The organism is Williamsia sp. CHRR-6 (genome assembly GCF_018474015.1).
In the GTDB taxonomy this organism is placed as follows: domain Bacteria; phylum Actinomycetota; class Actinomycetes; order Mycobacteriales; family Mycobacteriaceae; genus Williamsia_A.
The window spans coordinates 1-46,662 of the sequence record NZ_JAHCSG010000010.1 but is presented as its reverse complement, the minus strand read 5'-3'; the positions used below and the strand labels follow the sequence as shown (position 1 = coordinate 46,662).

At 66.9% G+C, this 46,662-nt stretch carries 38 protein-coding genes and 1 tRNA gene; 33 read left to right on the top strand and 6 right to left on the bottom strand.

The window, feature by feature from the left end; genetic code table 11:
• Positions 1–169: 169 nt before the first annotated feature.
• The 19 genes from KIK15_RS18135 to KIK15_RS18045 all read left to right on the top strand — a co-directional run bounded on the left by KIK15_RS18135 (position 170) and on the right by KIK15_RS18045 (position 21,503).
• A complete protein-coding gene (locus KIK15_RS18135; protein ID WP_214246270.1) occupies positions 170–1,672 on the top strand; it encodes an NAD(P)/FAD-dependent oxidoreductase in 1,503 nt (500 codons plus the stop codon).
• 180 nt (positions 1,673–1,852) lie between these two features.
• The gene (locus KIK15_RS18130; protein ID WP_214246268.1) at positions 1,853–4,051 is read left to right on the top strand and encodes an HAD-IIA family hydrolase; all 2,199 of its coding nucleotides are present in this window, start codon (positions 1,853–1,855) and stop codon (positions 4,049–4,051) included.
• A gap of 7 nt (positions 4,052–4,058) precedes the next feature.
• Positions 4,059–4,388: a hypothetical protein gene (locus KIK15_RS18125; protein WP_250324931.1), complete on the top strand. Its 330-nt coding sequence runs from the start codon at positions 4,059–4,061 to the stop codon at positions 4,386–4,388.
• 6 nt (positions 4,389–4,394) lie between these two features.
• Entirely contained in the window at positions 4,395–5,243 is an 849-nt protein-coding gene (locus KIK15_RS18120) for a TlyA family RNA methyltransferase (RefSeq protein ID WP_214246266.1), read from the top strand.
• A 107-nt stretch (positions 5,244–5,350) separates the two neighbouring features.
• The gene (locus KIK15_RS18115) at positions 5,351–6,220 is read left to right on the top strand and encodes an NAD kinase (RefSeq protein ID WP_374222878.1); all 870 of its coding nucleotides are present in this window, start codon (positions 5,351–5,353) and stop codon (positions 6,218–6,220) included.
• Between the two features lie 10 nt (positions 6,221–6,230).
• Positions 6,231–7,991 carry a DNA repair protein RecN gene (gene recN, locus KIK15_RS18110; protein ID WP_214246264.1) on the top strand — a complete coding sequence of 587 codons (1,761 nt, stop codon included), beginning with the start codon at positions 6,231–6,233 and terminating at the stop codon, positions 7,989–7,991.
• Positions 7,992–8,091: 100 nt separating this feature from the next.
• Complete coding sequence (gene steA, locus KIK15_RS18105; RefSeq protein WP_214246274.1) at positions 8,092–9,273, top strand: putative cytokinetic ring protein SteA; 1,182 nt, start codon at positions 8,092–8,094, stop codon at positions 9,271–9,273.
• A gap of 3 nt (positions 9,274–9,276) precedes the next feature.
• Complete coding sequence (locus KIK15_RS18100; protein ID WP_214246262.1) at positions 9,277–10,182, top strand: copper transporter; 906 nt, start codon at positions 9,277–9,279, stop codon at positions 10,180–10,182.
• 129 nt (positions 10,183–10,311) lie between these two features.
• Complete coding sequence (locus KIK15_RS18095; RefSeq protein ID WP_214246260.1) at positions 10,312–12,069, top strand: CTP synthase; 1,758 nt, start codon at positions 10,312–10,314, stop codon at positions 12,067–12,069.
• Positions 12,066–12,701, top strand: a complete 636-nt coding sequence (locus tag KIK15_RS18090) for an NUDIX hydrolase (protein ID WP_307851957.1) — start codon at positions 12,066–12,068, stop codon at positions 12,699–12,701. The genes KIK15_RS18095 and KIK15_RS18090 overlap by 4 nt, the downstream gene beginning before the upstream one ends.
• Before the next feature lie 16 nt (positions 12,702–12,717).
• Positions 12,718–13,650, top strand: a complete 933-nt coding sequence (locus tag KIK15_RS18085) for a site-specific tyrosine recombinase XerD (protein WP_214246258.1) — start codon at positions 12,718–12,720, stop codon at positions 13,648–13,650.
• Positions 13,651–13,840: 190 nt separating this feature from the next.
• Positions 13,841–14,737 (top strand): ParA family protein, encoded by an 897-nt coding sequence (locus tag KIK15_RS18080; RefSeq protein WP_307851958.1) that lies wholly within the window; start codon positions 13,841–13,843, stop codon positions 14,735–14,737.
• Positions 14,734–15,546 (top strand): ScpA family protein, encoded by an 813-nt coding sequence (locus KIK15_RS18075; protein WP_214246254.1) that lies wholly within the window; start codon positions 14,734–14,736, stop codon positions 15,544–15,546. Before KIK15_RS18080 ends, KIK15_RS18075 begins: the two co-directional genes overlap by 4 nt.
• The gene (scpB, locus tag KIK15_RS18070) at positions 15,543–16,253 is read left to right on the top strand and encodes an SMC-Scp complex subunit ScpB (protein ID WP_214246252.1); all 711 of its coding nucleotides are present in this window, start codon (positions 15,543–15,545) and stop codon (positions 16,251–16,253) included. Before KIK15_RS18075 ends, scpB begins: the two co-directional genes overlap by 4 nt.
• Positions 16,254–16,256: 3 nt before the next feature.
• The gene (locus KIK15_RS18065) at positions 16,257–17,261 is read left to right on the top strand and encodes a pseudouridine synthase (protein WP_214246250.1); all 1,005 of its coding nucleotides are present in this window, start codon (positions 16,257–16,259) and stop codon (positions 17,259–17,261) included.
• Complete coding sequence (gene cmk, locus KIK15_RS18060) at positions 17,258–17,974, top strand: (d)CMP kinase (RefSeq protein ID WP_214246248.1); 717 nt, start codon at positions 17,258–17,260, stop codon at positions 17,972–17,974. Before KIK15_RS18065 ends, cmk begins: the two co-directional genes overlap by 4 nt.
• Positions 17,967–19,394 (top strand): ribosome biogenesis GTPase Der, encoded by a 1,428-nt coding sequence (der, locus tag KIK15_RS18055; RefSeq protein ID WP_214246246.1) that lies wholly within the window; start codon positions 17,967–17,969, stop codon positions 19,392–19,394. The genes cmk and der overlap by 8 nt, the downstream gene beginning before the upstream one ends.
• Before the next feature lie 94 nt (positions 19,395–19,488).
• Positions 19,489–19,562, top strand: a tRNA-Pro gene (locus tag KIK15_RS18050).
• 774 nt (positions 19,563–20,336) lie between these two features.
• On the top strand, positions 20,337–21,503 hold the full coding sequence (locus KIK15_RS18045) for an alpha/beta hydrolase family protein (RefSeq protein ID WP_214246244.1): 1,167 nt from the start codon (positions 20,337–20,339) through the stop codon (positions 21,501–21,503).
• Between the two features lie 21 nt (positions 21,504–21,524).
• On the opposite strand, the gene KIK15_RS18040 is transcribed toward KIK15_RS18045, so the two are convergent.
• Together KIK15_RS18040 and KIK15_RS18035 are read right to left on the bottom strand one after the other, a co-directional pair.
• Complete coding sequence (locus tag KIK15_RS18040) at positions 21,525–22,343, bottom strand: Fpg/Nei family DNA glycosylase (protein WP_214246243.1); 819 nt, start codon at positions 22,341–22,343, stop codon at positions 21,525–21,527.
• Positions 22,344–22,679: 336 nt separating this feature from the next.
• Positions 22,680–23,336: a DedA family protein gene (locus tag KIK15_RS18035; protein WP_214246241.1), complete on the bottom strand. Its 657-nt coding sequence runs from the start codon at positions 23,334–23,336 to the stop codon at positions 22,680–22,682.
• A gap of 634 nt (positions 23,337–23,970) precedes the next feature.
• Between KIK15_RS18035 and KIK15_RS18030 the strand changes: the two genes are divergently transcribed.
• Entirely contained in the window at positions 23,971–26,211 is a 2,241-nt protein-coding gene (locus tag KIK15_RS18030; RefSeq protein WP_214246239.1) for a glycoside hydrolase family 3 C-terminal domain-containing protein, read from the top strand.
• A gap of 10 nt (positions 26,212–26,221) precedes the next feature.
• Here KIK15_RS18030 and KIK15_RS18025 read toward each other — a convergent pair whose 3' ends face one another.
• Positions 26,222–26,635: an ASCH domain-containing protein gene (locus KIK15_RS18025; RefSeq protein WP_214246238.1), complete on the bottom strand. Its 414-nt coding sequence runs from the start codon at positions 26,633–26,635 to the stop codon at positions 26,222–26,224.
• Positions 26,635–27,987: an AarF/ABC1/UbiB kinase family protein gene (locus KIK15_RS18020; protein WP_214246236.1), complete on the bottom strand. Its 1,353-nt coding sequence runs from the start codon at positions 27,985–27,987 to the stop codon at positions 26,635–26,637. Before KIK15_RS18020 ends, KIK15_RS18025 begins: the two co-directional genes overlap by 1 nt.
• Before the next feature lie 210 nt (positions 27,988–28,197).
• Here KIK15_RS18020 and KIK15_RS18015 point away from each other — a divergent pair, with 210 nt between their 5' ends.
• From KIK15_RS18015 to KIK15_RS17985, 7 genes are all read left to right on the top strand, one after another.
• Positions 28,198–30,588 (top strand): Tex family protein, encoded by a 2,391-nt coding sequence (locus tag KIK15_RS18015; RefSeq protein ID WP_214246234.1) that lies wholly within the window; start codon positions 28,198–28,200, stop codon positions 30,586–30,588.
• Positions 30,585–31,346, top strand: coding sequence for a DUF6882 domain-containing protein (locus KIK15_RS18010; protein WP_214246232.1), 762 nt, complete (start codon positions 30,585–30,587; stop codon positions 31,344–31,346). Before KIK15_RS18015 ends, KIK15_RS18010 begins: the two co-directional genes overlap by 4 nt.
• A 9-nt stretch (positions 31,347–31,355) precedes the next feature.
• On the top strand, positions 31,356–32,381 hold the full coding sequence (locus tag KIK15_RS18005; protein ID WP_214246230.1) for an LLM class flavin-dependent oxidoreductase: 1,026 nt from the start codon (positions 31,356–31,358) through the stop codon (positions 32,379–32,381).
• Between the two features lie 62 nt (positions 32,382–32,443).
• Positions 32,444–32,893, top strand: coding sequence for a helix-turn-helix transcriptional regulator (locus tag KIK15_RS18000; RefSeq protein ID WP_214246228.1), 450 nt, complete (start codon positions 32,444–32,446; stop codon positions 32,891–32,893).
• Positions 32,890–33,300 carry a VOC family protein gene (locus KIK15_RS17995; RefSeq protein WP_214246226.1) on the top strand — a complete coding sequence of 137 codons (411 nt, stop codon included), beginning with the start codon at positions 32,890–32,892 and terminating at the stop codon, positions 33,298–33,300. The genes KIK15_RS18000 and KIK15_RS17995 overlap by 4 nt, the downstream gene beginning before the upstream one ends.
• Before the next feature lie 49 nt (positions 33,301–33,349).
• On the top strand, positions 33,350–35,731 hold the full coding sequence (locus tag KIK15_RS17990; RefSeq protein WP_214246224.1) for an excinuclease ABC subunit UvrA: 2,382 nt from the start codon (positions 33,350–33,352) through the stop codon (positions 35,729–35,731).
• A 51-nt stretch (positions 35,732–35,782) separates the two neighbouring features.
• Positions 35,783–36,754: an aldo/keto reductase gene (locus KIK15_RS17985; protein ID WP_214246222.1), complete on the top strand. Its 972-nt coding sequence runs from the start codon at positions 35,783–35,785 to the stop codon at positions 36,752–36,754.
• A 16-nt stretch (positions 36,755–36,770) separates the two neighbouring features.
• Here KIK15_RS17985 and KIK15_RS17980 read toward each other — a convergent pair whose 3' ends face one another.
• Positions 36,771–38,018, bottom strand: a complete 1,248-nt coding sequence (locus tag KIK15_RS17980; RefSeq protein ID WP_214246220.1) for a GNAT family N-acetyltransferase — start codon at positions 38,016–38,018, stop codon at positions 36,771–36,773.
• A gap of 65 nt (positions 38,019–38,083) precedes the next feature.
• On the opposite strand from KIK15_RS17980, the gene KIK15_RS17975 reads away from it, so the two are divergent.
• Positions 38,084–39,631 carry a carboxylesterase/lipase family protein gene (locus KIK15_RS17975; protein ID WP_214246218.1) on the top strand — a complete coding sequence of 516 codons (1,548 nt, stop codon included), beginning with the start codon at positions 38,084–38,086 and terminating at the stop codon, positions 39,629–39,631.
• 136 nt (positions 39,632–39,767) lie between these two features.
• The gene (locus tag KIK15_RS17970) at positions 39,768–40,241 is read left to right on the top strand and encodes an OsmC family protein (protein WP_214246216.1); all 474 of its coding nucleotides are present in this window, start codon (positions 39,768–39,770) and stop codon (positions 40,239–40,241) included.
• A 16-nt stretch (positions 40,242–40,257) separates the two neighbouring features.
• Here the strand turns inward: KIK15_RS17970 and KIK15_RS17965 are convergent, their stop codons facing one another.
• On the bottom strand, positions 40,258–40,554 hold the full coding sequence (locus KIK15_RS17965; RefSeq protein WP_214246214.1) for a DUF503 domain-containing protein: 297 nt from the start codon (positions 40,552–40,554) through the stop codon (positions 40,258–40,260).
• A 129-nt stretch (positions 40,555–40,683) separates the two neighbouring features.
• Between KIK15_RS17965 and KIK15_RS17960 the strand changes: the two genes are divergently transcribed.
• From KIK15_RS17960 to KIK15_RS17945, 4 genes are all read left to right on the top strand, one after another.
• Complete coding sequence (locus tag KIK15_RS17960) at positions 40,684–41,691, top strand: alcohol dehydrogenase catalytic domain-containing protein (protein WP_214246212.1); 1,008 nt, start codon at positions 40,684–40,686, stop codon at positions 41,689–41,691.
• Positions 41,692–41,774: 83 nt separating this feature from the next.
• Positions 41,775–42,080, top strand: coding sequence for a Dabb family protein (locus tag KIK15_RS17955; RefSeq protein WP_214246210.1), 306 nt, complete (start codon positions 41,775–41,777; stop codon positions 42,078–42,080).
• Positions 42,044–43,252 carry an endonuclease/exonuclease/phosphatase family protein gene (locus KIK15_RS17950; RefSeq protein WP_214246208.1) on the top strand — a complete coding sequence of 403 codons (1,209 nt, stop codon included), beginning with the start codon at positions 42,044–42,046 and terminating at the stop codon, positions 43,250–43,252. Before KIK15_RS17955 ends, KIK15_RS17950 begins: the two co-directional genes overlap by 37 nt.
• A gap of 76 nt (positions 43,253–43,328) precedes the next feature.
• Entirely contained in the window at positions 43,329–46,574 is a 3,246-nt protein-coding gene (locus KIK15_RS17945) for an ABC transporter ATP-binding protein (RefSeq protein WP_214246206.1), read from the top strand.
• Positions 46,575–46,662 lie beyond the last annotated feature (88 nt).

Here is a 46,662-nt window from a genome sequence, read left to right as displayed (position 1 = left end):
CCCGGAAGCTAAGCCCTCCAGCGCCGATGGTACTGCACCCTAATCAGTGTGGGAGAGTAGGACACCGCCGAACACACCTTCCCTTGAGGCCCCCACACGATCAGTGTGGGGGCCTCAAGCATGTGTACGTAGACAATGATGCCGCGCGCCGATAGGTAGGTTTGATGGCATGAGTCGCGTGGTAGTCGTCGGTGGCGGTGTTGCTGCGCTGGCTGTTGCAGCTCGGCTGGGCGCGGCCGGACATTGGGTCCAGGTGTTCGAGCAGTCCGACACCGTGGGAGGAAAACTCGGTACGTTTTCCCGTGACGGTTTCACCTTCGACACCGGTCCCAGCCTGGTCACCCTGCCGGAGGTGTTCCGCGACTTCTTCGCGGCCACCGGAGCTCCGCTCGATGAGGTGGCAGACCTCGTTCCGCTCGATCCGCTGTGCCACTACCGGTTTGCCGATGGCGTCGAGTTCGATCTCCCCAACGAGGGGCCGGCCGCTGTCGCACGAGCATGGGGCCAACTGTTGGGGCCGTCGGCAGCGCAGGACTGGCAAGCCCTGCATGAGCGCACCGCGCGTCTCTGGGAAGTGACGAGGGGTCCGTTCCTGGAGTCTCCGCTGGCCGGTGTGAAGACGCTGCTTCGCCTGGCGATGTCGCCGCAGGACGTTCGCACGGTGGCGCCCTGGCAGACCCTGCGCGGTCTGGGGAAGTCGTATCTTCGCGACTGGCATCAACGGGTGTTCCTCGACCGGTATGCGACCTACACCGGATCCGATCCGCGACAGGCCCCCGCAGCACTGGGCACCGTGGCTTTCGTCGAACACGAGTACCGCGGTTGGTACGTGACCGGTGGGCTACGGCGCCTCGGTGATTCGATCGCGGCGCGTGCAGTCGAACACGGGGTGGACATCACCACCAGGTCACGCGTGTCTCGCATTCTGGTCGCCGATGGTGGGGTTCACGGAGTCGTGTTGGCCGGCGGCGAACGTGTGGAGGCCGATGTAGTGGTGTACGCAGGCGACTCGCGGAATCTTTACCGAGACCTGCTTCCCGAGAGTGAGACACGTTCGCAGCGAGCGGTGATGTCTCGGGTGACCCCGTCGTTCTCCGGTTTCGTGCTGCTGTTGGCCTTGCGCGGGCGCACTCCGGGCCTGCGTCATCACACGGTGCTGTTCCCCTCGGATTACGACCGTGAGTTCGACGAGCTGTTCGCCCGCGATCCGGTGCCGTGCACCGATCCCACCATCTACATCAGCGCCCCAGACGATCCCGCGCTGCGACCCGACGACGATCACGAGGCGTGGTTCGTGCTTGTCAACGCCCCCACGCAGGTCGATGTCGCTGAGCCGTCACATCGTGGATTCGACTGGACGGCGGAGGGGGTCGCCGAGAACTATGCCGCAACGATTCTGGAGTTGATGGCGCAGCGTGGCCTCGAGGTGCGGGACCGTCTGCTCTGGAAAGAGATCCGCACCCCCGCCGATCTCGCCGTCCGTACGGCCAGTCTCGGTGGTTCGATCTACGGGCCGTCATCGAATGGTTCGCGTGCGGCATTCCTGCGCCCGGCCAATCGGAGCCCGTTCGATGGGCTGTTCCTGGTCGGTGGTTCCTCCCACCCCGGTGGCGGACTGCCGTTGGTCATGATGTCGGCGAAGATCGTCGCCGACGAGATCGGTCAGGCCTGACCTGCGTCCAACGCCCGACGCCGAACTCTCGACGCCCGCAGTCTGAGGCCCGCAGTTCGATGCCCGGTGTCTGGTTCCACTGTGATGTGGTGAATCGGTGGCCCGTGGTGTCGATATGCTGGCAGGGCCCAACTTCAGAGTGTGGATCCGACTCGCGCGGATCGTCGAGACAGGATTGCCATGACCGAGCGTGACCACCGCGGCCCCCGAGCCTCCGATGATCGAGGTGCACGGCGATCCACCGGTGACCGCAACGCTGGGCGGACGGGACGCGACGATCGCAGCGGCCGCGGCGGAACAGGGAATCGGGACCAGCGTCCACGGGATCGAGATCGGGATCGCGACCAGCGGCGCGGCGGGTCGACCCGCGCACCCGAACCGGCGCTGCCTGATGACGTGGTCCCGCAGGATCTCGATCCCGAGATTCGCCGGGACCTACGCACGTTGGACCGCCAGAACGCGGATGCGGTGGCTCGACACCTGATAATGGCCGCGCGCTTGCTCGACGAGGATCCTCCCTTGGCGCTGGAGCACGCGCGGGCGGCGCGCGGGCGCGCCAGTCGGGTGGGCGTGGTCCGCGAGGCAGTCGGCATCGCGGCGTACAACGTGGGCGACTGGACCGAGGCACTGTCGGAGCTGCGCACCGCGCGCAGGATGAGTGGCAACATCACCCTGCTGCCACTCATCGCCGACTGTGAACGCGGACTGGGTCGTCCCGAGCGTGCCATCGACATCGCGCGTAGCGAAGAAGGGCGCGGGTTGACCGGCGACGAAGCGACCGAGATGCGGATCGTGGAGTCAGGCGCACGAATCGACATGGGGGAGTTCGACAAAGCGGTCGTCACGTTGCAGGGTGCCGGTCTGGATCCGGCCCTTCGTGGAACCGCCCCCGCACGGCTCTTCTACGCCTACGGCACAGCGCTGCACGCAGCCGGACGTCGCGACGAGGCTGTCACCTGGTTCATGAATGCGGCCGCGGCCGACACCGATGACGTGACCGACGCCGAGCTCAAGCTGATGGAGCTCACCGACCCCGAGGGATTCGCTGAGGCCATGAGTGACATCGGCGAGGACTGGTCTGATCCGGAACCTGCACCCGCCGCGGATGCCGGCCTCGACGCGGTCGACACGCCCGCACCGGGCGTTCCCGCAACCGATGCACCTCCTGTTCGGGATGCACCTCTGGTTCCGGATGTACCCGTCACCGAGTCTGCTGCCCTTGAGTCACCTGCCGTCGAGTCTGCTGCCACTGAGTCTGCTGCCACTGAGGCGCCGCAGGAGAGTGCGTCGCCGACGTCACCGGAAGCTCGGGCATCGGACCCAGTGGCGACAGACCCAGTGGCATCAGATCAGCTGGCATCAGATCAGCTGGCATCGCAGTACGACGCCTTGTTGTTCGACCTCGACGGCACCCTGTTCGCCGGGCACCGGGCCATCGATGGTGCGGTGCCTACGCTTGCCGCGGTGTCCACCGAGTCCTACTTCGTCACCAACAACGCCAGCAGGCGCGCTGACGCGGTTGCCGAGCACCTCACCGATCTCGGATTCGCCGCGACCGCCCGGCAGGTGGTGACCAGTGCGCAGAGCGCGGCAAAACTGTTGGCCGACCACCTCGAACCGGGTTCGCGGGCACTGGTCGTCGGGACCGACGGTTTGGCACAGGAGCTGCGTGAGGTGGGCATCGGTGTCACCCGCAGCGCCGATGACCGTCCCGCCGCGGTGGTTCAGGGGCATTCACCCGACACCGGGTGGGCACAGCTGTCGGAGGCCGTGTTGGCCATCAACGCCGGCGCTTTGTGGGTGGCCTGCAACATCGATCCCACGTTGCCGGGTGAACGCGGCTTCATGATCGGCAACGGATCGATGGTGGCGGCCGTCGCCAACGCCACCGGTCAGACCCCGCTGGTCGCGGGCAAGCCGGCCCCGCCACTGATGCGAGACGCGCTCGAGCGCAGCGCCGCGACGCGGCCGCTGGTGATCGGTGACCGTCTCGACACCGACATCGCAGGCGCCAACGCGATCGACGCCGACAGTCTGTTGGTCCTCACCGGTGTCTCGACGGTCGCCGACGCGATCACCGCTCCGGCGCACCAACGGCCCACTCATCTGTCAGCAGATCTGGCCGCCCTCACCGCGCCTGCATCCTGGTCGGTGATCGGGGAGTCGACGTCCTGGACTGTCACGGTCGAGGCGTCGCAGATCTCGGTGGCGTCCACCGCCGATGGGGTGCTGTCGGAGGCCGCGCGCATGTCGCTGTTGCCTGCCGTGGTCCATGCTGCCTGGGCTGCCGACATCGACGCAGACATCACGGTGATCACCCCGGCGCACGACGCCGCCGCCGTGCTACGCGCGGCAGGTCTGACCGTTGCGTTAGCGTGAGGATCTGATGAACGAGCCTCAGCAGCAACCGCAGCGACCGGTTCCCCATCCGCCCCGCCCGCATCCCGGTGTCGCAGCGCCCGCCGGGCCGATGTCGGTCGACCCGGCGGTTATCGCGGTCGAGGTCGCGGCGTTGCTCGAGCAGGTCGATCAGCTGCGCGCGGCGACCACCGGATCTGGCTCCGTGGTCGGGCCGGCGACGTCGATGTTCACCAGCACCGACACCGACGCCGACGGGGTGCCTGCCGACCTGGCCCGACTCGACCACCAGGCTGATCTTCTCGAGCGGGCTCACGACGTGTTGACCACGTCTCTCGAGCGACTCGATCGTGTGTGAGCACTGATGGCGCCCCGCGCTCGTCTCGACGCCGAGCTGGTGCGTCGAGGTCTGGCCCGATCCCGTGAGCAGGCCCGTGAACTCGTCGACAGCGGAGTGGTGTCGGTGAATGGCACCGTGGCCAGCAAACCCGCGACCAACGTCGGGCGCGACACCCCGATCGTGGTCGTCGAGTCGGTGGCCGACACTTGGGCGTCACGCGGTGCCCACAAGCTGTTGGGCGCGCTTGAGGAGTTCGAACCGCGTGGGCTGGTCGTGTCGGGTCGTCGCTGCCTTGACGCCGGCGCCTCCACGGGGGGATTCACCGATGTCTTGTTGCAGCGCAACGCCGCTCGAGTGGTCGCAGTCGACGTGGGCTACGGGCAGATGGTGTGGCGGCTGCGCACCGACGACCGGGTCGACGTGCACGACCGGGTCAATGTCCGCTCCATCTCCGCCGAGGCGATCGGAGGTCCGGTCGATCTGGTGGTCGCGGATCTGTCGTTCATCTCGTTGCGACTGGTACTCCCGGCGCTGGCGTCGTGTGTCGCTCCCGGCGGTGACCTGCTGCCGATGGTGAAGCCTCAGTTCGAGGTGGGTAAGGACCGCGTGGGAGCCGGGGGTGTCGTCCGCGACCCGGCCCTGCGACTCGAGGCGATGACAGCGGTGGCTCGGGAGGCCTCTCACCTGGGGCTGAGCACGGTGGGGGCGGTGGCCAGCCCGCTACCGGGCCCGTCGGGAAATGTTGAATACTTCCTGTGGCTGCGCAACGACGGAACCGAACCGGTACCGGTCGACGTCAATGCAGAGAACACCACCCTCGATGAGGAGATCCTGCAGGCGATGAGCGAGGCAATCCAGAAAGGACCCCAGTGACAGCGACGCCATCTGGAATCGGCCCATCGCGGGATCCAGGAGTGGTTTGCGCTGGGCGTGAATTTCTGGTGGTTGCCCACACCGGTCGTGAGATCGTCACCGAGACGATGGCCTCGATCGCACGGCACTGCGCTGAGGCGGGGATCGGCCTGCGGGTGGTCGAGCACGACATCCGTGGGTATTCGTCCACAGCGATCCACCCGGTGGATCCGGCGCAACTACGCGACATCGGTGCCGACGTCGCGGTGACCGCAGGAGACCACGAGTCGGCGGCCGGATGTGAGATCGTCATCGTCCTCGGTGGCGACGGGACCTTTTTGCGCGCCGCCGAACTGGCCTATCCGGTGGGCGTGCCCGTGCTCGGCATCAATCTCGGGCGCATCGGGTTTCTCGCCGAGGCCGAGGCCAACCGGGTCGACGAAGTGCTCACGCAGCTCGTCGCGGGTGACTATCGGGTCGAGGAACGGATGACGCTCGACGTCGCCATCAGCGTCGACGGTGCGGTGATCTCGCGCAGCTGGGCGCTCAACGAGGCCAGCGTGCAGAACTCGCGGGATCAAGGCGTGTTGGAGATGGTCACCGAGGTCGACGGTCGCCCGGTGGCGTCCTTCGGTGCCGACGGCATCCTGGTGTCGTCGCCGACCGGGTCGACCGCCTACGCGTTTTCCGCCGGCGGGCCGGTGATGTGGCCCGATCTCGAGGCGATCCTGGTGGTCCCGAGCAATGCGCACGCGTTGTTCACGCGCCCGCTGGTCACCAGCCCCAACTCGGTGATCGCCATCGAGGTGGAACGGTCTGGTCAGCAGGCGGTGGTCTACTGCGATGGTCGGCGGTCGATGTCGGTGCCCGCCGGGGCCCGCGTCGAGGTGGTGCGAGGCCGTCAACCGGTGCGATGGGTGCGGATCGATTCCGATCCGTTTGCCGACCGGTTGGTGACGAAATTCAATCTGCCCGTGACGGGCTGGCGGGGCAGGTAGGAGACTTCGAATGCTGGAAGAGATCGCGATCAGTGGCCTCGGTGTCATCGAGGACGCCGCAGCCGAGTTCCACGACGGTTTCACCGTCCTCACCGGTGAGACCGGCGCCGGCAAGACCATGGTCGTCACCAGCCTGCACCTGTTGGCCGGGGCGCGCGGAGACGCCGATCGGGTGCGCGCCGGAGCTGACCGGGCGATGGTGGAGGGTCGGTTCCGGCTGACCGACGCCGCCGGGGAGGTGCTGGAGATCATCGACTCCACCGGCGCGCAGCGCGATGACGACGACACGGTGATCGCCTCGCGCACCGTCAACTCCGATGGTCGATCCCGGGCCCATCTCGGCGGGCGATCGGTACCGGTCGGGGTGCTGGGCCAGTTCACGACGAACCTGCTGACCGTGCACGGTCAGAACGATCAGCTGCGGTTGGTGCAGTCCGATCACCAGCGCGATGCCCTCGACCGATTCGGCGGCAAGTCCGTCGCCAAGGCGTTCGCCGCCTATTCGGCGGCCCGCGAGGTGTGGATCGCGGCGGTCGACCATCTGGAACTGCGCCGCAAGAACTCACGCGAACTCGCTCAGGAAGCCGACCGGCTGCGTTATGCCCTCGACGAGATCGATGCTGTCGATCCCGCTCCGGGCGAGGATGCCGAACTCGCCGCGACGGTCAACCGTCTCGGCGATCTCGAAGCGGTCCGCTCGGTTGCAGCCGGAGCGCATGCGGCGCTCAACGGTGCCTCCGACGGCGGACTCGACAGCGAAACTGCCTCTGCGCTCGATCTCCTGGGTCAGGTGCGCAATCTGCTGGAGTCGAGTTCCGAGCCGACCCTGCGGGGCCTGCTGGGTCGGGTGGGTGAGGCGCTGTCGGTCGTCAGCGACATCGGCGAGGAACTCGGCGCTTTTCTCGCCGACCTGCCTGCCGACGCCTCAGAGCTGGAAAAGGTTCTGGTGCGACAGGCCGAGCTGAAGAATCTGATCCGCAAGTACGCCCCCGACATCGACGGCGTGATCGCCTGGCGAGACCAGGCGCGCGCACGCCTCTCCGAGATCGACGACTCGTCGGTGTCCATCGAGGCGCTCGAGTCTGCGGCCGCCGACGCGGCGGCGGCGGTGGCGACCGCTGCGGCGACCCTCACCGAGGCTCGGACCAAAGCTGCGGCAACCCTGTCGACGAAGGTGACCAAAGAGCTGGCCGGGCTGGCGATGAAGGACGCCTCGCTGGGGGTGACGGTCGCCCCCGACGAGTCAGGAGACAACGATCCACGCCGCCTGCAGATCGGTGGGCGGTACCTGCATGCCGGTGCCGGTGGCGTCGACCGTGTCGAGTTCACGTTGGCCGCCCACTCTGGTGCGGTGGCGATGCCGATCGCGAAGTCGGCGTCCGGTGGTGAGCTCTCGCGAGTGATGTTGGCGTTGGAGGTGGTGCTCGCCGGACCGGGCGGTGGATCCACGATGGTCTTCGACGAGGTGGACGCCGGTGTGGGTGGAGCTGCGGCCGTCGAGATCGGCAAGCGACTGGCGATCCTGGCGCGCAGCCATCAGGTCATCGTGGTGACCCACCTGCCGCAAGTGGCGGCTTTCGCCGATCACCATCTGCTGATCGGCAAGAGCACGACGGCGAAATCGGTGAAGAGCACGGTCACGCTACTCGACCGGGATGCGCGTATCGCCGAGTTGGCCCGCATGTTGGCCGGGCTCGGGGACTCCGACACCGGTCGAGCCCACGCCGAGGAACTGTTGAGCACTGCCCAGGCGCAGAAAGAAGACGCGTAACGGGCCGCAACACGTGGTGCTCGTGTGACAAAAGTGGCCTGAGTTACGGCGCGCCTCCGAGTCTGCGCGGATCTTCCTGGCGATCATGAACGCCATGAAGATGCCAGCACTGCTGTCCCGCTCCACCGACACCCTGCCTGGGGTCAGTGGAATCGCCCGGATCGACAAGAACACCCGGCGCCTGCTCGAGCGGGTCGGCCCCGGCGACATCGCGATCCTCGACGAACTCGATCTGGACCGGGTGACCGCCGATGCGTTGGTGGCCGCCGATGTCGTCGCCGTGGTGAACTCCGCGCCGTCGATCTCGGGTCGCTATCCCAATCTGGGGCCCGAGGTGTTGGTGGCGGCCGGCATCACCCTCATCGACGATGTCGGCCCCGAGGTGTTCCGTCGGATCAAAGACGGCGCCAAGATCCGGGTCGATGAGGGCAAGATCTTCGTCGGCGAGCGACGGCTGGCCAAGGGGACCGAGCTCAGCGAGACCGACATCGCCACGATGATGATCGACGCCAAAACGGGGTTGGTCGACCACCTCGAAGCGTTCTCCGGCAACACCATCGAGTTCATCCGTAGCGAATCTCCGCTGCTCATCGACGGCGTCGGGGTTCCTGATGTCGACATCAACCTGTCCAACCGGCATGTCGTGGTGGTGTCCGACGGGGCCGACCACGAAGCCGACCTCAAACGACTCAAGCCGTTCATCAAGGAATACGCACCGGTCCTCGTCGGGGTCGACGGCGGTGCGGACACCTTGATGAAGGCCGGCTACCGTCCCGACCTCATCGTCGGTGACCCGGACCTGATGCGAGCGGCCACCCTGAAATGTGGTGCGCAGGTGGTACTCCCGGCTGATCCGGACGGGCATGCCGTGGGTCTGGAGCGTATCCAGGATCTCGGGATCGGCGCGATGACCTTCCCAGCCGCCGGGTCGGCCACCGACCTGGCCCTGCTGCTGGCCGATCATCACGACGCCGCCCTGATCGTCACGGTCGGCACCTCGGCCTCACTCGACGACTTCTTCGACCGGTCGCGCCGCGAGTCCAACCCGTCGACGTTCCTCACCCGGCTCAAGGTCGGTCCCAAGCTCGTCGACTCGAAAGCCGTTGCGACGCTGTACCGCAGCCGCGTGTCGGGTGCCGCCATCGCATTGCTGATCCTGGCGGCACTGGCTGCCATGATCGTCGCGGTCGTCGTGTCCAACAACGGTGGGGAGGCGGTCGACTGGATCGTGAACTACTGGGATCGGGCCGTCGTATGGGTCAAGGACGTCTGGAACCGATAACCCGTGATCTCGTTACGTCACCACGCCATCTCCCTGGTCGCGGTGTTCTTGGCGCTGGCCCTCGGGTTGGTGCTGGGCGCAGGCTTTTTCGCCGATCGGGGTCGCGACTCGTCCGGGTCAGACGCCTCGGTCCGGTCTGAGCGCGACGCGCTCAACGATCGAGTCAACGCCGGCGATGCCTTCATCTCTGCGATCGGTCCGCGCGTCGTGCGGGGGGTCCTCGCGGGTCGGTCCGTGGTGATCCTCACCGCCCCGGACGCGGCGCAGACCGATGTCGCAGCGGTCAAGGCGATCCTCAACCAGTCCGGCGCGCAGTTCGCCGGCCAGCTCGGTCTGACCGACGACCTGGTGGCAGACGCCTCCGCTGAGAAGCTCACCTCCATCGTCGATCAGAGCATCCCCGGCGGCACCACGTTGCGCCCGGAGCTGACCGATTCGGGCGGACGGCTCGGCGATCTGCTCGGTGCCTTGTTGTTGCGCAAGGGAACCGAGAGTGGGCCGGCAGCACCAGACGTCGCCGCGGCGCTGCAGGCGCTGCGGCAGGCCGGGTTCGTCGACTTCGTCGACAACGCGGTGCGTCCCGGACAGCTCGCTGTGGTGGTCACCGGTGGTGCACTGGCCAGCGACGCCGGTGCACGTGGTTCCTTGGTCGCGCGTTTGGCCGCTGCGGTCGGTGGGCGCAGTTCGGGTGCTGTTCTGCTGGGTCGGACCGGTTCGGCTCGGGGTGGCTCGCCGGTGGCGGTGGTCCGTTCAGATCCGGGTCTGGCCACGACCGTCGCATCCGTCGACGACATCGACACCGAGCAGGGTCGGGTGGCCGCGGTGCTGGCTCTGGCCGATGCTGCCGCCGGCAAGCCCGGCGCCTACGGCAGCGGGCCCGGAGCCGATGCGGTCGTCCCAGGCGCCTGAGGGACCGGCGGTTCGGGGGTCGACACCCCCGGGGGCTGTTGTGACGACCGGGGCGGCACCCGGGTGTTACCGTGAAGTCCCGAAGGCGAGTGGGTCCACCGATCCCACTCCGGCCATACGGGAGACTCCTTGCGACCACTGCGTCATGCGCCCTCGGGCACCAAACACATCTTCGTCACCGGCGGGGTGGTGTCCTCACTCGGCAAGGGGCTGACCGCGTCGAGCCTGGGACAGCTGCTCACTGCCCGCGGTCTTCGGGTCACCATGCAGAAGCTCGACCCGTATCTCAACGTGGATCCAGGCACCATGAACCCGTTCCAGCACGGTGAGGTGTTCGTCACCGAAGACGGGGCCGAGACCGATCTCGACGTCGGCCACTACGAGCGCTTCCTGGACCGCGATCTGTCCCAGGCCGCGAATGTGACCACCGGACAAGTGTATTCGGCAGTCATCGCCAAGGAGCGGCGAGGCGAGTATCTCGGCGACACCGTCCAGGTGATCCCACACATCACCGACGAGATCAAGAGCCGCGTCTTGGCCATGCGTGCCCCCGACGCCGATGGCCATGAGCCCGATGTCGTGATCACCGAGATCGGTGGCACGGTCGGCGACATCGAGTCGCAGCCCTTCATCGAGGCGGCTCGTCAGGTCCGTCACGACGTGGGCCGCGACAACGTGTTCTTCTTGCACGTCTCCCTGGTGCCCTACTTGGCGCCCTCGGGTGAGCTGAAGACCAAGCCGACGCAGCACTCGGTGGCCGCGCTGCGCAACATCGGCATAGCACCGGACGCGCTGATCCTGCGCTGCGATCGCGACGTCCCCGAGCCGCTGAAGAACAAGATCGCGTTGATGTGTGACGTCGACGTCGAGGGAGTCATCTCGACGCCCGACGCCCCGTCGATCTACGACATTCCCAAGGTGCTGCACCGCGAGCAGCTCGACGCCTACGTGGTGCGCAAGCTCGGGTTGCCGTTCCGCGACGTGGACTGGACCGTCTGGGGCGAGCTGCTCAAGCGGGTGCATGAGCCTCGCGAAACCGTCACGGTGGCGCTGGTGGGCAAGTACGTGGATCTGCCGGATGCGTACCTGTCGGTGACCGAGGCGATCCGCGCCGGTGGATTCGCTGCGCGGGCCAAGGTCGAGATCCGCTGGGTGCAGTCCGACGAGTGCGCAGACGAGGCCGGTGCACAGCGCATGCTCGGTGACGTGGACGCGATCGTCGTGCCCGGCGGATTCGGCATCCGCGGGATCGAGGGCAAGGTGGGCGCGGTGCGGTACGCGCGTACGCGCGGCGTTCCACTGCTGGGGTTGTGTCTGGGCCTGCAGTGCATCGTGATCGAGGCTGCGCGCGCCGCCGGACTCGAGGATGCGAGTTCGACCGAGTTCGACCCTGGCACGACGCATCCGGTCATCTCGACGATGGCTGATCAGGAGCAAGCCGTCGCCGGCGAGGCTGATCTCGGTGGCACGATGCGGCTTGGCGCGTATCCGGCTGTGCTGGAACGTGGTTCGATCGTCGCGGGGGCATACGGCGCGACCGAGGTCTCCGAACGCCATCGTCATCGGTTCGAGGTGAACAACGCCTATCGCGAGCAGATCGCCAGCACCGGGCTGAGGTTCTCGGGCACCTCGCCCGATGGCCACCTCGTCGAGTTCGTGGAGTACCCCCGAGAAATCCACCCGTTCCTGGTGGGTACCCAGGCTCATCCCGAGCTCAAGAGTCGGCCCACCCGACCGCACCCGTTGTTCGCCGCGCTGGTGCACGAGGCGCTGCGGTACAAGGCTGCCGAGCGCCTTCCGGTCGATGTGCACGGTGACGAGGGCGAGGCCGACTCGGTGGCGCCGCCGGCGGCTGAGGGCTCCTCAGCGCAGGCGGCATCGGCGTGACCGACTCGGGAGCGCATCACTTCGAGGTGCTCTCCAGCGAACTCGTCTACGCCGGAGCCATTCTTGCGCTGCGCGTCGATGAGGTGACGATGCCCGGGGGCCGTTCGGCACGACGCGAGGTGGTCGAGCACCACGGTGCGGTGGCGGTGGTCGCAGTCGATGATCGCGACCGTATCGCCACGGTCACCCAGTATCGCCATCCCGTTGGTCGTCGACTGGTGGAACTTCCTGCAGGACTTATGGATTCAGGATCTGACGAGACCCCGCTGGATGCGGCCGCCCGCGAACTGCGCGAAGAGGTCGGTGTCATCGCGGGTCGGTGGCACACGCTGGTCGACACCGCCAGCTCGCCCGGGTTCACCGATGAAGCGCTACGCATCTTCGTGGCCACCGACCTGACCACGGTGTCGCGCCCGCAGGTTCACGACGAGGAAGCGGACATGAGCATCGGGTGGCTGGAGCCGCAGGATGCGGTTCAGCGAATCTTCGCCGGTGAGATCGTCAACGCGACCAGCGTCGCGGGCATCCTCGCCTACACCCAGTCTCGGTCGGGAGGCGTCGTGTTGCGGGAGGCCGACGCGCCCTGGCGTGATCGGCCGACGGCCTTCGACCGCCGATCCCCACGAACCTGAGCTGAACTCGCCTCCGATGACCGCGCTTCTGGAGTCCCAGATCACCAGATATCTCGATCATCTGGCGGTGGAACGGGGGGCCGCCAAGAACACACTGAGCTCATACGGACGTGATCTGGCGCGCTACCGCGCGTTCCTGGCTGCGCGCGGGGTGAACGGGCTCGGTGAGGTGACCGAGGCTGATGTGCGGGAATTCCTCGTCGCGCTGCGGCGCGGAGACCCCGACCGCGACGAACCGCCGCTGGCGGACAGTTCGGTGGCCCGCACCCTGGTCGCTGCTCGTGGGCTGCACAAGTTCGCCGTGGCCGAAGGCATGGCCACGGCGGATGTGGCGCACGCGGTCCGGCCACCCACGCCGGCGCGGCGGCTGCCGAAATCGCTTCCGGTGGATGAGGTGATCGCCATCATCGAGGCGGCTGGCGGGGACGGTCCCGCCGACACGCCCCGCAGCCTGCGCGACCGGGCGCTGGTCGAGCTGCTCTACAGCTGCGGTGCGCGCATCACCGAAGCTGTGTCACTCGACCTCGACGATGTAGCTGCCGAGAACGGGGCGGTGCTGCTGCGCGGCAAAGGCGGCAAGGAGCGGCTGGTCCCGGTCGGTGGCCCGGCGTGGGCCGCGTTGGAGGCGTATCTGGTGCGCGGGCGCCCGGCGTTGGTGTCGAAGTTCAACCCGGCGCTGTTCCTCAACGCCCGCGGGGGGCGGTTGTCGCGGCAGAGCGCCTGGCAGGTGTTGGTGGAGGCCGCCGCACGCGCTGGGCTGCAGACGTCGGTCTCGCCGCACACCCTGCGACACAGTTTTGCCACCCATCTGCTCGACGGTGGCGCCGACGTACGGGTGGTGCAGGAGTTGCTCGGGCATGCCTCGGTCACCACCACGCAGGTGTACACGCTGGTCACGGTGTCGGCCATGCGGGAGGTTTACGCCACCGCCCACCCACGGGCTCGCTGATCGCGGACGTGACCGGCGCGGCGTCGGGCGATCGGCACGGGCGTCGGCGGTGCGCGGGGGAGTCGGGGTCTGTGGGCACTAGGCTGATCGCTTGAGCACCGATTCTGCGAGAACAGGAGCGTCGAGGAACGTGAGTACACCCCAGCCGCCGGCCCCGGGTGCTCCACGCGATGCCCAGTACAGCCTGACCATCGACACCCCGGCGCGTGGACCCGCGCAAGCCGACGTGGGCACCGACTCCGACGGCATCGGGCCCACCGGTCGCCAGACGCGCGAGGTCCCCGAACCTCGCCCACTCGATCGACACGGACCGGCGATCGTTGTGGCGGTGTGCAACCAGAAGGGTGGGGTGGGCAAGACCACCTCGACGATCAATCTCGGTGCGGCCCTGGCTGAATACGGGCGGCGCGTACTGCTCGTCGACCTCGACCCGCAGGGCGCGCTGTCGGCGGGTCTCGGGGTCGCGCACCACGAACTCGAACTCACAGTCCACAACCTGCTGGTGCCACCACAGGTCTCGGTGGACGAGGTGTTGATGAGTACCCGCGTCGACGGACTCGATCTGCTGCCGTCCAACATCGATCTGTCGGCCGCCGAGATCCAATTGGTCAACGAGGTGGGACGCGAACACACCCTCGGTCGTGCGCTGCACCCGGTTCTGGACCGCTACGACTACGTACTCATCGACTGCCAGCCGTCGCTGGGATTGCTGACGGTCAACGCCCTGGCCTGTGCAGACACCGTGATCATCCCGATGGAATGCGAATACTTCAGCCTGCGCGGGCTGGCCCTGCTCACCGACACCATCGACAAGGTGCGCGATCGCCTCAACCCGCGGTTGTCCCTCGGCGGCATCCTGATGACCATGTTCGATGCGCGCACCCTGCACTCGCGGGAGGTCATGGCGCGGGTGGTCGAGGTGTTCGGCGAGCGCGTCTACGACACGGTGATCAGCCGCACGGTGCGGTTCCCCGAGACCTCAGTCGCCGGCGAGCCGATCACCTCATGGGCCCCGAAGTCCGGCGGCGCCAAGGCGTATCGGGCGTTGGCCCGGGAGGTGCTGCACCGAACCGGTCGCTCAGGATGACCGACACCGAGCCGGTCACGCAGAGCGGGTTCCGGGTGAACCTGGCCAATTTCGAGGGCCCGTTCGATCTGCTGCTCGACCTGATCAATCAACGCCGCCTCGACGTCACCGAGGTGGCGTTGCACGCGGTCACCGACGACTTCATCGCCTACACCAAGAATCTGGGCTCAGACCTCGGGCTCGACGCGGTGACCGAGTTCCTCGTCATCGCGGCGACGCTGCTGGACCTGAAGGCCGCGCGACTGTTGCCCTCTGGTGAGGTGGAGGATCCAGAGGATCTGGCGTTGCTGGAGGCGCGCGACCTGTTGTTTGCGCGGCTGCTGCAGTACCGGGCCTACAAGCAGGTGGCGGCGCTGTTCGCAGAGCTTGAAGCCGCTGCGCTGCAACGGTATCCGCGGGCGGTGTCGTTGGAGCCGCGCTTCGAGCAACTGCTACCCGAGGTGACGCTGGGCGTGGACGCCTGGCAGTTCGCGCAGGTGGCCGCCGCGGCCATGACACCCAAGCCGATTCCTCGGGTGGGGCTGGGTCATCTGCATGACGTCGACGCGGTCTCGGTCCCCGAGCAGGCCATCCGGGTGTCGCACCTGCTGCGCACCGCCGGCGTCGGGCACTGGGTCGACTTCGCGACCCTGGTGTCGGAGTGTTCCGGTGGCTTGGAGGTGGTGGCCAGGTTCTTGGCACTGCTGGACCTGTTCCGACAACGTGCCGTGGACTTCGAACAGTCCGAGGCGCTCGGGCGCCTCCATGTGGCCTGGACCGGGGTCCTCGACGCCGACGAGATCACCATCACCGCAGAGGAGTACGGATGAGCGAGACCCCGCAGAGCCCAGTCTCCGACGCATTGTTCGACGCGCCGCCGCCAGATCACATCGGCGCGGACCCGATCGACGACGACGAACTACGTTCAGCACTCGAAGCCGTTCTGCTGGTGGTGGATTCGCCAGTATCGGTTGATGCGCTCGCGTCGGCCATCGGTGCGGACGCGACGCGGATCGAGGCGATGATCGCCACCATGTCTGCGGAGTTCACCGAACGGTCCAGTGGTTTTGACCTGCGGTTCGCCGGTGATGGATGGCGTCTGTACACCCGCACCGACTACGCCCCCTACGTGGAGAAACTACTGCTCGACGGTGCGCGGTCGAAGTTGACCCGCGCGGCTCTGGAAACGCTGGCGGTGATCGCCTATCGGCAGCCGGTGACCCGCACCCGGGTCAGTGCGGTGCGCGGGGTGAACGTCGACGGCGTGATGCGCACACTGATGGGGCGTGGCCTGATCACCGAGGTGGGAACCGACCCCGAGACAAGTGGCACCCAGTACGCGACCACCGAGTTGTTCCTGGAGCGACTCGGGTTGGCCTCGCTGAACGAACTGCCCGATCTGGCTCCGCTGTTGCCCGACGTCGACGTCATCGACGACATCGGCGACGAGATCATCGCCGATCCGCGATTCGCCAAGATGGGGGCGAAGGGGTCAGACTCAACGGACAAACCCGCTACATCAGAACTGGATACCTGAGACATGACTCCCGCTAGCCGCGATGGCAGACCGGACCGCACCAGCACCAACCGCACCAGCAGCGATCGCCGTACGCCGGCCGGTGCGCGCGGTGCGACCGCTCGATCAGCCAAGGGCACACCCGATCGTGATGCCGCCCAGGCCCGTACCAAGAAGGCCCATCGCAAGGGTTCAGCGCCCAGCGTCAAACGCGGTCAGGAACGACTCAACAACGCCAAACCCGCACGTGTGCAGAACGTTGCGTCGACCGGCGGTGCCGGAGCGGAGTACGTGGCCGACGGGATCCGACTGCAGAAGGTGTTGGCCCAGGCCGGTGTCGCCTCCCGTCGCGGGGCCGAGGAGTTGATCGCCGCCGGACGGGTGGATGTCGACGGTGAGATCGTCACCGAGCAGGGTCTGCGGATCGATCCGACCACGGCGGTGGTGCGCGTCGACGGTGCCCGCGTGGTGATGGACGAGACCTTGCAGTACCTGGCTCTCAACAAGCCCAAGGGATGGCAGTCGACCATGTCCGACGACCAGGGTCGGCCTTGCGTCGGTGACGTGGTGGCCGAGCGAGTGATGGCTGGGCAGAGACTGTTTCACGTCGGGCGGCTCGACGCCGACACCGAGGGTCTGTTGCTGCTGACCAACGACGGTGAGTTGGCGCACCGCCTGATGCACCCGTCCTACGAGGTGCCCAAGACCTATCTGGCCACAGTGCGAGGGGTTCCGCCGCGCGGACTCGCGCGCACCCTGAAGTCCGGAGTCGAACTCGACGACGGCCCGGTGTCGGTGGACGGGTTCACCGTGATGGAGATCAACGAGGGCCAAACGCTGATCCGGCTGGTGCTGCACGAGGGCCGCAAACGCATCGTGCGCCGGATGATGGAGCACGTCGGCTTCCCGGTTCTGTCGTTGGTGCGCACCGAGATCGGTGCGGTGAACCTGGGCAACCAGCGACCGGGCTCGCTGCGGGTGCTGGCTCGAGATGAGGTCGGTGCCCTGTACAAGGCGGTGGGGATGTGACCGGTTCGCACCAGGATTCGACCCGTGACGGATCTACGGTGGTCGTCGCCATCGACGGTCCGGCTGGAACCGGCAAGTCCAGCGTGTCACGCCACCTGGCCCGGCGTCTGGGTGCCCGCTACATCGACACCGGCGCGATGTACCGCGTTGCGACGCTGGCAGCCCTACGCGCCGGAGTGGACCTGGCCGACCCGCACGCGATCGCCGCGACGGTCGCCGACGTCGAGCTCACGCTGAGCAACGATCCCGGAAGTGATGACGTCACCCTCGCCGGCGAGGATGTCGCCGCTGAGATCCGCACTGAGGCAGTCAATTCGGCGGTGTCGGCGGTATCGGCGGTGAAAGAGGTGCGTACCACCATGGTCGACCGCCAGCGTGATCTGGCCGCAGGTGAGTTCGCAGTCGTCGAGGGTCGAGACATCGGCACGGTGGTGTTCCCCGACGCTGCGGTGAAGATCTACCTGACCGCCACCGCCGCGGCCCGCGCGCACCGTCGCCACCAACAGAATCTTGCCGCCGGCCTCGACAGTGACTACGCCTCGGTCTTGGCGGCGGTGCAACGGCGAGATCACCTCGATTCCACCCGTGCACACTCGCCCTTACGGCCGGCCGATGACGCAGTGCTGGTCGACACCAGCGACCTCGGCATCGACGAGGTCATCGACCGGTTGGCCGAGCTCACCGAGGAACGGATCGGAGCGCGACATGAGTGAACCCGGCGAGATCGACCTCGGCGTGGTCGATGGCGTGTGGTCTGACGAATCCGATTGGCAGATCGGTGATGTCGACGGTGCAGCGAGCGACGACCCCCAGGTTGCGATGCCGACGGTGGCGATCGTGGGACGCCCCAACGTGGGCAAGTCGACGTTGGTCAACCGGATCCTGGGCCGCCGCGAGGCGGTGGTCGAGGACATCCCCGGAGTCACCCGGGACCGGGTGTCCTATGCCGCGACGTGGTCAGGTCGACGGTTCTGGGTGCAGGACACCGGCGGGTGGGAACCCGATGCCAAAGGCATGGGCCTGTCGATCGCCAATCAGGCCGAGCGCGCCATGACCACGGCCGACGCGGTGGTCCTGGTGGTGGATGCGACCGTGGGTGCCACCGCGACCGACGAAGCGGTGGCCCGAGTCCTACGTCGATCCAAGACCCCGGTTCTGTTGGCCGCCAACAAGGTCGACGACGAGCGGGTGGAGTCGGAGGCGGCCGCACTGTGGTCGCTGGGCCTGGGGGAACCGCGCACGGTCTCGGCGGCGCATGGGCGTGGTGCAGGCGACCTGCTCGACGCGATCCTCGAGGTGCTGCCCGAGACCCCGCGCGAGACCGATGCGGTGGGCGGTCCCCGCCGGGTGGCGTTGGTGGGCAAGCCGAACGTGGGCAAGAGTTCACTGCTGAACAAGCTCACCAACTCCGAGCGGGCGGTGGTCGACAACGTCGCGGGAACCACCGTCGACCCGGTCGACGAGTTGGTGGAACTCGGTGGGCGCCTGTGGAATTTCGTCGACACGGCGGGTCTGCGCAAGAAGGTTCGAACCGCCAGTGGGCACGAGTACTACGCATCGCTGCGGACGCGGGCGGCCATCGATGCTGCCGAGGTCGCGGTGCTGCTGATCGACGCGTCACAGCCCATCACCGAGCAGGACCAACGGGTATTGACGATGATCATCGAGGCTGGTCGGGCCCTGGTGATCGCGTTCAACAAGTGGGACCTGGTGGATGAGGATCGACGTCTGCAACTGGACAAGGAGATCGACCGCGACCTGGCGCGGGTGCCGTGGGCACGCCGGGTCAACATCTCGGCCGCCACCGGTCGTTCGGTGCAGAAGCTGGTCCCCGCACTGGATCTGGCGTTGGAATCGTGGGACAAGCGGATCTCGACGGGTCAGCTGAACAATTGGCTCAAGGAGATCATCGCGGCCACCCCGCCGCCGGTGCGCGGTGGCAAACAGCCACGAGTCATGTTTGCCACCCAGGCGACCACCCGGCCGCCGACGTTCGTGCTGTTCACCACCGGCTTTCTCGAGGCGGGATACCGCCGGTTCCTCGAGCGAAAACTGCGCGAGACCTTCGGATTCGACGGCTCACCGGTGCGGGTGAACGTACGGATCCGGGAAAAGCGCGAACGCCGCCGCTGAGGCAGACGAGGCGATTGGCTCCCGACCGGGGCCGTCGGCTAACCTGATCACCGCTGCCCCTGTGGGCAGCAGGTCGCCGGTTCGGGACCGGCCACGGGCTGTGGCGCAGCTTGGTAGCGCACTTGACTGGGGGTCAAGGGGTCGCAGGTTCAAATCCTGTCAGCCCGACCCGACGACACCCGCTCCGAACACGAAAATCGGAGCGGGTGTCGTTGCATGGGTTTCCCGATATGACGGCCTGGCAGCTGGCAGTCCCAGTTGGAGGCGTCGACCCGGACCGTGTTCCGTGACATGGAGGCGATGTCAGCGGCCGCAGTCCCGTCTAGGCGGATCGCGGGCCACACGGAGGGTTCTCGTTGCTGTCTGGCTTTCGGATCGAATTGACCGGTCTCTCTTACGACAAGGCGATCGCATTGTCGACCGCGGACGCCAGCGGCCGTGCTACCGCTGCCCTCGGTCTCGGCTCCGCCCTGGCATCGGCGGCCTGCAAGGCGGTGGGCGCTCTACCTGAACGCCATCGAGCTCACGTCGACGAAAAGCGTTGGCACACGGTGGATCAGATCGGCATCGTCACCGTGCGTGCGACTTGAACCTTTCCTTCGAGGACGTTCGTCACGCGGTCTGGGCGGTCTGGCAACTCGACTCGGACGCGGACGTACTCGAGCCCGAGGCGGTTCGTTCCGCGCTTCGCGGACGGATCGCAACGCCGGCAGAGCGGTACGCGCGACCGTGACACACTCCCGGCTGCGATCACTGGTTGTCCGCTGTTCAGGCGAACCGGATCCAATTCGGGCAATTCGGCGCGACAGTGTCGGTGGCGATTGCTAGTCTCCGGTTTGGGGTCGTTTGATCGGGGGAGTATGTCCACCTGGCAGGCCCCTACCGAACCGGGGGCTCGTCTTGTCGCATTCTCGAACACCATTCATCCGTCCGATGGCTCGGATGATCCACCGTCGCAGTCGCCGTGTCGCGATCACCCTGATCGCGAGCGCTGTCGCGGTCGGGCTGGCCACAGCGGCTCCGGCATCGGCAGCGAACCAGGCGCAACTGCGTGACGGGTGCGTTTGGCGCACGCCGGACGAGAAGGCGGCGTTCATCCAGACCTGTACCTTCCGTTCCCCGTCGTTGGGACGTGATGTCGCGGTGCAGATTCGCGCATCCGACCGCGCCGCAGGTGATTCCGAGCAGGCGATCTATTTCCTCGACGGCATCGGTGCCAACAACCAGTTCAGCACCTGGGCCCTCCCCGACTCCGGTGCGTTGAACGCCTACAGCAAGCACGTCAACCTGGTGCTGCCGGCCGGCGGCGCAGGGGAGTGGATGACGAACTGGAAAGCGCCGATCGCCGGACCGAACTCAGCGGGAACTGCGCCACAGTGGGACACCTTCATCGGGTCCGAGCTCCCCGCCTACCTGAATGCGAAGTTCTCGGTCCAGAAGAAGAACAACGCCATCGCTGGCGTCTCGATGTCGGCGGGTCCGGCGATGATCCTCGCCCTCAACCATCCCGACGTGTTCACCACCGTTCGCGCGTTCTCCGGCTACTACCAGACCGACAACCCCGTCGGTTGGATCCTCATCCCTTACATCCAGAAGGATCGAGCGGGCATCACCAACGGTGGCACTGCGATGTGGGGGGCGCCCTTGAGTCCCGGAAACACCTGGGGTGCCAACGATGTTGGCAAACGACTGGGTGAACTGCGTGGCAACGGACAGACGGCGCTCGTGTCGGTCGGCAACGGGATTCTGTCGCAGCGAGAGAGTGACTTCGTCCTGAAGTACGGCATCAGCAACATCCCGGGCGTCGTGTTCACCATCGCGACCGGTGTCACGCTGGAATCCACGGCGATGACCTCCACGGTGGCACTGAACGTTCAATCCGCGTTGATCGGTGCCCCGGTCAAGTTCAGCTATGTCACCGGCAGCCACGACTTCTACGCATGGGCCGAGGCCGTCAAGGCCGACGCCGCCACCCTTGAGAAGGTGCTGGCCGACGCCCGGACGAAGCCCGGCAACACCCCCACGACCACCACGACGAAGACCGCAACCGCCACGACGACGACACCGGCGAGCAGCACCACGACCACGACCACCAAGCCGGTGCCCTGAGACCTGTCGCGCCGGCGGTGATCAGCGCTGTTCGGTGGAGCACCACCAGGTGGTCCGCCCGCCGACCTTGGCGTTGACCATCTGCCCGCCGCATCGTGGGCAGGGCGTGTCGGCGCGTCGATACGGGATCACCTCGCCGGTGTGGACACCGCCCTTGGCCAGCGCCGAACGGATACTCCTGCGCAACACGCGTCGCAGCTCGTCGGCTTCGTCGGCGGTCAGTGAATTCGCGGGACGAGTGGGGGATTGCTTTGTCTGCCACAGTATCTCGTCGGCGAGCAGGTTCCCGATCCCCGCGACAGCGTGCTGATCGAGGAGTCGCGCTTTGAGTGGTGCCCGACTGGCCGCCAGTGCGGCACGGAACTGTTCCCGCGTGATCTCCGCGGCATCCGGGCCGAGCGCGGCCACGTCGGGTTCGAGCACGATCCGTCCGAGGCGACGCTTGTCGAACAGGCGTAGTCGCCCGCCGTCGGCGAAGGTCATGGAGAAACGGGTCCACTCTGGTTTGTCACCCGGACGCTCTCCGACGTGCGGATCACCACCGCCGTACTGCGACGTGGCGGCACCGTCGGGCGCGGTGACGATGACTTGTCCGCCCATCCCTAGATGGATGCCCAACGCGGGTCCAGGCGTTCCGTCGGCGTTCTCCACGTCGCACCACATCGCTTTGCCCCGACGGTTGGCCCGCACCAAACGGCCGCCGATCAACGCATCAGCGATCTCGCCGGGCGCGTGCGGACGGCATTCGAATTCGTCGCTGTCGTCGACGGCGACGATCCGGCGGTTCAGCGCTCTGGCGACGACCTGCCGCGCGTTCTCGACTTCGGGAAGTTCTGGCACACCCACCTGTCTACCCAGTTCTGCGCCGACGGCAAGCACGCCCGCGTGAATCGCGACGACGCTCGCCGTGAATGGCGAGGACGCCTCAATCCGTTGTCAGGTGCCCCCGGCCGACAACGCGTCAGGGTGGGGGCACGAGACACACACCGTTGCCTACTCGAGGAGTCCGTCCGCTGGTTGCTGTCGCCTCGTTCCTGCGAGGGATCAACCTGGGTAACCGCAACCAGCTGCCCACCAGGCAACGCCGAGGTCGAGGGGTTCTTCCGCGTCACCTCCACCGCCCGCAACCTATGCACCGTCGGAGGCGGTGAGCGCACAGATTGACGGTGGTTGAGGTCAGTCGACTCCGGCGGCCACGCGATCGGCTTTGCGATGGCGGTAGCTGCGAACGATCAACGTGATCAACACCGTGGCCGCACCCGCGTACACGACGATGTCGAAGTAGCCCAGGTACTGCTCGAATTGTCCGTGCTGGGTACCCAGAGCCGCACCGATACCCAACAGCAGGGCGTTCCACAGGAACGAACCCGTCGCCGACAGCACACTGAACACCACCAGATTCATCGCCGCCGCCCCCGCGGGCAGCGAGATGACCGATCGCACCCCGGGGATCATCCGGCCGATGAACACCGACCAGGTGCCGAACCGGGTGAACCAGTGCGCGCCGCGCTCGGCGTCACGTCGACTGACGATGCGTGTCCACACCAGCATCGCCACTGTGCGCTCGAGACCGATGCAGCGGCCAATGGCGTAGAAGACCAGAGCCCCCAGCCAGGCACCGACGGTGCTCCACATCAGCATCGCGACCAGCGAGAGGTTGCCGCTCTGGCTCAGGTAACCCGCGAACGGGAGGATCACCTCGCTGGGTATCGGCGGGAACACCGACTCGATGAACACCAACAATCCGATCCCTGGAGCGCCCATGGCCTCCAACACATCGGCGGCGAAACCACTGATCCCGCTGAAACCGTGATTGTTCAGGTCTGAGGCCAAGATGGTGACAGAGATGAGTTCGTCCTTGTTCGATCGCGGGTGGTCACGACGCCTCGGCAGAGCCGCCGAGCACCATTATCGGTGATCGCCTGAACCGCTCTCGCGTCCAGCAGGGGGTGGTGCCGGTCGTGACGGTGGTGTGGGGGCGGTGGTGTCTGGTGCGGCGGCACGTAGGCGGCGGGGGTGGTGGCGATGTCGGCGGCGGTGCGCGTGCGGCTGCGCTGATCGGACCGATCCACAACAGGGAGGAACGTCCATCGCTGCCCGGTGGGACCCATCGTGTCGTCGAGCTCGAACACGTTCTCTCGTGCCAACCGGATGCGCAATAACTTCGGCCGCCGAACGCGGCCTCACAGGCAGCCAGATCGGATGGGGTGGCAACCCCGCACGCCAGACTGTGCGGGGTGACCGGACGAGTTCGTGCGGCAACCTTCGACGTGCCGAGCGGACACGACGTACGGCTGTGTGACCGCCAACGTAATCTCGACGGCGCAGCACTGTCCGACTGAGTCGACAACCAGTCGGGGTGAACAAGCTGTCGGGGGTGAACAAGCTGTCGGGTTGATCAACCTGAGCGAGCGTGAAGCCTGACCGAGCGCCACACCCCGCCCGAGCCGAGAACGAGGTGCACCTCATGCCCGATCCACACGTCAGGTCCGATTCCGACGACGAGGTTGCCGCCCTTGCGCTGCCGCGGCGGGCAGCGCTGACCAACGGATCCGGTCCCTGGCACACCGAAGCCGATGCCACGCTGGGTTTGCCCTCGATCATGATGACCGACGGCCCACATGGCCTGCGTAAGCAGCGCGCCGAGGCCAGCGCCCAAGACTTCACCAACAGCGAACCGTCGACGTGCTTCCCGCCCGCGGTGGGGTTGGCGTCGTCCTGGGACAGCAATCTGGTGCATCAGGTGGGTGCGGCGATCGGCCGCGAGGCCAAGGCGCTGGGTGTGTCCCTGGTGTTGGGGCCTGGCATCAACATGAAGCGATCTCCATTGTGTGGGCGCAACTTCGAGTACTTCTCCGAAGATCCGGTGGTGGCCGGGGTGCTCGGCGCGGCGATGGTCGACGGTCTGCAGGAGCAGGGGGTTGGGGCGTCGCTCAAACACTTCGCCGCCAACAACCAGGAACACGACCGGATGCGGGTGTCCGCTGACATCGATCCGCGGCCACTACGCGAGATCTACTTGCGGGCCTTCGAGCACGTTGTGCGTTCGTCGCAGCCATGGACGGTGATGTGTTCCTACAACGGCATCAACGGTGTGCCCGCCGCAGAGAACGAATTCCTCCTGACCCAGATCCTGCGCACGGAATGGGGATTCGAGGGTGTCGTGGTGTCGGACTGGGGTGCGGTGGGCAATCCGCCCGCAGCTATCGCCGCGGGCCTGGATCTGCAGATGCCCGGCTCGGCGGGTATCGGACCGCAGCGGATCTGCGATGCGGTGGCAGCGGGCACCCTGGACGAGGCCGCCGTGACCCGGGCCGCGCAGCGCGTGGTGGGTTTGGTCCGCCGCGCGCAGGCCAACCTCGATCCGAGCGCCACGGTCGACTTGGCCGCGCATCATCAGCTGGCCCGCACCGTTGCCGCCGACTGCGTCGTGTTGCTCAAGAACAGTCCGTCGGTGCTGCCGCTGGCGAACGACGCCTCGGTCGCGGTGATCGGCGAGCTGGCCCGCACCCCGCGTTATCAGGGTGCGGGGAGTTCGCAGATCCAACCGACCGAACTCGACAACCTGCTGGACTCGGTCACCTCGATCACCTCCGGGGCAGTGGAGTTCGCGCCCGGGTACTCGGTCGAGGACCTCGACGACGACGGTCTGGTCGCCGACGCGGTGGCCCTAGCCCAGCGGTCATCGACTGTGGTCTGTTGCGTCGGGCTGCCCTCGCAGCTGGAGTCCGAGGGGTTCGACCGGACCGACATGGAGTTGCCCGCCGTGCACCGGCAGCTCCTCGACGGCGTGATCGCCACCGGGGCCACCGTGATCGTGGTGCTCGTCGCAGGCGGTGTGGTGCGCGTAGGCGACGTCGCCGATCGAGTACCCGCAATCATCGCCGGACACCTCCTCGGTCAGGGTGGTGGGTCGGGGCTGGCCGACGTCCTGTTCGGGCGGGTCAACCCCAGCGGTCGACTTGCCGAGACCGTGCCGAAAGCGTTGTCGGACAACCCGTCCTATCTCAATTTCCCCGGCGAGCACGGCCACGTCCGTTACGGCGAGGGTTTGTTCATCGGCTACCGCTGGTATGACGTCCGCGACATCGAGGTGGAGTTCGCGTTCGGACACGGGTTGAGCTACACCCACTTCGAGCATACGGGCCTGACCGCCGAGGTCGACGGCGACGAGATCGTCGCCCGATTGCGCGTAGGCAACATCGGCGAACGTGACGGTCGCGAGGTGGTGCAGCTCTACCTCGCTAGGCCCGACAGTGCGGTCATCCGCCCGAAGAAAGAGCTCGCTGCGTTCACCAAGGTGAGCGTGCCCGCCGGCGAGACCCGCGAGGTCGAGCTGCGAATCGGCCGAGAGCAGTTGCGGCACTGGGATACACGGATCGAAGACTGGGTGGTGGAAGGCGGTCCGGTGCAGATCATCGACGCCGCCTCGGCGGCGGTGGAGTTGCAGCAGGTCACCGTCGACATCGTTGGTGACGAGGTCCGCGTCCCGCTGACCGAATCGTCCACCCTCGGTGAGGTACTCACGCATCCGATCGTGGGTCCGCTGATCTCGTTCGTCATGCCGGCCGAGATCCTCGAGGACACATCAGGTTTCATGATGATGATGCGGTCGATGCCGATGCGTCAGCTGGTCACCTTCGGTGGCCTGTTCCCCGAGGAGATCGACCTCGACGAGATGATCGCGCTGGCCAACTCGCAGGAGTGACCGTCACGGGTCACTGCTCGACGACGCGAAATCGTTCGATGACAATCTGAGTCGAGTCGGTCAACTCCACTGGTCGGCCGAGGGCAGTCACGAAATCCGGATCCCGCCAGAATTTTTCGTGCTCGCGCCGCCACTGTTCGACGGTGGTGAAACCTTTGCCTTCGTCGATGGCGTGTCGCAGGTCGATGGCGCCAAGGGTGGTGACCTGCACGTCGGTGATCTCGATGATGGTCACCGGTTCGCCCAGCGAGTCCACGACCAGGTGGTGTTCACCGGGTGTCGGTATCGGCTCGTCTTCGATCTCGTACTCGACGAGCAGCGAGGTCGTACTGGTTTTCGTGCCGGCACAGATGGCCGCCACCAGCGCGTCGCGCAGTGGTCCCGGGAACCCGAACTCGGCCACCGGCAGATCGGACCGACTCATCAGGCCCGGTTGTCCTCGGTGATGAGCTCGCTCATCAAGCCGAACACCTCGCGGTCGGTGATCGCGCGCCACCGTGGGGCGAGCAGCTTCATGTACTTCTCCACGTACAGCAGCTGTTTGCCCACCAACACCAACTCGCGAGGCAGTCGCAGGTCGTAGGCCTTGGCCAATGCGGCGAGTTGCCTGCCGAGGTCGGTGTAGGACATCGACGCCAACCCGGTGCGGGCCATCGGGGTGGTGAACGAGCGCAGGTCACCGGCGCCTGCACTGGTGCTGCTCGGGTTGCGGACCGCGCCCATCGCGACCAGGGTGCGCCCTGCGGACTCGAAGTCCTTGCGCACCATCAGATCACCGACCAGGCGACGAAGCAGACGCCGCGTGCGGGGGGTGAATCGACCCACGATGCCGAAGTCGAGCAGGACCAGCCGACCGTCTGCGTCGACAAGGACGTTGCCTGCATGCAGGTCGCCGTGGAACACCCCGCCACGAAATGCCGACTCCATGAACGACATCAACAGGGTGCGAACCAGAGCGACGCCGTCGTGGCCCGCGGCCCGAACCGTGGCGATGTCGTCGATGCGAACCGCGTCCACGTACTCCATCGTGAGCACCTCGGCGGTGGTGAACTGGTCGAACACCACCGGTACCCGCACACGGTCAGCCTGGTCAGTGCCGGCCAGGCCGGCCACGAAATCGCGCATGGCGGCGGCTTCGTTGCCGAAGTCGACCTCGGCACCAAGACCAGCGGCGAAGTCGTCGACCACGTCGCGGGCGCTGAGCATGCGCCCATACGGCGACAGTTCGGCCAGGCGAGCGAGATGGTCGAGCAGAGCGACGTCTGCGGCCAGCCGCGGCACGATGCCCGGGCGTTGCACCTTGACCACCACCTGCTCACCGGTGTGCAGGGTGGCCCGATGAACCTGTGCAATCGATGCCGATGCGATGGGGACAGGATCGAACGCAGCGAACAGCTGGGACGAGGGCGCCCCGAGTGCCGCGGTGAGTACTGCCTCGACCTCTGAGATCGGAGCGGGGGCAACGCGATCCAAGAGGGTCTCGAACTCCCGCGACAACGCGGGGGTGAAGACACCCGGACTGGACGCGATCAGCTGACCGAGCTTCACATACGTCGGACCCAGACGTTCGAACACATCACGCACCTCCCGAGCGGCGCGCGAGGACATCGCCCCGCCGGCGGGTAATCCGACGATGAACTCGGCCACGCCTCGGGTCAGGTGAGCGCCGGTGACGGTCGCTCTGCGCACCTGGGTGAGCGCCGAGCTGGCAGGCAGGCGGGAGTCGATCTCGGTCGCCGCAACCGGTAGGGGGGAGGCAGAAGGTGCAGGTGTCATGGCTTTCACACAAGTGTCGCGGATCATGTCGGGTCGGCGCTCGCGTACGCCGTTCGGTGCCAGGAGAATGCGTGGTGACCAGCGACGAAGTCAATTCGAGAGGACTACACGTGACCGACACGCCTGCCGTTGTCCGCGGTGGGACTGCGCGTGTGTCCGCACCCGCGTCGCTGTGCCCGTCTCCTGCGGTGGATCGGTAGTGTTTCGCGGGTGAGTTCGCCAGGTGCAGTCCGATCCGTCAATGCCCGTATCGCCGACGAGCTGGGGGTGGGAGAGAACCAGGTGGCTGCTGCGGTGCGGCTGCTGGACGAGGGGTCGACGGTTCCCTTCATCGCCCGCTACCGCAAGGAGGTGACCGGCAGCCTCGACGACGCACAACTGCGAACCCTCGACGAACGGCTGAGTTACCTGCGCGAACTCGACGAGCGCCGCGCCGCAGTCATCGCCTCCATCGACGAACAGGGCAAGCTGACCGCCGATCTGCGCGCAACGCTGCTGGCCGCAGACACCAAGTCCCGAGTGGAGGACATCTACCTCCCGTTCAAACCCAAGCGGCGCACCAAGGCGCAGATCGCGCGGGAAGCGGGCCTGCAACCGCTGGCCGACCGTCTGCTCACCGATCCGGCCCTCGACCCGACGGTGGTGGCCGGCGAGTTCACGGGTGCAGATGTCGCTGATGTCGCCGCAGCCCTCGATGGAGCCCGACACATCCTGATCGAACGCGCATCAGAGGACGCCGACCTGGTCGGCGCTGTGCGCGAACGGTTCTGGAACGAAGGAACGGTCACGACCACGGTGCGGGCCGGAGCAGCCGCCACCCCGGCCGCGCAGAAGTTCCGGGACTACTTCGAGTTCAGTGAGCCGCTGGAGAAGATGCCGTCGCATCGCGTCCTCGCGGTGCTGCGCGGTGAGAAGGAAGACGTTCTCAGCCTCGGATTCGATGGCGGCGACATCGACGCCTACCTGTCGATGATCGCCGCATCATTGGGTGTCGACCGCGCCGATCCGGGTGCGGCGACGGAATGGTTGACCACCACGGTCCGCTGGGCATGGCAGGTGAAGTTGGCCATCACCGCCGAGACCGCCGCCCGGATGAGACTGCGCAAGCGCGCCGAGGACGACGCGGTGGCCGTGTTCGCTCGCAACCTCAACGACCTGCTGCTGGCACCACCGGCGGGCGCCCGCACCACGCTGGGTCTCGATCCCGGGTTCCGAACCGGGGTGAAGGTGGCGGTGGTCGACGCCACCGGCAAGGTCCTTGACTCGTGTGCGATCTATCCTCACCAGCCACAGAAGCAGTGGGATGTGGCGAAAGCGACCCTGGCTGCGATGGTCAGTCGTCATCACGTGGAGTTGATCGCGATCGGCAACGGCACCGCATCGCGGGAAACCGACGCTCTGGCAACCGAACTGGTCTCCGAGATCCGTGCCGCCGGAGCGCCGCCACCGGCGAAGGCCATGGTGAGTGAGGCCGGTGCCTCGGTGTATTCGGCGTCGGAGTACGCCAGCCGTGAGCTGCCGCAGCTCGACGTGTCGATCCGAGGGGCGGTGTCCATCGCCCGACGACTGCAGGACCCGCTGGCCGAGTTGGTCAAGATCGACCCGAAGTCGATCGGGGTGGGGCAGTACCAGCACGACGTCAACCCGCAGAACCTGGCCCGCAGTCTTGACGCCGTGGTCGAGGACGCGGTGAATGCGGTTGGGGTGGACCTCAACACCGCCTCGGTGCCACTGCTGTCGAGGGTCTCGGGCGTCGGCCCCACACTGGCCGAGGCGATCGTGGCCCACCGCGACACCGTCGGGCCGTTCCGCAGCCGCACACAGCTACTCGACGTCGCGCGTTTGGGCCCCAAGGCATTCGAACAGTGCGCGGGGTTTCTGCGGATTCCCGGGGGTGACGATCCGCTTGATGCGTCCGGGGTGCACCCTGAGGCCTACCCGGTGGTCCGGCGGATCCTGGAACGCACCAATCTGTCGTTGGCGGAGTTGATCGGCGACACCCGGTCGCTGCGGGCGCTGCGGCCGGCCGACTTCGCCGATGATCGGTTCGGTGTCCCCACCGTCTCCGACATCGTCGCCGAACTGGAGAAGCCCGGTCGCGACCCGCGGCCGGCCTTCACCACCGCGACGTTCGCCGCGGGCGTGGAGAAGGTGGCCGACCTACGCGCGGGCATGGTTCTCGAGGGTGTCGTGACCAACGTGGCCGCGTTCGGGGCGTTCGTCGACGTCGGTGTGCACCAGGATGGCCTGGTACACGTCTCGGCCATGTCCGATCGCTACGTGTCCGATCCGCATGAGGTGGTGCGGTCGGGACAGGTGGTGCGGGTCAAGGTGATCGACGTCGACACCGACCGTCAACGGATCGGGTTGAGCTTGCGTCTCGACGACGAGGTCGTTGCCGGTGGAGCCAGGTCGGGCAGAAGTGGATCGGGCGCTCAGGGCTCGCGGGGATCGGGTTCGGGCAGTGCGAAACCCGGGTCGACAGGAGGCCAGACCGGCCGTAAGCCACGACCGGTCAACCGTGGCCGCGGTCGCCGCGATGAACCGGCGTCCTCCGGGTCCATGGCACAGGCGTTGCGCGACGCAGGATTCGGCCGGTGACCGGCGAACCCGGCGGTCCACAGTGGTGGATCGACCCGGGAGGCGACGTGATAAATCAGTTGGTCGACCACACGATCATCCTGTCCTGTGAGGCACAAGACCTGTTCGCCGAACGTTTCGTCGGCGTGGCGTGGGGTGCCGACCTGGGCGGTGACCCCACGTTCTGGTTCGACACCGAACCGCCCACACATTTTCGTCCGTACTTTGTCGGTTCCAGTGTCGACGGCGACTCGTGGATGTGGGGCTGGCACAACGTCAACGACTACCCCGAGGCGGTGATCGGGCTTGCCCAGCGCCTGCACGACGCCGGGGAGTCGATGGGTTCGACAGAGCTCACCACGGCTCTGCTGGCCCTGGATGCCGACGTGCGTCGCAGTCAGCGCTTACCCGATCGCGATCATCCGGAGATGGCGTATGTCTACGCAGCGCAGGCGATGAGCGGTGTCGCGGCGCCTGTCTACTACCGGGGTCCGGTGGGTGAGGAGACCTTCGCGTGGTTCGTGCTGGACAACCCCGCGGAGTTTCACCTGCCTGCTCCCACGGTTCGGGCGAGCGGCGCGGCGCTGACCGCGGCGTTGTCGACCGGATTCGTGCTCGACCATCGGCTGGCGGTCGAGGCCTACGCCGACCGTCGCGTCGGTGTGACGGCTCGGCTGACGACGACGGGGATCGACCTGGACACCTCGGACGGGACGGTGGTCGTGGAGTTCGATGAGCTCGGTCGAATCGACCGACTGTCCTACACCGCAATCGGCTAGGAGGCCGCCATGCCCTCGCTCGGTCAGCCGTTGGCGGGACTCGGATTTCTCACCATCGGGCGTTTCGACGAAAGTGATCCGCGCGCAGGCCATCTCGAAACCATCGAGATGATCCAGCGGGCCGAGGACCTGGGTTTCGACAGTGTGTGGCTGCGCGATCGGCACCTGCAGTTCGGGATCTCCTCCCCGGTGGCGGTGATGGCGGCGGCGGCCATGCGGACCAACCGGATTCATCTTGGGACTGCGGTCATTCCGTTGGGTCTGGAGAATCCGCTACGGCTGGCCGAAGACTTGGCCACGGTGGATGTGCTGAGCGACGGACGCGTCAATCCCGGTGTCTCGGTGGGGACCCCGATGCGCTACGACGACTTCAAACATGCGCTCTACCCCGACACCCATGACGTGGAGGACTTCTCCAAGGAACGGGTCCTGCGCCTGTTGCGGTGCCTGCGTGGTGAGCCGGTCAGTGATTTCGGGGGCACGGTCGGGATCGAGCAGTTCTCCCGCCGGGTGCAACCTCATTCGCCAGGTCTTGCCGATCGCGTCTGGTACGGCGGAGGGCTGAGCTCGGCTATCTGGACTGGTGAACAGGGGCTCAATTACCTCACGTCGTCGGTCGTCACCACCGACGATGGTTCAGTTCGGACTGATTTCGCAACGATCCAGGCCCAGCAGATCGACGCCTACCTTGCGCACCATCCCGATCCGGCGTCAGCGCGCGTCTCGCACGGGCTGGTGGTGATCCCCACCGACACCGCCAGCGCAGATCAGATTCGCCGCTACGAGGCCTACGCTGCCTCACGGTTGGAACGCACCCGGAGCCCCCAGGGGCCCCGCGGTCTGTTGTTCGCACCCGACCTGGTCGGTCGGTCCGACGAACTGGCCGAACAGCTGTACGCGCACAAGGGCTTTCAACGGGCCACTGAGATGGCGTTCGCGCTGCCGTTCTCGTTCGAGAAGTCCGACTACATCCAGATCATCACCGACATGGCGACTCGACTCGGTCCTGCGCTGGGGTGGACACCCACCAGTTGAACGCCACGTGCAGCTGCAGCGAATTGTGACTCGCCCCCGCCACGTCGTGGCAGGATTCAGGCGTGAGCGAACCGTCCAACCGCCTACGCGATCTGGCTCGGCTGCGTCGCGTTCGAGACCGGATCGATCGTGAGTTCGCCCAGCCACTCGACGTCACGGCACTGGCGAGCGGCGTCCACATGTCGGCCGGTCACCTGAGCCGCGAGTTCAAGCGCGCCTATGGTGAGTCGCCGTACTCCTACCTGATGACCCGCCGGATTGAACGCGCGATGGCGCTGCTCGCGCACGGTGACCAAGGTGTCACCGAGGTGTGTTACGCGGTGGGTTGTTCGTCGCTGGGTACCTTCAGTACCCGTTTCCGCGAGCTCGTCGGGATGCCCCCGAGCGTCTACCGCGCTCAGGGTGACCGTGCTGGCCTTGCCATGCCACCCTGTGTGGCCAAACAGGTGACCAGACCGGTCAGGAATCGAGAAGCATCGGCCACGGGGTGCGCTCTACCGTCGACGCCATGAACATGACCATCCATTCCAGTTTCCTTCCGCACACCGACGCTGAGGCATCGTTGGTGTTCTACCGTGACGTCCTCGGTTTCGAGGTCCGAAAAGACGTCGGGTACAACGGCATGCGGTGGCTGACCATTGGACCACCCGGACAGCCTGACACCGCCATCGTGTTGCAGCCGCCCGCCGCTGATCCTGGCATCACCGAGGACGAGCGCATCGTCATCACCGAGATGATGGCGAAGGGCACGTTCGGCCGCGTATTGCTGGCCACGGCTGATCTCGACGCGGTCTTCGAACAGATTTGCGCGGCGAACGCCGAGATCGTGCAGGAGCCGACCGATCAGCCCTACGGTGTGCGCGACTGCGCGATTCGAGACCCGTCGGGCAACCTGATCCGCATCCAACAGTTCAGCTGAGAGCCCGGCCCGCGTAGTACGGCGGTGGGAGACGAGGAGACGTTCTGACATGGCCACTACGCGGGCGCCGCAGCAGCGCCACATCGCCGACACCCACGACGTCATCCGGGTGCAGGGCGCGCGCGAGAACAACCTCACCGGAGTGGACGTCGAGTTGCCCAAGCGTCGACTCACCGTGTTCACCGGAGTGTCGGGATCGGGCAAGAGCTCGTTGGTGTTCGCCACCATCGCCGCTGAGTCGCAACGGATGATCAACGAAACCTACAGCGCCTTCTTGCAGGGGTTCATGCCGTCACTCGCGCGACCTGACGTCGACCACCTCGATGGACTCACCACCGCGATCATCGTCGATCAGGAACGGATGGGTGCCAATCCGCGGTCTACCGTCGGCACCGCGACCGACGCGAACGCGATGTTGCGAATCCTGTTCAGCCGCTTGGCCACCCCGCAGCTCGGGCCGCCGACCGCCTACTCGTTCAACGTGCCCACCCGTACCGCGAGTGGCGTCATGAGCACCGAGAAGGCGTCGGGGCGGGTGCAGAAGAACGTGGTGAAGAAGGCGGTCTACCTCGGTGGCATGTGCCCGCGGTGTGAGGGAACCGGGTCCGTCAGCGACTTCGATCTGACCGCGCTGTACGACGAGAACAAGTCGCTGAGCGAAGGTGCGCTGATGGTGCCCGGCTACAGCATGGACGGCTGGTACGGGCGGATCTTCGCGGGCTTCGGTTTCGACATGGACAAACCGATCAAGAAGTACACCAAGCGAGAACGTGACGATCTGCTCTACAAGGAGCCGACAAAGATCAAAGTCGAGGGCATCAACCTGACCTTCGAAGGGGTGATACCCAAGATTCAGAAGTCGATGTTGTCCAAGGACGTCGAGGCGATGCAGCCCCACATCCGGGCGTTCGTCGAGCGGGTCATCACCTTCCAGACCTGTCCAGAGTGCGACGGAACCCGTTTGACCGCAGCGGCTCTGGGCTCACGGATCAGCGGCAAGAACATCGCGCAGCTGTGTGCCATGCAGATCACCGACCTCGCGCAGTGGATCCGCGACCTTGACGAGCCGTCGGTGGCGCCGCTGCTTGCCGGACTGCAACACCTGATGGACTCGTTCATCGAGATCGGTCTGGGTTACCTGTCCCTGGATCGCCCGTCGGGCACCCTGTCGGGTGGAGAATCGCAGCGCACCAAAATGATCCGGCACCTCGGATCGGCGCTGACCGACGTGACCTATGTCTTCGACGAGCCCACTGTCGGGCTACACCCTCACGACATCGCCAGGATGAACACGCTGCTGTTGGCGTTGCGCGACAAAGGGAACACGGTTTTGGTGGTGGAGCACAAGCCGGAGACCATCGCCATCGCCGACCACATCGTCGACCTGGGTCCAGGTGCCGGCGCTGCCGGTGGATCGGTGTGCTTCGAGGGCACCGTGGCCGGCTTGCGGGCGAGCGACACCATCACCGGCCGCCATCTCGACGACCGGGCCGAAATCAAGGAATCGGTGCGACAACCCAACGGCTACATCGAGATCCGGGGCGCCGACGCACACAACCTGCGCGCTGTCGACGTCGATCTGCCGCTGGGGGTGCTGTGTGTGATCACCGGGGTCGCCGGATCAGGCAAGAGTTCACTCATCCACGGCTCGGTCGCCGGACGCGACTCGGTGGTCGTAGTCGACCAGGGGGCGATCAAGGGTTCGCGCCGCAGCAATCCCGCCACCTACACCGGCCTGCTCGACCCGATCCGCAAAGCCTTCGCCAAAGCCAACGGGGTGAAACCGGCACTGTTCAGCTCCAACTCCGAGGGAGCATGTCCGACCTGCAACGGTTCCGGTGTCATCGTGACCGAGCTCGGCGTCATGGCGACGGTGGAGTCGACATGTGATGACTGCAGCGGCAAGCGATTTCAGGAGTCGGTCCTCGAGTACACCCTCGGTGGCCGCAACATCGCCGAGGTGCTGGCGCTGTCGGCGCTCGACGCGGAGGCCTTCTTCGCTGACGGTGCAGCCAAGACTCCGGCTGCCGCCACCATCCTGCGTCGATTCATCGATGTCGGGCTGGGGTATCTGACGTTGGGTCAGCCGCTGAGCACGCTCTCCGGTGGCGAACGCCAGCGCATCAAGTTGGCCACCCAGATGGCGGGCAAGGGTTCGGTGTACGTCCTCGATGAGCCGACCTCGGGTCTACATCTGGCCGACGTGGACAACCTGCTGGCGCTGCTCGACCGGTTGGTCGACGGCGGTGCCTCGGTGATCGTGATCGAGCACCACCAGGCCGTGATGGCGCACGCCGACTGGATCATCGACCTGGGACCTGGTGCCGGCCACGACGGTGGACGGGTGGTCTTCGAGGGCACCCCCGCTGCGCTCGTAGCATCGAGGGCGACGGTTACCGGCCGTCACCTCGCCGACTACGTCGCGGGGTGAGCCCGGCGCATCGTCGCGATCGATACCGACCGATGCGAGAGGGCAGCGCGTATGCAATACACCAACCTGGGGTCATCGGGGCTACGGGTATCACGAATCTGTTTGGGCTGCATGACGTTCGGCGAGCCGAATCGTGGAAACCATGCCTGGACGCTGTCGGAAGACACATCGCGGCCCATCCTGGCGCACGCGTTGGAATCCGGGATCACGTTCTTCGACACCGCCAACTCGTACTCGGCTGGATCGAGTGAAGAGATCGTCGGTCGGGCGTTGAAGGACCTGGCGCGACGCGACGAGATCGTGTTGGCCACCAAGGTGTTCTTCAACGGTCGACCCACGCCTGCCGAGACCGGGCTGTCGCGCAAAGCGATATTCGCCGAGATCGACGCCAGCTTGGCGCGTCTGGGTACCGACTACGTCGACCTCTATCAGATCCACCGGTGGGATCCGACCACGCCGATCGAGGAGACGATGGAGGCGCTGCACGACGTGGTCAAGGCGGGCAAGGCCCGCTACATCGGGGCGTCGTCGATGTACGCCTGGCAGTTCGCCAAGGCTCAACACGTCGCGCAGATGCACGGCTGGACGACGTTCATCTCCATGCAGGATCACTACAACCTGCTCTACCGTGAGGAGGAACGCGAGATGCACCCGCTGTGCGCCGACCAGGGTGTGGGAGTCATCCCATGGCGCCCACTGGCCCGCGGCCGGCTGACGCGTGACTGGGGGACCACCACCTCACGCAGCTCCACCGACGAGTTCGGCGCCACGCTGTATGCCGAGGACGATCGCCACATCGTGGACGCGGTGTCTCAGATGGCAGCGCAGCGCGGGATCCCGCGCGCCCAGGTCGCGCTGTCGTGGGTGTTGGACAAGGCCGTCGTGAGCGCGCCGATCATCGGTGCCGGCTCCACGGCGCACATCGACGACGCCGTCGCGGCTCTCGACGTGCACCTGACCACCACCGAGCAGGCCGCGCTGGAAGAGCGCTACGCGCCGCGTCCCATCGTCGGATTCGTCTGAGCCGAAACAGGAGTGCTCAAAACGGCGTGATCGATGCGGGCGCGTGTGGCGTCAGCATCAGCCGAGCCAGCCGGTGCAGCGCCGGTCCGCGGATGTGACCGGCGGCAGCGATGGTGGTGACCGAGACGCCGCCGAGCAGGATGGACCCCAGTGCAGCCACATCCATCGTCACCTCGGGGGCATCTGCGGTGCGGGTGACCGACGCCAGACCGTCACGGGTGCGCAGCTGGTACACGCCTGCGGCGAAACCGAGGTCGTCGACCACTTCGATCACGATGTCGTCGTCCATCAGGTATCTGCGTGCGGTCATGACCGTGGGTACGTCGAGTACCCGCAGCCACAGGAAGTCTCGTCGACCTTGCACCTGATAGACGTCGGGCTCGGCCAGCGCGTAACGCACTGGGTCGTCCACCCGGATGCGACGTGATGACACCGAGCGGATGAGGTCGAGGCTGCCCAAGAGGTCCCAGATCTGAACCGACACAGCGGGATCAGGTGCGATCAGGTCGTAGAGACGGACCTTCTCGTCGCCTTCGGTGAACCACGCAACCGCGCCGTCGACGGTGCCGTCTGGAGCGAGATGCAGAGCATGGCGAGCCTTGGGGTCAGGCTTGCCGGTCGATTGGTCGAACCCGGACAGCACCTGCGACATGCCGGGGGTGCGCTGCACCGAGCCCGATGTGCCGGAATGGAACTGGTCGAACAACGCGGCGCTGTGGGAGAGATAAACCGAACGGTCGACGATTTCCATGCGCCCGATACGCGGGGTGGTGACGGCGAACGAGGCATCGGTACGGACGGTGACCTCGACGGTCTGCACCGCCGGACCGAAACCGAAGCGGCGGTAGATGCCCGCCTCGCTGACGGTCAGTGCCGCTAGCGGTATCCCTCGGTCGGCGGCATCGGACAGATCCGCGGTCATCAGGTTCCGCAGCAATCCCTGACGTCGGTGGGTGGCGCGGGTGGTGACGTCACTGATCGCGTTGACCGCGGTCAGACGTCCCCCGATGTTCACCGTGGTGTCCCAACTCAACAACGTTGCGACCGGGTCGGTGACATCACGCACGCCCCCGGTGTCGGAGTCGTAGGCGCCGCGCAACCGGAACCCGAGCTCGGCGGCGTCGCGCAGTTGCAGAGCGATCGATTCGTCGCTTGGCGCGGTGTCCTGGAACCCGGCGGCGACGGCGGTGAGCCAGTGGACCGCGTCGGGTTGGTCTGCGGGTACCGCCGAAGTAGGAGTAAAGGTCTTCACGGTGATGTCCATCGCAGAAACCTATGGGCGCGGTCACTGCGGGCGCCAACGAATTTCGGGGACGGCAGACTGGAGCGATGACGGACGACGCTATGACGGTCACCACCGCCTCCGGTGCGGTTCGAGGGATCGACGACAAAGGCACCCGCATGTGGTTGGGCATCCCGTACGCAGCCCCGCCGGTGGGTTCGCTGCGTTGGCGGGCCCCGGTGGCTCCGACGCCGTGGTCAGGGGTCCGCGACGTGCGCACGTTCGGTCCGGCGGCGCCGCAACCGGATCTTCCGGTGATGCCGCTGGGGGACTCGGTGGCCAAGAGTGAGGACTGCCTGAGCCTCAACGTGTGGGCCTCGTCGTCCATCCCGCCGGGACAGACGCGCCCGGTGATGGTCTGGGTGCATGGCGGCGCCTATGTGCTCGGGGCGTCGAGTCAACCGCTCTACGACGGTCGGTCGTTGGTCGAGAGCGGCGAGGTGGTGCTGGTCACCGTGAACTACCGGCTGGGCGCGTTCGGGTTCCTCGACCTGTCGTCCTTCTCCGACGACGAGCATGTCTTCGACAGCAATCTCGCGTTGCGGGACGTGGTGGCGGCCCTGGAGTGGGTGCGCGACAACATCGCCGCGTTCGGCGGCGATCCCGAAGCGGTCACCCTCTTCGGCGAATCGGCCGGCGGCGGAATCGTGACCACGCTGATGACGGTGCCCTCGGCGCAGGGCCTGTTCCATCGGGCGATCGCGCAGAGTTCACCCGCGACATCGGTGTACGACTCGGTCCGTGGTCGTCGGGTGGCTGAGCTGTTCCTCGACGAGACCGGAGTTGCTCTCGAGGAGGTCCACCGGCTGCGAGAGCTGCCCACCGATGAGATCACGCGCGCAACCTTCGCACTGTTCGATCACATCCCGACCACTGCGCCGGGGACGTTGGCCTTCGCGCCGGCGGTCGACGGTGAGCTGGTCCCGGACTATCCGGTGGAGACGTTCCGGCGCGGACAGGCCCATCCCATCCCGCTGCTGATCGGCACCAACAAGGACGAGGCGAACCTGTTCAAGCTGATGCGTTCGCCCTTGATCCCCATCACCGGCGACGCCATCCGTTCCATGTTCGACCGGATCGCCGTGGAACGTCCCGAGCTGTCGGTGCCGCCGGAGGACGAGATCTATGCCGCCTACGACGGTGTGGGCGACAAGGCGCGCGGGCTGGCGGTGGCACGGGACATCGGTTTCCGGATGCCCACGGTGTGGCTGGCCGAGGGTCACAGCCGCATCGCACCGGTCTACCTGTACCGGTTCGACTGGGCTACACCGTTTTTCCGGATGGTGCGGATCGGGGCCACCCACGCCACCGAACTCTCGTACCTGTGGGGCAACCTCAAGGGCAACAAACTCGATCCCACGTTCATGCTCGGTGGTCGGTCCACCGGGGAGGCGGTGTCGGCTCGCATGCAGCGGCGCTGGCTGGGATTCGCCACCGCAGGTACCCCTGACGCGGGGTCGGGTGCACCGCAATGGCCGCCGTATGAGACCACCCGGCGGCACACCTTGGTCATCGACGACCGCGACCGACTACACGAGGATCTCGACGGCGACATCCGGATGGCGTGGGGTGATGAGGTGCTGAGTTTCCCCTGACGCGCGGTGGATGACTGCGCCCGGGCTTTATTCCCGAAGCCGGGGTTGCGATCAGGGCGGGTGCAAACGCACCGGTGGACCGTCGGGCTCCGAACACTGAATGCAGCTATACACCGCCCCCTGTGAGGAGTCACCCATGACATCGACCATCCGTGCCAGCGTCGTCCCCTTCGTCATCGAGGCATCCGGAACCGGGGTGGCACAAGAGTTGACCACTCAAGGCGACAAGAAGCACGTGTTCCAGACCGACGCCTACCCGGCCTTCGGCGGTAAGGACGAGGCCCCCAGCCCGTTGTTCTATGCCCTGGGCGCACTGACCTCGTGCAACCAGGTGACCGCGTCGCTGGTGGCCAAAGACCTCGGGATCACGCTGGGCGAGTTCACCTTCAGCGTGCAGGGGGACCTCGACACGCTGGTCCTGGTCAAGGGCGAAGACGGCAACGCCAACTTCGAGAAGGTCGCGGTGCGTGCCACCGTGCAGACCGATGCCGACGACGAAGCGTTCGCCACCTTCGTCTCCGAGGTCGAGCGTCGCTGCCCGGTCACCCAGCTCTTCGTCCGCAGCGGGCTCGAGTTCGACAACGTCTGGACCAACGCGCCGCTGAGCTGACCCGACGGCGGCGCCGTCAGATCTCGTCGGCGCGAATCACCCTGCGCCGCACCGACACCAGGTGCACCTCGGGGCGAGCTGCTGCGAAACGTTCCAGCTTGTCCAGGATTTCGGTGATGTGCCCCTGATCGGCGGCGACGAGCGACGCCCCGATCCCGGCCCGCCGATACAGGTCGGTGTGATCGACCTCGGCGGCACTGACCGCATACTTGCGGGTGAGCTCAGCGACGATCGGCCGCACCACCGACCGCTTCTCCTTGAGTGAGTGCACGTCGCCGAGCAGGAAGTCGAACTCGATCCATCCGATCCACATCGCCACCACCCTAGGTCAGCTGTGCAGACCAGCTGTCGACACCCACCGCCCGCGCCACCGGAGTGGTCGCGTCCGCAGAGTGATCGCGTCCGCGCAGAATGGACGCATGCACACGAGAGACGCAGGGTGATGCGGGCGGTGGTCTACGACGACTTCGGTGGCCCGCTGTCGGTGCGCGATGTCGACCCACCGGTGTGCGCGCCGCACGGAGTGGTGGTGGACGTGGCCGCGACCGGTCTGTGCCGCAGTGACTGGCACGGGTGGATGGGCCACGACCCCGACATCCCGTTGCCGAACGTTCCCGGTCATGAGCTGGCCGGGCGCGTCGTCGAGGTGGGCGCGCAGGTGCGTCGGTGGCGGGTCGGACAACGTGTCACCGTGCCCTTCGTGTGCGCCTGTGGCGAGTGTGAGCCCTGTCGACGCGGCGATCAGCAGGTGTGTCTGCGCCAGACTCAACCCGGCTTCACCCACGCCGGCTCGTTCGCCGAGCGGGTGGCCCTCGATCACGCCGACGTCAACCTCGTGGAGTTGCCCGATGCCGTCGACTTCGACACCGCAGCAGCCCTGGGATGTCGGTTCGCAACCGCCTACCGCGCGGTGGTGCAGGTGGCGGCGGTGTCGGCAGGTGACCGTGTCGCCGTCCACGGCTGTGGCGGCGTGGGGCTGTCTGCGGTGATGATCGCCGTGGCGCGGGGTGCCGTGGTGATCGGTGTCGACCCGTCTGCGGCCAGTCGTGAGATGGCGCTCACCGTCGGTGCGCACACCGTCTGTTCGACCGCCGAGGAGGTGGCCGACATGGACGTCTCCATCGATGCCTTCGGCGCGGCGCAGACCATGCGAGCCTCGCTACGGTGCCTACGTCCACGCGGCCGACACATCCAGGTGGGGCTGCTCGGCGCCGACAGCAACCCGCAGGTGCCGATGGCCGAGGTGGTGGCCCGTGAGTTACAAGTTCTCGGCAGCCACGGGATGGCGGCACACACCTACCCGGCGATGCTCGCCGAGATCGCCGACGGTCGTCTGGCCCCTGCGTCACTGGTGCGCGAGATCATCACTCTCGCAGAGGTTCCCGCCCGCCTAGCCGACCTGGGCCGTCCCGGTGCCGGTGCCGGCGGCGTCACCGTCATCCGACCCTGAGAGCCCGAGCGCATCCGATCGCGACAGGTGTCCGGCGATGCCGGTGGGTGCCTGCCGCGGCGTCGGCTGGGCATAATCGGGTCATGATCCGCAACGTGGTGACCGGGCGACTGCGCGAGCCCGCCGACGACGCGCAGCGCGCCCGCGACGAAGCCGAGCTCGATGCCGGACTGGCCGGCATCGCCGCGCTGGAGCTGCCAGGGCAACTGGGCAACCATGTCGGCCGTGATCTCCGACTACGTGACGGCGGCTGGGATTTCGCGATCACCAACGACTGGGCCGACGCCGAGGCCTACCGCGGCTACGACACCGACCCCGAGCACAACGATCATCGCGCGCGCATCGTCGAGGTGTGCCGATCCATCAGCCGAGTGCAGTTCGAGATCTGATGTCGGCCGAGGAGAACACCGCATCGTCGTTGACCGTCGATCGCGCGTTCCATTCGGTCGCCGGTGCCGCCGTCGGTCCCGGGCTGGCGTTGCCGAGATTGCACGCACGCATCCACGCGCCCGGATTCGTCGACGCCACCGGTGCCGTGATCCGAGATCGCCTCGTCCCCGGGGTGATCGGTGCCGCCGCAGGCGCGGCGATCGGCAGGGTGATCGGTGTGGGCACCAGACCTGCCGCGGTCGCGGGGCTGGTCTCGGCGATCGCGTACACGCCCACCGGTGACGTACGTGGTGCCCATCTGCGTCCGACCGACATCGACGGCGCGGTGGCAGGCGAGACGTTGCGGGTGATGGAGTACAACGTGCACGGCGGCATGGGTGGACCCAAAGCCTTTGTCGCGACACCGAAGACGCTCGATCACCTCGCCGAGGTCATCGGGTCGGCGCGACCCGACATCGTGCTGCTGCAGGAACTCGACCACTTCGCGCTGCGGTCGACCTTCACCGACACCCTCGCTCAGCTCGCTCGCCGACTGCGGCCGACCGGAGCAGTGATGACGCCGATCACCGAGAAGATCTACGGTCGCCGCGAGGGTACCGGCGTGATGACTTTCGGTGACATCGCCATCACCGACGCTCGGGGGCTGCGGATCGGAGACGCGTTCGGCGACCACACCGGCCGGCGGTTCCGCTCGATCGCCGACACGTGGGCCGGGGTGGTGGGGCCACGGTGGAACACTACGTGGACTCCGTTCGGTGGCACCCCGGAGTATCAGCCGCGCGGCGCGACCGATGTGATGGTCCGCACGCCCAAGGGCAACCACATCCGGGTCATCTCCGGACACTTCAGCTCGCCGCGGTCGGGTGTGGACGAACAAACTCACCAGCTGGTGCCGGTGGTCGCGACCATCCCGACATGGGCGGGACCGACCATCCTGGGAGCCGACTTCAACGTGCGCGACGGATCGGCCGAATTCGACCGCGAGCATCAGCTTTTCGCCGACATCACGCTCGCCGAGGCCACCCGCGGCGCACCGGCCAACAGTGATCGGGTGTACGCCTCTGGGCATTTCCGCGCCCGGGACCCACACAAGATCACGCCACCGCACGGCGAGGCGCCCGCCAGTGACCATGCGCCGGTGATCGTCGACCTGGAACTCGGTACCGCCTGACGTGGCGGTCGGGCGTTGCTGCCCGCCGAAAATGAAGGTGACGGTGGGTCCGTCCATTGCGTAGCGTTGCAAAACGATGACGTCGACTGCGCTGAACCCCGATCTGACCAACGCCCACGCACCCACCCTGCGCGCACCGGCGAGCTACGACCGCACCGTGACCCTGGCGCGACTCGCCGGCCCGCAGGCCACCCTCGCCATCATCACGGCGTTCGTGGCCGCGATCCTGGCGGCCGTCGCCACCGTGATCGTCGGGCACATCGCCACCGGTCCCAGTGGGGCAGCGGTTCTCGCGTTGGCTGTCTGTTTGCTCGGCTCTGTTGCACTCGACACCATCGGCCGGACCGTCTGGTCGGTGATCGCCGACCGAGCCGAGGGCCGGTTGCGGTCGGACCTGTTGACCGCCGCACTCGATCAGCCGTTGCAGGCGCTGGGGGAGCAGGCGGTGGGCGAGGTGCTCGACCGGGTGGACGACGACGGCCGCGAAGTGGGACTGCTTGTCCGCCAACAACTGTGGGAGTCGATGCGTACCGCGTTCGCCACCCTGCCGATGTGGGTGGTGGCCGGTCTGACCTGGTGGCCGGCATGGATTCTGTTCCCGGTGGTGGCCGCACTGGTCTTCGTCTCGGTGCGCTCGTTGCTGCCCGAGTTGTCTCGGCGCAAGGTGGACGAAGAGATCGCCTGGACCGATCACGCCGCTGCGCTTGAGGAGGGGATAGCGGCTCGCGACGACCTGCGCGCCAGCCTCGGGCGCGCCTACCTGCTGCGCCGCAACAGCGAACTCGCCGGACGCATCCATCAGCTGTTCGACCTGGTGGTGACCGTGCAGAGCCAGATGGTGCTTCGCACCGGTCTGCTGCTGCACGGGCTGCTGATCCTCGTCGCTGTCGGTGGCGTGGTGTTCGTCGCCGCGGGTTCGCTGAGCACTGCCGCGGTGGTCACGCTGTTCTTGGTGACCACCACGTTTGCCGGCCAGGTGGCGCAGCTGACGCGGTTCCTGCCCGATCTGCAGGCCGGGATGGGAGCAGTGCTCCGGCTGCGGGGGCTGTTGGCGGCCCAGTCGGAGCCACAGGGCGGCCTGGCGGTCGGCAGCGGACCGCTCACCCTGGAGTTCCGTGGACTGCACTTCGCCTACCAGGAAGGTGTATTCGCCCTCGCCGACATCGATTTGGAGATCCCAGCCGGGCAGACGTGCGCGTTGGTAGGACGCACCGGCTCGGGTAAGTCGACATTGGCCTCGCTGATCTCCCGGGCGGTGGAACCCGAGCCGGGATCGGTGTTCCTCGGTGGCGTCGACGTGTGTGAGCTCGACATCAACGCGTTGCGCTCGGCAGTGGGTGTGGTCACCCAACGCACCGAGATCTTGGCCGGCACCCTGGCCGAGAACATCGCCATCTTCGCCGAGGTGCCCCGCGAGAACATCGCGGCCGCCGTGGCCGAACTGGACCTGCAGGACTGGGTGGACGGATTACCCGACGGCCTCGACACCCAACTGGGCCCCGGGGGCACTCGGCTGTCGGCAGGCGAAGAACAGCTGGTCGCGTTCGCCCGCCTGTTGGTGCGAGACGTGTCGGTGGTGGTGCTCGACGAGGCAACCGCTCGGATGGATCCGCTGACCGAGGCGCGCGTGGTCCACGCCGCGGACCGTCTGCTGCGGGGCCGCACCGGGGTGCTCGTGGCGCATCGGCTCTCGACGGTGGCACGAGCAGACCTGGTGGCGATCCTGGACTCGGGTCGAGTGGTCGATCAGGGTCCGCGCGCCGAACTCGAGCGTCGTCCCGGCGCCTACCGGCGACTGCTCGATGCAGCCGTCGGTGAGCACCATCCCGACGCTGCCACGGCCACCGAGGTGGCGGTCGCCGGTTCCGGCTCGACCGCCCTGGGTGGCCGGCGACGCACGGGCACCGCGCCACCGGTGCCGCAGATCGGTCCGGGGATCTCACTGACCCGTGGGGTGGTGCGGATGCTGCTGCTCATGCCGCAGTGGTGTCTGTTGTCGTCGGCACTGTTTCTGGTGAGCTCGCTCGGTGGTGCGGTGGGGCTCATCACGAACCTGTTGTGGGGCAAGATCGTCGAAAACCTCGACGCCGGCACCACGCCGGTGGCGCTCACCGTCGCGCTGGTGATCTGCATCATGATCGGTCCCATCTCGTTGGCGATCGCGGTGCGTCGGTTCCCGCGCTGGTGGGTGGAAGTGCTGTTGCGGGTGCGCACTTCGGTGCTGGCGGCCCAGACCGAGCAACACCGCCTCGCGGCCACACCGCCGGGTGAGGTGGTGGCTCGCACCCTCGACGCCGACCGGTTCCCCCGGTACGCCGATCAGTGGATCGACGTGATCAACGGCATCATCGTCCTGGTCATCGCACTCGCGGTGACGTGGAACCCGTTGGTCGCGGTGATCCTCATGGCGGTCCCTGCCATCGCTGCGGCTGCCTCGGCCATCGGGCGGCCCATCGCCGGACGCTCGGCCACCGTCGCCGCGGCCACCCGGGCCGCGTTCGGTCGGTCGCTGGTGTCGATGCTCGAGGGTGCGCGCACGGTCAAGCTGGCAGCAGCGACCCCCGCGGTACGGGCACACCTCGGGCGGGTGGACGCCGGCCGGGTGGACGCGGCCATCCTCGAACACCGCGTGCAGGCCGTCCTGGCCGGTGTCCCGCAGCTGGTGGTGCAGGCGGGAACCATCGCGGCCTGGGGCATCTTCCTCGGTGGCGGGTGGGATCTGTCCACGGCCCTGTTGGTGTCCGGGGCCATCACCGGCTTCGGCTACTTCGGTCGGGTTGCCGGGCAGGTGGTGATCAACGCACCGGGCACACGGTCGTGGCAGTCGGCCACCAGCCGGTTCGCCGGCGGCGGCGACCTCATGACGCTGCCCGCCGGGGTCGACCTGGTGTCGGGAACGTCACCGTCGCCAAAGCCGGCGACGCGAGACACGTTGCGCGAGTTGCGGTTGTACTCGGTGTCGGCCATCCATCCCGACGGCACCGTCGGTGTCAGCGATGTCGACCTGACCGTGCGGGCAGGCGAGTTGGTGTTGCTGCTGGGGCAGGTCGGTTCGGGCAAGTCGAGCTTGATCGCCGCGCTGTGCGGGGTGGTGCACCATACCGGGTCGGTGCGGTGGAACGGTGAGCCGGTGGCTGATCCGCAGACCTTCCTGCGGCCGGGACGGGTGGCTTACGTGGCCCAGGTTCCGCGGGTGCTGTCGGGGACGTTTGCCGACAACATCCGACTCGACCATCTGGATCGAGCCATCGACCAGGCCATCGATGACGCCCGACTGCGTCCCGACGATGTGCGGGGGAGCGGCCATGATCGATCACAGTGATGGGTACCTGGTCACCGGTCAAATCGGGCCCGTCCGCCGACGTCCGTGGCCGGTCACGGGGTGGATCATCGGACAACGACTTGGCATA

Coding starts and splice junctions, on each gene's coding strand:
- KIK15_RS18135 (WP_214246270.1), top strand. CDS start 170: ATGAGTCGCGTGGTAGTCGTCGGTGGCGGTGTTGCTGCGCTGGCTGTT.
- KIK15_RS18130 (WP_214246268.1), top strand. CDS start 1,853: ATGACCGAGCGTGACCACCGCGGCCCCCGAGCCTCCGATGATCGAGGT.
- KIK15_RS18125 (WP_250324931.1), top strand. CDS start 4,059: ATGAACGAGCCTCAGCAGCAACCGCAGCGACCGGTTCCCCATCCGCCC.
- KIK15_RS18120 (WP_214246266.1), top strand. CDS start 4,395: ATGGCGCCCCGCGCTCGTCTCGACGCCGAGCTGGTGCGTCGAGGTCTG.
- KIK15_RS18115 (WP_374222878.1), top strand. CDS start 5,351: ATGGCCTCGATCGCACGGCACTGCGCTGAGGCGGGGATCGGCCTGCGG.
- recN (WP_214246264.1), top strand. CDS start 6,231: ATGCTGGAAGAGATCGCGATCAGTGGCCTCGGTGTCATCGAGGACGCC.
- steA (WP_214246274.1), top strand. CDS start 8,092: ATGCCAGCACTGCTGTCCCGCTCCACCGACACCCTGCCTGGGGTCAGT.
- KIK15_RS18085 (WP_214246258.1), top strand. CDS start 12,718: ATGACCGCGCTTCTGGAGTCCCAGATCACCAGATATCTCGATCATCTG.
- KIK15_RS18075 (WP_214246254.1), top strand. CDS start 14,734: ATGACCGACACCGAGCCGGTCACGCAGAGCGGGTTCCGGGTGAACCTG.
- scpB (WP_214246252.1), top strand. CDS start 15,543: ATGAGCGAGACCCCGCAGAGCCCAGTCTCCGACGCATTGTTCGACGCG.
- KIK15_RS18065 (WP_214246250.1), top strand. CDS start 16,257: ATGACTCCCGCTAGCCGCGATGGCAGACCGGACCGCACCAGCACCAAC.
- der (WP_214246246.1), top strand. CDS start 17,967: ATGAGTGAACCCGGCGAGATCGACCTCGGCGTGGTCGATGGCGTGTGG.
- KIK15_RS18045 (WP_214246244.1), top strand. CDS start 20,337: ATGATCCACCGTCGCAGTCGCCGTGTCGCGATCACCCTGATCGCGAGC.
- KIK15_RS18030 (WP_214246239.1), top strand. CDS start 23,971: ATGCCCGATCCACACGTCAGGTCCGATTCCGACGACGAGGTTGCCGCC.
- KIK15_RS18025 (WP_214246238.1), bottom strand. CDS start 26,635: ATGAGTCGGTCCGATCTGCCGGTGGCCGAGTTCGGGTTCCCGGGACCA.
- KIK15_RS18020 (WP_214246236.1), bottom strand. CDS start 27,987: ATGACACCTGCACCTTCTGCCTCCCCCCTACCGGTTGCGGCGACCGAG.
- KIK15_RS18005 (WP_214246230.1), top strand. CDS start 31,356: ATGCCCTCGCTCGGTCAGCCGTTGGCGGGACTCGGATTTCTCACCATC.
- KIK15_RS17995 (WP_214246226.1), top strand. CDS start 32,890: ATGAACATGACCATCCATTCCAGTTTCCTTCCGCACACCGACGCTGAG.
- KIK15_RS17990 (WP_214246224.1), top strand. CDS start 33,350: ATGGCCACTACGCGGGCGCCGCAGCAGCGCCACATCGCCGACACCCAC.
- KIK15_RS17985 (WP_214246222.1), top strand. CDS start 35,783: ATGCAATACACCAACCTGGGGTCATCGGGGCTACGGGTATCACGAATC.
- KIK15_RS17980 (WP_214246220.1), bottom strand. CDS start 38,018: ATGGACATCACCGTGAAGACCTTTACTCCTACTTCGGCGGTACCCGCA.
- KIK15_RS17975 (WP_214246218.1), top strand. CDS start 38,084: ATGACGGACGACGCTATGACGGTCACCACCGCCTCCGGTGCGGTTCGA.
- KIK15_RS17970 (WP_214246216.1), top strand. CDS start 39,768: ATGACATCGACCATCCGTGCCAGCGTCGTCCCCTTCGTCATCGAGGCA.
- KIK15_RS17965 (WP_214246214.1), bottom strand. CDS start 40,554: ATGTGGATCGGATGGATCGAGTTCGACTTCCTGCTCGGCGACGTGCAC.
- KIK15_RS17960 (WP_214246212.1), top strand. CDS start 40,684: ATGCGGGCGGTGGTCTACGACGACTTCGGTGGCCCGCTGTCGGTGCGC.
- KIK15_RS17955 (WP_214246210.1), top strand. CDS start 41,775: ATGATCCGCAACGTGGTGACCGGGCGACTGCGCGAGCCCGCCGACGAC.
- KIK15_RS17945 (WP_214246206.1), top strand. CDS start 43,329: ATGACGTCGACTGCGCTGAACCCCGATCTGACCAACGCCCACGCACCC.